At 58.9% G+C, this 57,219-nt stretch carries 52 protein-coding genes and 2 pseudogenes (1 of these 54 only partly in view); 30 read left to right on the top strand and 24 right to left on the bottom strand.

Going from position 1 to position 57,219, the window contains the following annotated elements:
• Positions 1-71, bottom strand: partial view of a hypothetical protein gene (locus E2F50_RS19975; protein ID WP_133317949.1) — the beginning only. It extends 178 nt beyond the left edge of the window; 71 of the gene's 249 nt are visible here — the first part of the coding sequence; it begins with the start codon at positions 69-71; the stop codon falls past the left edge of the window.
• 458 nt (positions 72-529) lie between these two features.
• Here E2F50_RS19975 and E2F50_RS19970 point away from each other — a divergent pair, with 458 nt between their 5' ends.
• A complete protein-coding gene (locus tag E2F50_RS19970; RefSeq protein ID WP_133317948.1) occupies positions 530-1,072 on the top strand; it encodes a hypothetical protein in 543 nt (180 codons plus the stop codon).
• Positions 1,073-1,294: 222 nt separating this feature from the next.
• Positions 1,295-2,611, top strand: coding sequence for a Tad domain-containing protein (locus tag E2F50_RS19965; RefSeq protein ID WP_161974268.1), 1,317 nt, complete (start codon positions 1,295-1,297; stop codon positions 2,609-2,611).
• A gap of 136 nt (positions 2,612-2,747) precedes the next feature.
• Here the strand turns inward: E2F50_RS19965 and E2F50_RS19960 are convergent, their stop codons facing one another.
• Entirely contained in the window at positions 2,748-4,154 is a 1,407-nt protein-coding gene (locus E2F50_RS19960; RefSeq protein WP_133317946.1) for an NAD-dependent succinate-semialdehyde dehydrogenase, read from the bottom strand.
• A gap of 292 nt (positions 4,155-4,446) precedes the next feature.
• On the opposite strand from E2F50_RS19960, the gene E2F50_RS19955 reads away from it, so the two are divergent.
• The 6 genes from E2F50_RS19955 (at position 4,447) to E2F50_RS19935 (ending at position 9,559) form a co-directional block, all read left to right on the top strand.
• Positions 4,447-5,067, top strand: a complete 621-nt coding sequence (locus E2F50_RS19955; RefSeq protein ID WP_133317945.1) for a TetR/AcrR family transcriptional regulator — start codon at positions 4,447-4,449, stop codon at positions 5,065-5,067.
• Between the two features lie 414 nt (positions 5,068-5,481).
• The gene (locus E2F50_RS19950) at positions 5,482-6,696 is read left to right on the top strand and encodes an MFS transporter (protein WP_133317944.1); all 1,215 of its coding nucleotides are present in this window, start codon (positions 5,482-5,484) and stop codon (positions 6,694-6,696) included.
• 114 nt (positions 6,697-6,810) lie between these two features.
• Positions 6,811-7,698 carry an N-acyl homoserine lactonase family protein gene (locus E2F50_RS19945; RefSeq protein WP_133317943.1) on the top strand — a complete coding sequence of 296 codons (888 nt, stop codon included), beginning with the start codon at positions 6,811-6,813 and terminating at the stop codon, positions 7,696-7,698.
• Between the two features lie 208 nt (positions 7,699-7,906).
• Entirely contained in the window at positions 7,907-8,695 is a 789-nt protein-coding gene (locus E2F50_RS19940) for an alcohol dehydrogenase catalytic domain-containing protein (RefSeq protein WP_202615490.1), read from the top strand.
• Positions 8,696-8,707: 12 nt separating this feature from the next.
• Positions 8,708-8,995, top strand: coding sequence for an MDR/zinc-dependent alcohol dehydrogenase-like family protein (locus E2F50_RS23285; RefSeq protein WP_202615489.1), 288 nt, complete (start codon positions 8,708-8,710; stop codon positions 8,993-8,995).
• Positions 8,996-9,244: 249 nt separating this feature from the next.
• Entirely contained in the window at positions 9,245-9,559 is a 315-nt protein-coding gene (locus E2F50_RS19935; protein WP_133317942.1) for a hypothetical protein, read from the top strand.
• A 113-nt stretch (positions 9,560-9,672) separates the two neighbouring features.
• On the opposite strand, the gene E2F50_RS19930 is transcribed toward E2F50_RS19935, so the two are convergent.
• The gene (locus tag E2F50_RS19930; protein WP_133317941.1) at positions 9,673-9,900 is read right to left on the bottom strand and encodes a hypothetical protein; all 228 of its coding nucleotides are present in this window, start codon (positions 9,898-9,900) and stop codon (positions 9,673-9,675) included.
• A 132-nt stretch (positions 9,901-10,032) separates the two neighbouring features.
• On the opposite strand from E2F50_RS19930, the gene E2F50_RS19925 reads away from it, so the two are divergent.
• Together E2F50_RS19925 and E2F50_RS19920 are read left to right on the top strand one after the other, a co-directional pair.
• Complete coding sequence (locus E2F50_RS19925; RefSeq protein ID WP_133317940.1) at positions 10,033-11,832, top strand: hypothetical protein; 1,800 nt, start codon at positions 10,033-10,035, stop codon at positions 11,830-11,832.
• Positions 11,833-12,148: 316 nt separating this feature from the next.
• Entirely contained in the window at positions 12,149-14,527 is a 2,379-nt protein-coding gene (locus E2F50_RS19920; RefSeq protein ID WP_133317939.1) for an ATP-binding protein, read from the top strand.
• 248 nt (positions 14,528-14,775) lie between these two features.
• On the opposite strand, the gene E2F50_RS19915 is transcribed toward E2F50_RS19920, so the two are convergent.
• On the bottom strand, positions 14,776-15,063 hold the full coding sequence (locus tag E2F50_RS19915; RefSeq protein ID WP_133317938.1) for a hypothetical protein: 288 nt from the start codon (positions 15,061-15,063) through the stop codon (positions 14,776-14,778).
• A 437-nt stretch (positions 15,064-15,500) separates the two neighbouring features.
• Here E2F50_RS19915 and E2F50_RS19910 point away from each other — a divergent pair, with 437 nt between their 5' ends.
• On the top strand, positions 15,501-16,355 hold the full coding sequence (locus E2F50_RS19910; RefSeq protein WP_133317937.1) for an alpha/beta fold hydrolase: 855 nt from the start codon (positions 15,501-15,503) through the stop codon (positions 16,353-16,355).
• Positions 16,356-16,419: 64 nt separating this feature from the next.
• Here E2F50_RS19910 and E2F50_RS19905 read toward each other — a convergent pair whose 3' ends face one another.
• Together E2F50_RS19905 and E2F50_RS19900 are read right to left on the bottom strand one after the other, a co-directional pair.
• Positions 16,420-16,722: a putative quinol monooxygenase gene (locus tag E2F50_RS19905; protein WP_133317936.1), complete on the bottom strand. Its 303-nt coding sequence runs from the start codon at positions 16,720-16,722 to the stop codon at positions 16,420-16,422.
• A 104-nt stretch (positions 16,723-16,826) separates the two neighbouring features.
• Complete coding sequence (locus tag E2F50_RS19900; protein ID WP_133318094.1) at positions 16,827-17,840, bottom strand: zinc-binding alcohol dehydrogenase family protein; 1,014 nt, start codon at positions 17,838-17,840, stop codon at positions 16,827-16,829.
• Between the two features lie 98 nt (positions 17,841-17,938).
• On the opposite strand from E2F50_RS19900, the gene E2F50_RS19895 reads away from it, so the two are divergent.
• Positions 17,939-18,322: a winged helix-turn-helix transcriptional regulator gene (locus tag E2F50_RS19895; protein WP_133317935.1), complete on the top strand. Its 384-nt coding sequence runs from the start codon at positions 17,939-17,941 to the stop codon at positions 18,320-18,322.
• 323 nt (positions 18,323-18,645) lie between these two features.
• Here E2F50_RS19895 and E2F50_RS19890 read toward each other — a convergent pair whose 3' ends face one another.
• Positions 18,646-20,448, bottom strand: a complete 1,803-nt coding sequence (locus E2F50_RS19890; RefSeq protein ID WP_133317934.1) for an ATP-dependent nuclease — start codon at positions 20,446-20,448, stop codon at positions 18,646-18,648.
• A 122-nt stretch (positions 20,449-20,570) separates the two neighbouring features.
• Positions 20,571-21,293 (bottom strand): hypothetical protein, encoded by a 723-nt coding sequence (locus E2F50_RS19885; RefSeq protein WP_133317933.1) that lies wholly within the window; start codon positions 21,291-21,293, stop codon positions 20,571-20,573.
• A gap of 72 nt (positions 21,294-21,365) precedes the next feature.
• Between E2F50_RS19885 and E2F50_RS19880 the strand changes: the two genes are divergently transcribed.
• On the top strand, positions 21,366-21,635 hold the full coding sequence (locus tag E2F50_RS19880) for a hypothetical protein (RefSeq protein ID WP_133317932.1): 270 nt from the start codon (positions 21,366-21,368) through the stop codon (positions 21,633-21,635).
• Between the two features lie 141 nt (positions 21,636-21,776).
• On the opposite strand, the pseudogene E2F50_RS19875 reads toward E2F50_RS19880, so the two are convergent.
• The 4 genes and pseudogenes from E2F50_RS19875 to E2F50_RS19860 all read right to left on the bottom strand — a co-directional run bounded on the left by E2F50_RS19875 (position 21,777) and on the right by E2F50_RS19860 (position 26,311).
• Positions 21,777-22,552 (bottom strand): annotated as a pseudogene (locus tag E2F50_RS19875) (alpha/beta fold hydrolase).
• A 117-nt stretch (positions 22,553-22,669) separates the two neighbouring features.
• Entirely contained in the window at positions 22,670-22,942 is a 273-nt protein-coding gene (locus tag E2F50_RS19870; RefSeq protein ID WP_245515519.1) for a pPIWI-associating nuclease domain-containing protein, read from the bottom strand.
• Between the two features lie 97 nt (positions 22,943-23,039).
• On the bottom strand, positions 23,040-23,555 hold the full coding sequence (locus E2F50_RS19865) for a pPIWI-associating nuclease domain-containing protein (RefSeq protein WP_133317930.1): 516 nt from the start codon (positions 23,553-23,555) through the stop codon (positions 23,040-23,042).
• Positions 23,555-26,311, bottom strand: coding sequence for an ATP-binding protein (locus tag E2F50_RS19860; protein WP_133317929.1), 2,757 nt, complete (start codon positions 26,309-26,311; stop codon positions 23,555-23,557). The genes E2F50_RS19865 and E2F50_RS19860 overlap by 1 nt, the downstream gene beginning before the upstream one ends.
• A gap of 168 nt (positions 26,312-26,479) precedes the next feature.
• On the opposite strand from E2F50_RS19860, the gene E2F50_RS19855 reads away from it, so the two are divergent.
• The gene (locus tag E2F50_RS19855; protein ID WP_161974266.1) at positions 26,480-27,343 is read left to right on the top strand and encodes an MBL fold metallo-hydrolase; all 864 of its coding nucleotides are present in this window, start codon (positions 26,480-26,482) and stop codon (positions 27,341-27,343) included.
• Positions 27,344-28,034: 691 nt separating this feature from the next.
• On the opposite strand, the gene E2F50_RS19850 is transcribed toward E2F50_RS19855, so the two are convergent.
• The 3 genes from E2F50_RS19850 to E2F50_RS19840 all read right to left on the bottom strand — a co-directional run bounded on the left by E2F50_RS19850 (position 28,035) and on the right by E2F50_RS19840 (position 30,387).
• Positions 28,035-28,877, bottom strand: coding sequence for an alpha/beta fold hydrolase (locus tag E2F50_RS19850; protein WP_425375407.1), 843 nt, complete (start codon positions 28,875-28,877; stop codon positions 28,035-28,037).
• A gap of 247 nt (positions 28,878-29,124) precedes the next feature.
• On the bottom strand, positions 29,125-29,352 hold the full coding sequence (locus E2F50_RS19845; RefSeq protein ID WP_133317926.1) for a hypothetical protein: 228 nt from the start codon (positions 29,350-29,352) through the stop codon (positions 29,125-29,127).
• A 96-nt stretch (positions 29,353-29,448) separates the two neighbouring features.
• A complete protein-coding gene (locus tag E2F50_RS19840; protein ID WP_133317925.1) occupies positions 29,449-30,387 on the bottom strand; it encodes a LysR family transcriptional regulator in 939 nt (312 codons plus the stop codon).
• Between the two features lie 96 nt (positions 30,388-30,483).
• On the opposite strand from E2F50_RS19840, the gene E2F50_RS19835 reads away from it, so the two are divergent.
• From E2F50_RS19835 to E2F50_RS19820, 4 genes are all read left to right on the top strand, one after another.
• Positions 30,484-31,317, top strand: coding sequence for an SDR family oxidoreductase (locus tag E2F50_RS19835; RefSeq protein WP_133317924.1), 834 nt, complete (start codon positions 30,484-30,486; stop codon positions 31,315-31,317).
• Between the two features lie 192 nt (positions 31,318-31,509).
• The gene (locus tag E2F50_RS19830; RefSeq protein ID WP_133317923.1) at positions 31,510-33,207 is read left to right on the top strand and encodes an MFS transporter; all 1,698 of its coding nucleotides are present in this window, start codon (positions 31,510-31,512) and stop codon (positions 33,205-33,207) included.
• Positions 33,204-34,334 (top strand): HlyD family secretion protein, encoded by a 1,131-nt coding sequence (locus tag E2F50_RS19825; RefSeq protein ID WP_133317922.1) that lies wholly within the window; start codon positions 33,204-33,206, stop codon positions 34,332-34,334. The genes E2F50_RS19830 and E2F50_RS19825 overlap by 4 nt, the downstream gene beginning before the upstream one ends.
• A gap of 21 nt (positions 34,335-34,355) precedes the next feature.
• Positions 34,356-36,014: an FAD-dependent oxidoreductase gene (locus E2F50_RS19820; protein ID WP_133317921.1), complete on the top strand. Its 1,659-nt coding sequence runs from the start codon at positions 34,356-34,358 to the stop codon at positions 36,012-36,014.
• Positions 36,015-36,066: 52 nt separating this feature from the next.
• Here the strand turns inward: E2F50_RS19820 and E2F50_RS23450 are convergent.
• From E2F50_RS23450 to E2F50_RS19800, 4 genes and pseudogenes are all read right to left on the bottom strand, one after another.
• Positions 36,067-36,256: pseudogene (locus E2F50_RS23450) on the bottom strand (UBP-type zinc finger domain-containing protein); the annotation flags it as partial.
• A gap of 123 nt (positions 36,257-36,379) precedes the next feature.
• Positions 36,380-36,649: a hypothetical protein gene (locus E2F50_RS19810; protein WP_133317920.1), complete on the bottom strand. Its 270-nt coding sequence runs from the start codon at positions 36,647-36,649 to the stop codon at positions 36,380-36,382.
• 170 nt (positions 36,650-36,819) lie between these two features.
• Positions 36,820-37,368 carry an OsmC family protein gene (locus E2F50_RS19805; RefSeq protein ID WP_133317919.1) on the bottom strand — a complete coding sequence of 183 codons (549 nt, stop codon included), beginning with the start codon at positions 37,366-37,368 and terminating at the stop codon, positions 36,820-36,822.
• A 158-nt stretch (positions 37,369-37,526) separates the two neighbouring features.
• A complete protein-coding gene (locus tag E2F50_RS19800) occupies positions 37,527-37,775 on the bottom strand; it encodes a hypothetical protein (RefSeq protein WP_133317918.1) in 249 nt (82 codons plus the stop codon).
• 211 nt (positions 37,776-37,986) lie between these two features.
• Here E2F50_RS19800 and E2F50_RS19795 point away from each other — a divergent pair, with 211 nt between their 5' ends.
• The 3 genes from E2F50_RS19795 (at position 37,987) to E2F50_RS19785 (ending at position 41,499) form a co-directional block, all read left to right on the top strand.
• On the top strand, positions 37,987-38,847 hold the full coding sequence (locus E2F50_RS19795; RefSeq protein WP_133317917.1) for an alpha/beta fold hydrolase: 861 nt from the start codon (positions 37,987-37,989) through the stop codon (positions 38,845-38,847).
• Between the two features lie 141 nt (positions 38,848-38,988).
• Positions 38,989-39,591, top strand: coding sequence for an NAD(P)H-dependent oxidoreductase (locus E2F50_RS19790; protein ID WP_133317916.1), 603 nt, complete (start codon positions 38,989-38,991; stop codon positions 39,589-39,591).
• A 12-nt stretch (positions 39,592-39,603) separates the two neighbouring features.
• Positions 39,604-41,499, top strand: a complete 1,896-nt coding sequence (locus E2F50_RS19785; protein WP_245515509.1) for a cation:proton antiporter domain-containing protein — start codon at positions 39,604-39,606, stop codon at positions 41,497-41,499.
• A gap of 191 nt (positions 41,500-41,690) precedes the next feature.
• Here E2F50_RS19785 and E2F50_RS19780 read toward each other — a convergent pair whose 3' ends face one another.
• The gene (locus E2F50_RS19780; RefSeq protein ID WP_133317914.1) at positions 41,691-41,918 is read right to left on the bottom strand and encodes a hypothetical protein; all 228 of its coding nucleotides are present in this window, start codon (positions 41,916-41,918) and stop codon (positions 41,691-41,693) included.
• 843 nt (positions 41,919-42,761) lie between these two features.
• Here E2F50_RS19780 and E2F50_RS19775 point away from each other — a divergent pair.
• From E2F50_RS19775 to E2F50_RS19765, 3 genes are all read left to right on the top strand, one after another.
• Positions 42,762-43,313 (top strand): helix-turn-helix domain-containing protein, encoded by a 552-nt coding sequence (locus E2F50_RS19775; RefSeq protein ID WP_133317913.1) that lies wholly within the window; start codon positions 42,762-42,764, stop codon positions 43,311-43,313.
• Between the two features lie 174 nt (positions 43,314-43,487).
• Positions 43,488-43,955, top strand: coding sequence for a DUF992 domain-containing protein (locus E2F50_RS19770; protein ID WP_133317912.1), 468 nt, complete (start codon positions 43,488-43,490; stop codon positions 43,953-43,955).
• A 171-nt stretch (positions 43,956-44,126) separates the two neighbouring features.
• Positions 44,127-44,678 (top strand): ester cyclase, encoded by a 552-nt coding sequence (locus tag E2F50_RS19765; RefSeq protein ID WP_245515507.1) that lies wholly within the window; start codon positions 44,127-44,129, stop codon positions 44,676-44,678.
• Between the two features lie 33 nt (positions 44,679-44,711).
• On the opposite strand, the gene E2F50_RS19760 is transcribed toward E2F50_RS19765, so the two are convergent.
• The gene (locus E2F50_RS19760) at positions 44,712-45,074 is read right to left on the bottom strand and encodes a response regulator (RefSeq protein WP_133317911.1); all 363 of its coding nucleotides are present in this window, start codon (positions 45,072-45,074) and stop codon (positions 44,712-44,714) included.
• 137 nt (positions 45,075-45,211) lie between these two features.
• Positions 45,212-45,871: a response regulator transcription factor gene (locus E2F50_RS19755; protein WP_133318092.1), complete on the bottom strand. Its 660-nt coding sequence runs from the start codon at positions 45,869-45,871 to the stop codon at positions 45,212-45,214.
• Between the two features lie 206 nt (positions 45,872-46,077).
• Here E2F50_RS19755 and E2F50_RS19750 point away from each other — a divergent pair, with 206 nt between their 5' ends.
• Both E2F50_RS19750 and E2F50_RS19745 read left to right on the top strand, forming a co-directional pair.
• Positions 46,078-48,624: an MFS transporter gene (locus tag E2F50_RS19750; RefSeq protein WP_245515506.1), complete on the top strand. Its 2,547-nt coding sequence runs from the start codon at positions 46,078-46,080 to the stop codon at positions 48,622-48,624.
• Positions 48,625-48,777: 153 nt separating this feature from the next.
• Positions 48,778-49,290, top strand: a complete 513-nt coding sequence (locus E2F50_RS19745) for a GlcG/HbpS family heme-binding protein (RefSeq protein WP_133317910.1) — start codon at positions 48,778-48,780, stop codon at positions 49,288-49,290.
• Between the two features lie 101 nt (positions 49,291-49,391).
• Here the strand turns inward: E2F50_RS19745 and E2F50_RS19740 are convergent, their stop codons facing one another.
• Both E2F50_RS19740 and E2F50_RS19735 read right to left on the bottom strand, forming a co-directional pair.
• Entirely contained in the window at positions 49,392-49,634 is a 243-nt protein-coding gene (locus E2F50_RS19740; protein ID WP_133317909.1) for a DUF2188 domain-containing protein, read from the bottom strand.
• Between the two features lie 338 nt (positions 49,635-49,972).
• Positions 49,973-50,164 (bottom strand): hypothetical protein, encoded by a 192-nt coding sequence (locus tag E2F50_RS19735; protein ID WP_133317908.1) that lies wholly within the window; start codon positions 50,162-50,164, stop codon positions 49,973-49,975.
• A gap of 323 nt (positions 50,165-50,487) precedes the next feature.
• On the opposite strand from E2F50_RS19735, the gene E2F50_RS19730 reads away from it, so the two are divergent.
• From E2F50_RS19730 to E2F50_RS19715, 4 genes are all read left to right on the top strand, one after another.
• The gene (locus E2F50_RS19730) at positions 50,488-51,564 is read left to right on the top strand and encodes an efflux RND transporter periplasmic adaptor subunit (RefSeq protein WP_133317907.1); all 1,077 of its coding nucleotides are present in this window, start codon (positions 50,488-50,490) and stop codon (positions 51,562-51,564) included.
• Complete coding sequence (locus E2F50_RS19725) at positions 51,561-54,728, top strand: efflux RND transporter permease subunit (protein ID WP_133317906.1); 3,168 nt, start codon at positions 51,561-51,563, stop codon at positions 54,726-54,728. Before E2F50_RS19730 ends, E2F50_RS19725 begins: the two co-directional genes overlap by 4 nt.
• Before the next feature lie 464 nt (positions 54,729-55,192).
• Positions 55,193-56,557, top strand: coding sequence for a cytochrome c (locus tag E2F50_RS19720; RefSeq protein WP_245515505.1), 1,365 nt, complete (start codon positions 55,193-55,195; stop codon positions 56,555-56,557).
• Between the two features lie 52 nt (positions 56,558-56,609).
• Positions 56,610-57,179: a hypothetical protein gene (locus E2F50_RS19715; RefSeq protein WP_210234591.1), complete on the top strand. Its 570-nt coding sequence runs from the start codon at positions 56,610-56,612 to the stop codon at positions 57,177-57,179.
• Positions 57,180-57,219: the final 40 nt, after the last annotated feature.

The following is a 57,219-nucleotide window of genomic DNA, read 5'->3' as shown; positions in this document are numbered from 1 at the left end:
GCTGCAAACCCCCGCTCGTGCATCCGCGCCAACACCCTGTCAGCGATCTCGCGCCGTACATTTCCTGACATCAGCATTCTCCGAATCTACAGCCGCGATGTAGCACGTAGGTGCTGCTTTCGATATATCAGACGAGATCTTCAGTTCCCATAAAAGCTCCTACCGCCGACGTTAGAGTAAATGCCCTCGAGGAGGCATTCTTAGATCTGAAAGCCGCTGTCAACATCCGCTAACTCGCAGGTTCACCTCAAGTTAAGGGCCGAGATCGTATCTCTGTCGCTCGAGACAGGAGCGCGCAGTGTTCGACATCCAAGCGGAACGGGATCAACTTATCGGGACATGGAGATCTGCGTTTCAGACAAGGTGGGCGGTGAGGCCTCGTGCTTGTGTCAGGGCTCTAGCGGTTCCGGAAGTAGAAAAATTTGGAGACCACTTCCGACAGATCCATAATATCTTTGGTTGGATGGCTGGAAGCACCGCTGCAAAAAGAGGTCTTTGCTCGGGCGCTATCTACCGTTCGGAAGACTTCATGAAGGTCGCACAAGGTGCCCGTAACGGCTCTTGTGGTCGTGGAAAAGCATTCATCCATCTCCAGAACGTGCACATCGAACATACCATACCTATTGCAGAACTAAGCAGGCGGTGGACCGAGTACCGGCGCCTGAACACGGTTGATGTCAACGACGTTTACGCCTGGACCCTAGTCCACTCAGTTGCCACCGCGGTGCACCACAAAACCGAGAAAGGCGGTCTCAGACATTACGAGAGCCGGACCGATGCGTTCAATAGCCAATCTCGGCATTTCGGTCTGCCCTTCATGCGATATGAGCATATGGACAAGCCTCCAATCATCTGGAACGTGTTGAACGGAGAAAGGCTTGATCCTCATTCGTGGACCTTCGCCGACCACTTCTCGATGATCGACAGGCTGATGCTGGAAGCAGGAGGGGACGCGGTCTTGTGCAGCTCGATACAGGACAAAGCGAGAGAGCTGGTAGCGTCGCTTTCCTTCTCGCCCTTGGGCGATCTTCTTGAACTCCCGCTTAGCTCAGGCGGAAGGACATGCACCTAAAGAGCTAGTCGTAGGTTCCTGAAGAGCCAAAGACCTGCGGCTTATCCAGCTCGCGCAGGACGTCCAGTTATGCGGATATGTCACAGCACCTTAATTGACTTGTGTTAAGTTCAATTTCACTCCGGCCTGCGATCTTCCCTCAGCCATTCGTCATGCTGCAGAGGCCAGACCCAGATGTTTTCGTTGAAGAGACTGTTTTCAGACCGGTCGGGCAACTTCGGCATGATGACGGGATTGCTACTCGTACCACTCGTGGGCGCGACTGGCCTGGTCATGGACTTTAGTCAGGCACTGACTGTACGCACCGAGTTGCTAGGGGTCGCAGACGCCGCCGCTCTTGGGGCCATCTCGGAAGGGTCGCCCAGTTACAAGGTGATCGAAGCGATGACATCCGACGGTGAGATCACGGTGGCCGAAAGAGATGGCAAGAAGATCTTTCTGTCGCAGCGCGCCGGGGCCGGTGCATCCAATCTGGCGGAGATGAACCTCGATGTCACTATGAAGGTGACGCGGAAGAACGGAGCGGTGACATCAGTCGCCGCGTTCTCAGCAGAAGTACCAACGACCTTCATGCGTGTCCTGGGTTGGGAGTTCGTGCCGATCTCAGGCACCGCGACAGCGACGGCCGGCGGTGAAGCGAAAAGCTATACGGACTTCTACATGCTGCTGGACAACACGCCGTCCATGGGAATCGCGGCAACTCGGAAAGACATCGCGAAGCTCAAGAGCTTGACCAGCAATAAGTGTGCGTTTGCCTGCCACACCGGCTACTACGACCCCGGTGGAAAATTCCACGAAGACGCTAATAGCACCTACATAGTCGCCCGCGCCAATGGCATCACCTTACGGACCGATGTCGTTGCCAAAGCGGCTGAAGCTCTAATTGAAAAAATCCGCACGGAAATGTCGGTCTCAGCCAATCAGTACCGCATCGCCGCTTACTCCTTCGGAAAATATGCGCTGGAGCCAGGCTATCGTATCGATAAGATCTCCGGTCTGACACTTGACATGACCAGCGCTTCCAAAGCCACAGGCGATATTGGACTGATGACGACCGACCATGACTGGTTCAACGACAACGCCTTGACCAGCTTCGATACCTCACTAACGGAAATCGGCAAAGAGATCAGCGGCAATGGCGGCACGGGGAGCAGCGCTGCAGATCCAGCAAAGATCGTCTATTTCGTCACCGATGGTGTGGCCGATAGCCTCAAGCTCGGAGGAAGCTGCGGCGGCAGCTGGGAGGGCAACAAGGGCCGTTGTCTGGAGCCGATCGACGCGAGGTCGTGCAAGGCTTTGAAGGACAGGAATATCAAGCTTGCCATCCTCTATACGACCTATATTCCGCTTGACGGTGACGGAACCTGGGACGGCCTAATTAAGAAAGTATTCGCCAACCGCATCGCCTCCAGCTTGAAGGAATGCGCCTCTGCGGATCTGTTTTTCGAAGTGGGTCCCGATGACGACATGCAGGCGGCGATGGTGAAGCTGTTCGTACGTTCGACCTCTGGAACATCGGGGCTGAGGTTGACGCAGTAACGTCAACCGCTTCTCGACTGGATACAGCAGCCGTCCTACGCACAGACACTGAGATGTCCCCGTTGCCGCTGCTTGGTTCCTGGAGCGTCTGCTACGACCACTTCGCGCCGCCGATCGCTCCAGGGAACGTCGTCGGTCAACCCGCGGCGTCGAAGCCGGGGGGAAGCGCACCGGGTTGCGAGATCGCGACCAGTTTCCAGTTCACGAATTCGCCGAAGCCAAGCTGGCTGAGCTCTCGACCGTACCCGGAGTTCTTTATTCCGCCGAACGGCATCTGCGGCGTGGACCATGTCGGGTTGTTGACGAAGGACATCCCGCTTTCAATCTGCAGGGCTACACGTTCGCCGCGGGCAAGATCTGCCGTGAAGACCGAACCTCCCAGTCCGAACGGAACGTCGTTCGCCAGCTTTATCGCGCTCTCTTCATCGGGGACGACGTAAAACGACAGGACCGGGCCGAAGATCTCCTGGCGGTATACCGGATTGTCGATGCCAATGTTCGTGATGATGGTCGGTTCGAGATAGCTTCCGGGGCGATCGATACGATTGCCGCCGAGCACAATCTCCGCACCTGCATTCCTGGCTTGCTCGATCTGTGCCAGTAGACCCTCGAGCGCGCCTTCCGACGAGACCGGGGCGAGGGTCGTCCCCGGATCGAGCGGATCACCCGGCTTCAAAGAGCCCATGGCGTTTGTCATTGCCTCGAGGAACTGTCTTTCACGTTCCTCTCCGACGACTATCATGCGTTTGGTCGCCACGCAGCTCTGCCCCGCGTTGTTCATCTTGCCGACCATGGCATTGAACACCGTGGGCTCAAACGGCGCGTCCTCAAGCACGATAAGGGGATCGGAGCCGCCGAGCTCGAGAACGGACTTCTTCAGGTTGCGCGCCGCGCGTTCGGCGACGACTGCGCCGGCTTTCTCGCTTCCGGTGAGCGTGACGCCGCGGACCCGCGGATCGTCGATGATCGTGCCGACCTGATCGGTCGATGCGAAAACGTTCACGTAGGCTCCCGCCGGCACGCCTGCCCGGCGCAGGACATCCTCGAATGCCAGGGCGCATTGCGGAACGTTGCTGGCGTGTTTCGCCACGATCACGTTACCGACCATCAGCTGCGGGCCAGCGACCCGGGCCAGCTGGAAGAACGGGAAGTTCCAGGGTTCGACGGCGAGGATGATCCCGAGCGGCTGCGCGTGCAGCTTTGCGCCAGGCGCCCCTGGAAGCGCTTTGGGTTCCAGGAATTCACTGGCGGTCTGGGCGTAATAATCGAGGATGGCCGCCGATAGCGCCAGTTCACCGACTGCATGGGAGACCAGCTTTCCCATGTCACGAGATATGATTTCGGCGAGCGTCTGGATTTCGTCCCGGATGATCTTAGCTGCACTCGCGACGATCCTGGATCGGTCTGCAACCGGCCTGAGGCGCCAGTCGGTACGGAAGCACAGATCGAGTTCATCAATTCGGCACGCGAGCGCCGCGTCGGTAATGTTCTCGAATGTTTCCCCTACGATACCCGTCGCGGGATTGATGGTCGTATATGCCATTTAATGTCTCCTGGTCGAGCCGTTGAAGGCGGCAGTCGACCGAGACATAGTCCCTCGGCTACCGTCCCCATTGTACCTTCCGGCACAAATGCGGGAGGTGGGATCGAAAAGAACACCACGAAGCGGCGACCATACAAAACAGTGGTTTCCGCCGCGTTCTGCTGTGTTCCCGAGCTAAAGGGAATCTGGTGAAAGAGGCGAAGCAGAGCGAATTGTAATCGGGATGCGGTGGTGGCGGGGGTGAGCAGCCGAGAAATTACTACCAAGACCCAGACTTCCGGGAACCAGCACAATGTATATTGAACTGACTGGTTCACTACTCTATATTGCGCGCATGGCTAGACCAAAAAAATTTACCCGAGAAGCTATCCTTGACAAGGCTATTCCTATTTTCTGGCGATTTGGCCTTGCGGGGACCAATGTCCAACAGTTGGAAGCTGCCACGGGCGTTAACAAGTCCGGATTGTATTCGGAGTTCGAGAGCAAGGACGATATCTTTGTCGCCGCGCTAAGGCGGTATCTCGAGACAGGTCCCGCGCTGCGCATTCTCGGTGGCTTGCCGCAGGGATTCGGCAATATCGAGCAGTTCCTGCTATTGGCGCCCAGTTTCTCCGATGATTATGCTGGCTGCCTGTTGATCAACGCCAGCCGCGACGTAGCTTTGCTGCCGGACCCGGCGATCAGTCTTATTTCCGAATTCAACGAAAAGCGTATGGCCGCGATACGCAGCAACGTAGAGGCCGCACTCCCGCCTGAACAGGTAGATGCCGTGTGCGACCTCGTTTGGACGTTCTTCGCAGGCATCTGCATAGACGCGAACCTGCACCCTGATGTGGCCGCGCACCGGATTCGAGTCAGCGCTTTCATGCGCCTTCTTGTGAATGGACTAGCTACCACTCCCGCGGCGGCCTGAAAGTCGGCGTGTTCATCGTCGTGTTTGATCCATCTCTCCGCCGCTGACTGATTTCCGCTCGAAGAGCGAGCGGGTTCTGCTTGGCCTCAACGCGCGGGCAGTTCCTGTTCGTCTAAGGCTCCTTCTGGCCTCCCTCGTGAGCTAGCCGTCAATGTACGGGTCGCCCTCTCGGTCTTGCACGCGCTATTGGGTGCGGTTCCGCCCAAGGCGGCCTACGACCATGCTACGATTTTACAATCGCTGCCTGTTCTTGCCTGCGAAGCTGGAATCACAGTCAGTCGCCCGCATTTCCAAGCCTCCGAAAGAAAAAGAACCAAACGGTTCAAAAACGTCTTGACGGGCGAAGGGCGCGGGCATAGTTACGAACTGTTCAGTTCAAAACGCCGGACGGAACGTCTCAGACAGGAGTTGGCAATGCCAGGAAGTCTATCGAAACCGCTGAGCTTCTGGGTCTCCGCCGGCGTGGTAGCCCATACACTGTGGACGAGCGCCGCCCCCGCGATGGTCTATCCTCTATACGCTCAAGAGTGGAGCCTTACCCCAACCGTGACCACCGCGATATTCGCGATATATCCGATCGTAGTCGTCGCCGTGCTGGTGCTGTTTGGCGACGTGTCGGATTTCATCGGTCGTCGCACCACTATGCTGCTCGGTCTAGGCTCGTCGATAATCGGCGTCTTCCTCTTCGTGATCGCGCCAAACGTAGCGACGCTCTTCGTTGGCCGCGTTTTCATGGGCATCGGGGTAGGCCTTTCGGCGGGACCATCGACCGCTGCTCTGCAGGAGTTCGCCGGTGCCGGTGGCGTGACAAGGGCAAGCTCCACGACGATCATAGCGCAGGCCGTCGGGTTTTCCTGTGCGCTACTGGTCGGCGGTTTTCTTGTGGAATACGCGCCGCTCCCCAGCCGGCTGACCTTCGTACTTCTTCTCGTCCTGCTGGTAGCGCTGTTTGCGGTGAGCTGGTTCCTGCCGGAGAACAAGAGGGACCCCGACCGACACTGGCGCCCCAGGGTTCCTGGCGTCCAACGTGAAATCCGGATCTTCTTCATCGCATCGTCTATCGCCGTCATGACCGCCTACGCGCATGGCGTGATCATCACCTCGCTAGGCGCGCAGATCGCCAAAGAGCTGGTGCGCTCGTCGAATGTGTTCGTCAACGGATCTGTGCTGGCCCTGTTTGCGATCTCGCTAGGCATTGCCGGAATGTTCGCGAACCGCCTGGAGGGTTCTAAGGCAGTCATGTGGGGTTCGGTGGCCTCCATTGTCGGGATGTTTTTTCTGGCCGCCGCTGTCGCACAGCACAGCCTTCTGTTCTTTGTCCCTGCGACGGCCATCTCAGGTATCGGATACGCGCTGATGGTCTATGGCGGGCTTGCGATCATCAATCCTGTTACTCCGGAAAATGTCCGCGGCGGGGTCATGTCCGCTCTCTACCTCCTCGCCTACCTCTTTACCGGGCTGCTGGCCATCGCATTGGGTAAAATGGCGACCGTCATCGACATCGCTACCGCAACCCTTCTGGGGGCCGGGATAATGGTCGCTTTGTGCGTAATGGTCATCCTTCTCGTCGTCCGGATGAACCGCGTCCAGTCGACGCATACCGAGGCTTTCACGTCTCAAGGAGCCTGAACGTGACGGCCTAGCGCCGTGTCCCCTCGGAAAATCTTACCGGCTTTCCGTCAAACGCAATTTGAAAATGAACCAAACGGTTCAATATCCCACCAGGACCAACGGAGAACTGCTATGACCCTCAAGATCCACCCGATCAACTACGGCAATATTACCATGGATTCGAGCGGACTTGTGCTGTTCCGCAACCCCGGCATACTCACTCGGATTCCTACACTTGGTTTTCTCATTACGGGTGGTGAAGAGCCGCTCCTGATCGACACGGGCTCAAGAGATTCGGACCAGTATGCTGCGTTCGGCATGCTTCACGAGCGAACCCGCGAAATGTCGATCGAGTACCATCTGGCCCAGCACGGACTAAAGATGAAGGACATCCGTCACATTATCCATACGCACGTGCATATCGACCACTCCGGCCAGGATTACCTGTTCCCGATGTCGACGACGGTCATGATGTCGCGGCGCGAGCTCGAGTTCGCGGCATCCGGCTTGATGGGGCCGGGCATGTATACCGCCACCGAGACCAAGCATCTTATCGACCGCCTCCATACCCGCGGGGCGCTCCGTCTTTTCGACGTCGACGGAACCTTCGAAGAAGAAATCATCCCCGGCGTAGCCGTTCGTCTATCCGGCGGGCACACCCCCGGTTCCATCTCAATTCTCGTAGAGACCGACGAAGGCCTTGCTAACATCGCCGGCGACATCGCCTATCACCTCGGCGACCAGCTTATCAATCCGATCCTGGACCAGGCGGCGCACGAGCCGACGATCACGGGCAACCACGCGATGTCGACCCTTCAAGAAAAAAAGGCGATCAAGCGGGCCCTCTCTGGCACCCGTTTCCTTCTTATCAGTCACGACGCGCCTGCGCTTATCAGCGGGGGAAAGGTCGTCGGGCGCTTCGACGGCGCGATCGACGATCCCAAGGCGGACGTGACAACCGCGGCCAGCTACGATCTTCTCGCTCACCCGCAGCTTCCCGAGGAGATCAAGGCAGCTTGATGGCCTGGCTCTGACAGGTGCGCGCGCCAGCTGGGCCCGCGCACTCTGCTGCCGCAGGGCGCGTCGAATGACTTGGAAATTCGAGTTTTCTAAGCGCGGAGCCATCCGACGCGCCCCAAATTTACAATCTGGCTCGAAGCTTCACTCCTAGTGTTGTCGAACATCCGCAGCGGCAAGAGCGTGCGGAAACGACATCAAGGAGACTACCATGAAAGCTGCCGTGCTAAACGCCTTTAGCGGCAAATTCGATATCGAGGAGATCGAGATCGGTTCGCCTGTCGGACGCGAGGTCCTTGTAGAGGTAAAAGCCTGCGGGCTCTGCCACTCTGATCTCCATCTGGCGGAGGCGAATTTCGGAACGCCTCTACCTGCGGTGCTTGGCCACGAGGTCGCCGGGATCGTTAAGGCTGTCGGTCCGAACGTTCTCGACATGGCAGTTGGTGACCACGTAGTGGGCTCCCTCGTCCAGAGCTGCGGTCATTGCGGTCATTGCGTTGCCGGCTCCAGCTACCAGTGCGATAGTCCTGAAGAGACCCTCCGTCCACCGGAAGACGGATCGAGGCTTACTCGGGAGGGAGCCGCGGTCACCACGGGTTGGGGTACGGCCGGGTTCGCGGAATTCGCGCTGATTCACGAGAACCAGCTTGTCAAAGTGTCGAAAGAAGTGCCTTTCGCTCAGGCATCCCTCCTTGGCTGCAGCGTAATTACTGGCGCGGGTGCCGCGATAAACACGGCTAAGATCCGGCCTGGCCAGTCCGTCGTCGTCATCGGCGTCGGCGGGGTCGGTCTGAACGTCATTTCCGGAGCCCGCCTCGCGGGTGCTTCGCGGATTATCGCGGTTGACCTGCAGGCGGAGAAAGAGACCCTGGCCATCAAGTTCGGGGCGACGCATTTCGTGAACTCGAAAGCGACCGATGCTATCGAGGCGGTTAGGGAAATAACCGGCGGCGGCGTTGATCACGGATTCGAGGTAATTGGCCTTGTCCCTACGACATAGCAGGCAATCCAGATGGCAAAGAAGGGCGGGTCGGTGTATCTGATCGGACTTCACCGGCCAGGCGTAGAGACTCCTATCCAAGGGCTGGACCTTGTGGTCCGGCAGGTTGACGTGCGGGGCGTTTACATGGGCTCCAGCAACATCAAAAATGACGTCCCGATGTTCGCCGACCTTTATCTGCAGGGGCGTTTCAATCTCGACGATCTGATCTCGCGAACGATCAACATTAGCCAGATCAACGAAGCGTATGAAGACTTAAAGCGCGGAGCAGTGGCTCGCAGCGTCATCACTTCGTTCTGACGCTCCCTAACACGTTAGGCCGATGCGATTAGGCGGAGAGCCAACAGAAATGAATGACGTCGCAGCCCCGTATTATCTCAACTCGCGGGGCTGCGGCGTCTGATGGATCGCTTGTGTTCAGAAAGTTCAGAGAGTGGAAGGATCGGCGCATCAACATCCTTGATCGTTCAAGCTCGTACCAGGCCAGTTCGCATTTTCTCAACGACTTGGTTGGTAGGAAAGATGCGATATACAGCGGGAGGCTACTGCATGGGGTTCTTCAAGGAAGGCGCAGCCATCGTTGAGATCGACGGCAAGGAATGTTTTAGTGCCGAAGACGCGGACGGTGCGTCGCTGGGTTTGTTCAGCACCGTCGAAGCTGCGCTAGGAGCACAGCGTATCATCAATATAAAAAAGCTTACCCTACGCAAGCTCGAATCTGAGAGAGCATATCATGAGGGAATCATTGAATTGTGGGATGGCCGCACGCGCAATTTCGTCGCGACGTTCGATGACGTCTGGGTCCTTGCTAGGGACTCCTTTGAAGAGCAGCTCAATCAAAAAGCAGCTCTGAAGCCGTATTAACAAAAGCTCCTTCAATGGCTGCGCGAAATCGTGGGTGCTCAAGATTAAGAAGAGAACCTTTCCCATGCTCGGTTTCATATTCCTTCGCTTTCGGCAACCATTCCACAGCCTTCTCAAAAAAAGCCGCGCAGCTCCTCAAAATGCGAGAGGTCGTATCGCGTGACGAAATCCAAGACCCAGCCTGCCCGACTGACAAGCCCTACTTCGACACAGAAGTCCAGGTGCCGAATATAGCTCTCAGCCAGCAAGTCGACCGTACCTATCGCATGCTCCTGAAGCGTGCAGCCATCGCTTTCAGTCAGGTTTTTGACGACGTCGTCTTCAATTCTGGCACTATTCACGGCGGCTCCTCAAATGCCCGATGGTTAATCAAACCGGGGAATCGCCTTCCGAACAATAGCCGACGGCTGTAAGCGTTCGGATCACGCTCTCGAAGGAAATATTTCGATCTGCCGCGATCAAACGGAGGCTACATGTTGCCGGAAACTGACAAGGACGCTTCAAAGACCAAGTTCATGAACGCCGTGAAGCTCGTGGAATGTGCGCCGTACGCGGCCGCGCTCAGGGAAATCGTTAAACCCGTGAAGTCAGGTATGAGTTGGCCGGAAGCTTTAGAGACAATATTGTCTGGTTTGGCTGTCTACGATTTGACCTACGAGAAGGTCCGCGATGTGAAACTAGGTGCCAGAGAGTGCCCGGACGACGACGTTCGTGCGGAGTTCATAGATAGATTGGAAGCATGGCAGTTCCAGCATTTGCAGAAGTTTAAAGGCCAGGCTCGCGAAGACGCAATCGCCAATATCGGCCGCCGAGGGTATGGCCACGATGATTTCGATCGATTGGTATTCGTCTGGCCGCACCTAAAGGACGACGGTGAGTTCCTCGATAGGGCCCTACAGCACACATTGATGTCGTCCGGTTCAGACTTCCACGAGTGCTTAAGAGACCTCGCGCTCCTGAACGGGTCGCTAGCCTCGTTGCGTGTGGTGATGGAGTCCGCCTCAATCAAAGGCTTGTTGTTCAGTCCGTGGATGGTGGAGCTCATCAATGCATGGCAAGGCAATATACTCTGGGCGCAATTGATGCTTGCTTTGTTGTCTGAAGACCACCGCGCCCGTGGCACGGAAGCCATCAGGGCGCTAGCTGACGTGGTCCTGCAGCTTCCGATGGCTGGCTTTAAATCGAGCGGTCTGAGCCTGGAAAGGCTGTCGGGAGCTTCAAGGAAGGCTTGGCGTGGACATTTTGCCGAGTTAGCCGCTAAGGATCGAGAATTGGGAGAGGCCGCCACCGAAGCGTTGCTATGGTTCGCGGCCGATTCCGAGGACAGGTTCGTACAGCTTGCAGTCATACAGGCAGACCCGGCGATTGGCGACAAATCGCTGGAAAGATCCCGACATCCGTCGCCTCGCGTCAGGTTGCGGGCCCGCTCCGCCGTTGAGATGATTGAAGGTCGCCCCGATCCTGTCTACGAGATGCTTGCAGCATTCGGACCCTCACGACCGCGGATTACCTCCCGCCGCGAGTCTCGGACATGGCTCGGAAATGCAGGCGTTGAGCAGATATTGGTGGGGGCATTTTCCCAAGCAGCGGAGACACTAGCTGACGAGGTTCGCTCGACGGCCTCCGCTGGTGAGGAAACCCTGGTAGCGAAACTGTTTGAACGCCTGAAAAACTATAGCGAGCAAGCCACGCGCTACGGGCGGGACTTCGCGCGAGAACTGGACCTTCCGGAATTTGCAGACGTCGCGCTTGATCATCGCTTTGTGGGCAAAAAGGAGGAAGGGGCAGAAGGGCTGGTTGAAGGTGCCAGCTTCTCAACCGATGTCACCCTGATCTTGAAGGCCAGTAAAAACGGAAAAACGTTCGCAGAGCGGGCCGTGTTCATTCAGGCGAAGCGCATGTTTAGAGGCGCTAACGCGGCAGGAGAATATTATGAGGTCGATATGAAGCAGCTCCGCGACCTCGTGAAACAACCCTCGAGTTTCCTGCTATTCGTAGGCCCGCGAACCGGTGGCGTGACTATGCCGGTGATACCAGCGCGCCTGTTTGAAGAGAGGTTTGACAACGGGAGCAACACGAAGCGCCCGCCAATAGGAACGGTTGCCGCAAACGGCCGAAACCTGGCGGAATGGCTCGTAGACGATGTCATAGGCCTGTGGACCGGAGAGTCGGATTCGGCGGCTGTGGAAAAAGCACGCCGTGGCGGGGGAGACACCGCAACGCTGCTGGTAGAGTTGAGCGTCACTCTAAAACGAGTGGAAACGGAGGACTGAACTGGACGGCTCCATATGCTCTTTCCCCATTGCTAGCCCCATTGCCTTTCGGTATCGCGGACTCGGCCCATAAACCAACTTCTTCGTAAAGGGCACTTGTCGTAAGGTCTTCTACAAGTTCCGTTGCATTCACTCACAAGCAAGACTCGATCATTGACTCGTTGATGATCTCGATGAAAAAACGGAACAGTGACGGTGCCCGGTAGATCCACTAGCTCTGAAACCTTTCTCCGAACCGGGCGACGGGCTGAAGATCTTGCGATTACACCCTTGTGAAGGGTGATCGAAATACCGCTGCGAGAGGGGCCTGCGTTTCATGAACAGGCGACTGAAGCGACCCTTACTGCTGATCGCCTCCGCGGTTCTTGCGGGACTGGTTTTCACATTCGACTGCTTTGCGAACTACGACTACTCGGTGGCCGTTCTGTATCTAGCCGTTCTGGTACTTGTCTCCGCGGCAGGTAGCGGAAAGGAAGTCACGCGCGCTGCACAGGCGTGTGTCTGCCTTACATTGCTTTCTTGGACGATTGTACATCTCGAAAGCCCGACACCGGCTAGTGCTCTGCGCTGCCTTTTCGCCTGTATTGCCATTACCGTTACGGGTGCATTGCTAGTCAGCCGCAAGAGGCTGGAGGCCACTAAACTTGACCTCGAGCGTAGTCGCTCCGAGGTTGAACTCTTTGCCAATTCCGTGCCGTTCGTTCTATGGCGATCCAATCCCGGCGGAGAAATCGAGTACCTCAACGAAAGCTGGACGACGGTGACAGGGCTAGATCGCTGGGCGGTACTTGAAGGTCAGCGCTACAATGACGTGGTGCACCCGGAGGACATGAAAGCCCTTTCCGAGAGTGTTTCAAAAGCCATTGCGACCCGCACAACCACCAACATCAAGGTGCGGGTTCGTCAGGCAGACGGATCTTATCGCTGGATGCAGGTGTACGATAATCCAGCATACTCGCCTTTGACTGGCCTGGTGGAGCGGTTCGGTGGACTTTCGGACGTTCACGACGAGGTCGTTGCAAAACAGGAGCTTGAACATCTCCGGAACGAACTGGAGATCAGCAGGGCTGAGCTCATCAACTTCACGGATTCAGTTCCGCAGATCCTGTGGCGGGCCGACGCGCTGGGGAAGATCGATTTTTTTAATCGTCGGTACACGGAGATCACCGGCCGAGACGTCCAGCAGGCATTGGACCGTCAGGATTTTATAGAGGACTGCCACCCGGATGATCGGGAAGTATACCGGCGTCTGGTAATCGAGGCGGTCTCTTCGAAGATGGAGTTTCGTGCCAGTTTCCGGCTGCGTCATGCGAATGGAAGCTACCGCTGGATGTCGCTGGTAGGGCGCCCTGTCCACTCTGCTGATGGATCAAACGAGATCCGCTACTATGGAGGCATTTCCGATATCCACGACGAAGTAACTTCGCATCAGAAGGTGCGCGAGTTGAACGAAACCTTGGAACAGCGTGTCGAACAGCGAACAACGGAGCTCACTCGCACGGAGCGCCGTTATGCGGGGCTGTTCGATGTCAGCAACATGACATTCGCCGAGATGGACTTCAGCGCGGCGGAACTGATCCTGGACGAGATCAAGGCGAATGACGTTACCGATCTTCGAAGTTACATGATGGCGCACCCGGAGGAACTGTCGCGCGTGCTAGGCGTGGTCAAAACTGTCCGGGTCAATCAAGCTCTGGCTCGGATGATGGGATACGATAGCGTCGCTGACCTCGTCGCCAATCCTCCTGCCCAGAACGCGGAAGACGGCCCTGACGTGCTCCTGCGCCAACTCGAAATGTATTATTACGGTGTCGACGACATTGATGGTCGGACCGTGCTCGTCGGAAAGGGAGGGCGGCGAATTCCGGTTTACTTCACCGTGACGCGGCTTTCTGGAGGATTGCACCTGTCCAGCCATGTCGATCTTTCTGAACAGGAGCGCGTCGAGCAAATACGCCAGGCTGCGCAGGCGGAACTTGCTCGCGCTAATCGCATAGCGACGGTTGGAGCTTTCTCGGCATCGATCGCACATGAATTGAACCAGCCCATAGCCGCCATGGTCATAGATGCGAGGACGGGCTTACGCCTTATTTCTCGCGAAAACTCCCGATTAGAAGCCTTGGAACGCATCTTGCAGCGTGTCGAGAAAAACGCGCAACGCGTGGCCGGCATCGTCCAACGGACCAAGGAGAACCTCGTGGCGCGGCGGCATGCCGGAAAGGCTATCGATCTCTATCTACTGGCTTTCGAAACACGTAGTCTAATCGACCATGATCTCAAAAGAGCTGATGTCGAGCTGGAAATTGTCAGCCCGGACACCCTGCCGCCGGTCAAGGCCGACCCTGTCGGGTTACAGCAGGTCTTCGTGAACTTGATAAACAATGCGGTCGATGCAATGCGCGGCCAAGCTGGGGTACGCCGGATCACGCTTGAGTTCCTCGAAAAAGAAAACACCGTGCGGGTTAGGGTGGCAGATACAGGACCCGGAATAGCCGAAGAGCACATAGAGAAGCTTTTCGAGCCATTCTTCACGACGAAGTCCTCGGGGATTGGTGTTGGGCTGCAAATCTGCCGGTCTGCGGTGGAGACCATGGGCGGCGAACTAACGGTGAGTAATCAGGCGGGAGGAGGGGCCAGCTTCGAGTTCGACCTCCCGCTCGTGCTGGAGGAACTGGAGGGGGAGCTTCGGGGGTGACCCCACCCTGACCTCTGCCGACCTAGCTGGAGGGCGAGCGAATGCAGAAGGCTGGGAACGACCGCCGCAATTAGCAAGCCGACGGACCGCCCTTCTTTAGGAGTACTTCATCCCCGGCCGAGAGCGAGGACAAGCGCAAGGAAGCCGATTCCCAAAAAGTAAAGCCCAACCGCCATTTGAAGGCTTGGGACTACTCTTATCGCGCGGGCGACTGCCCCACGACGTCCGGGGGTACGACGGAGGCATTGTCATCGTTGAGACTCCTTCTCATTGAAACCGCGCTGCCTTTCCCTTGGTACTGCCTGCGCCGCGGGAGTTCGCTCGCCCTTACGCGCCTCATTTGACTTTTTGAGCCGCGGAATCGAACCCGCGACCATATGATCCGGTTTCGTTATTGGCACTGGCACCGTTTCGGGGAAGACTAGATCCGGGATCGACATTGCGGAGGCGCTGGCCACTAGCGCCGTCACCGCAATCAATACCGCGATGGCGGAGACGGCAAGGTAGCTTCTGATCTGCTTGCTTATCACGGACATTCGCATTCCTCTCTGTTGTGACGAAATGGCTTCGAACTCGTCATCAGGAAGGGTAAGTATCAAAGCAGATCTGCGGAATTGTATACTGGTTTCGGTCGGGTAACCTCTTGGTATTAGCCACCTCAACGATAATCGCCGCTTCGGCGCCGGGGCGGGCATCTTTCCAGCCAACTTTACGCGCTCTTTGTCCCGAGGCCCATCGCCAGCAGGGGCTGGTTGAGCTGATGTGACAGGTTGCTCGCATGGCTCCGGCCATCAGCGCACAGCTGGTTCGGCTAGGTCCTTGCGGGCGTACGGCTGCTCCGGAGCCCAGGCGCCGAGGATGAAGGCACCTCGATCACGAGGTCGGTTCATGGTCCTTCGATACGCGGATGCGGAATATTACAATAGAAAAGGCTTCCAAACCTATTGGCTCACCCAAACATTAGGAGAGCCCCATGACTGAAACCGCATCGACGACCCCGACCAAATTCGCCGAATTCGGAGACCGGAAAATCGCTTACCGGAAGTTCGGTAGCGGGACGCCGCTTGTTCTCAACATCAGGTTCCGCGGCACCATGGACTCCTGGGACCCGCTGTTCCTCGACGAATTAGCAAAGAACTTCACGGTCGTCATCTTCGACTACACGGGCCTCGGTGCATCCACCGGAACTCCGACCTATGACCGTGCCTCCCTCGTGAAGGACGCCAAGGAACTGATCGACTTTCTTGGCTTAGAGAAGGTCGTCATCGGCGGCTGGTCGCTCGGCGGCGTTGTCGCGCAGAAGTTCACCGTCACCCATCCGGAGAAGGTCTCTCACACGATCCTCATCGGCACGGCACCTCCGGGCAAACCCGAGGTCAGCGGCGAGCCGCTTTTCATCAAGACAGCCATGCATCCATTCAACGGCCTCGAGGACCAGACCATCCTGTTCTTCGAACCCGCTTCGGAACGGAGCCGCGAAGCGGCACGGAAGTCTTACGACCGAATCGAGAGCCGCAAACTCGATCGTTCCCCGGTCATTCCGGAAGCCATTTTCATGAAGTTGCTCAGCGAGGCCAAGGACAAGACGACGATCTATCCCGATCCCGAAGGAGCGGATATGGAGGTCCTTGCTTCCGGCGTGCATCCGCTTCTCGTCATCAGTGGCGACCATGACATCGCCTGCCCGATCGGAAACTGGTTGCCGCTGACGACCAAATGGAAGACCCTGCACCTCGTCACCGTTCCGCAGTCTGGACATGGTCCCCATCATCAGGAGCCCGCATTCTGCGCGGACACGGTCGCGTCATTCGTGAAAACCGTCCTCTGACCTGCCAATCGACAAGGCCTCGGCGTCAACCGAGGCCAGGAACCGTGCCCGTCCCAGCTGGCGGTTAGGCGAGGCGGCTTAGTAGCTGTAGAGACAGCGGTTCGGCGAGCAGCTCGTCGAAATGGGACTGCAGGGAGCGGAACGGAGCCGCGGAGCCGTGAGCGTCGAGCGCAGCGGCATTTTCCCAGGCTTCAATCATGACAAATACAGAGGCGTCACTCTGGTCCACGTGCAGATTGTAGGCCAGGCATCCCGGCTCTTTCCTGACATCCGGAATGATCTCCTCGAGCCGACGGCGAAGTTCTCCCGCCTTGCCGGATTTAGCCTTGAGTATTGCGACAAGGTGTACGGTCTGGTTAGCGTCCATTGTTCTGCGCTTTCTTGCTTTGGTCTTCCGCCGCTACAGGCTGACGGATGGGCCACGTCACGGAAAAAAGGAGAGGCGGCCACCGAGGTGGCCGCCCGGTGTTCTCAGAAGCCTTCGAGAACGATCTTGCCCCTGGCCTTGCCGCTTTCGAGCGTGGCATGGGCCTTCCTCAGGTTTTGCGCGTTGATCGGCCGGATGACTTCGGTAACTGTCGTCTTGATCTTGCCGCTGTCGATGAGAGCGGCCACTTCATTCAGCAGCTTGCCCTGTTCTTCGATGTCGGCGGTTCCGTAGATGGAACGGGTAAACATCAACTCCCAATGGATGGAGACGGACTTGCGTTTGAAGCCGACGACGTCAAGCGCCGCCGGGTCGTCGATAAGGCCGAACCTGCCCTGGGGTGCGATGAGTTCGACGATTTCAGGGATCTGCGTGTGGGTCTCGTTCGTCGAAAATACGAACGCCGGAGCGCCGATGCCCAGTGCCTCGATCTGCTTTGCCAACGGCTTTGTGTGATCGACGACATGGTGAGCGCCCAGCTCCTTTACCCACGACTGGGTTTCCGGCCGCGACGCGGTGGCGATGACCGTGAGGTCGGTAAGCGCCCGCGCAAGCTGAATCGCGATCGAACCGACGCCGCCGGCACCACCGATGATGAGGATCGCATTCGCCGCACCGGGAACAGGCTTGCGAATATCCAGGCGGTCGAACATCATTTCCCAAGCGGTGATCGCTGTGAGCGGCAACGCAGCGGCCTCGGTGTCGGAAATCGACTTGGGCTTTGCGCCGACTATCCGCTCGTCAACGAGGTGGTATTCGCTGTTCGCGCCCTGCCGAATAAGTGATCCGGCGTAAAATACCTCCTCCCCGACCTTGAAAGCGCTTGCCTGGTCGCCCACGGCCTCAACCGTGCCGACCGCGTCCCAGCCGAGAACCTTCCAGGCTCCGTCCGCGGCGGAAACGTTCTTTCGGATCTTGTAGTCGACTGGGTTCACGGAGATAGCCCGGACCTTGACCAGGATGTCGTGGCCCGTCGGCGTCGGCTTGTCTAGCTCGATATCCACCAGGGAGTCGGACCGCTCCAAGGCACCTGCTTGCTTGTAACCAATAGCTTTCATTTTCGCTGTCTCCTGTTGCGATAAACCTGATCTAGTCCTACATTCAGCGACGGCCAATACGCACAACGAACGCACATAGTGTCAAAAAGGATACCGTGATGGGGAAGGTCCGACATTCTCGTTTTGACTGCACGCCGGGATGTTCCGTGGAGGCGGCGATCGCCCTGATTGACGGCAAATGGAAGTCTGTCGTCATGTTCCACCTGATGGACGGGACACACCGTTTCAACGAAATCCGTCGAAAGATACCCGGAGTCACGCAGCGCATGCTCACCAACCAGTTGCGTGAACTGGAAGAGGACGGTCTCGTGGATCGGAAGGTATATGCTCAGGTTCCGCCTAAGGTGGAATACACGCTGTCGCCATTGGGGCAGAGCATGGGTCCAGTCTTGCTGGCTCTCAAGGATTGGGGCGACGCGAACATCGATCGCTTCGGCAAGCCGGTGCATGCTGGGTCGCCTACGGAGCTTGAGGCCGCGTGAAGTCTCGGTTGCTGAAATGCCGCCGTTCGCGGGACAGGTAACGACCGCAAGCGAGCGCTGAACGGAGCCGCCGCGAGGAAAACGAAGGTATTGCCGCAGCTACCTCGGGCACTTCTTGTCCGATAGCTATTTGCCAAACCCATAGTTTCACTCCGTATATGAGAGAAGGCTACGGTTGTTGATTGCGGAATTATTGTAGAATACGGCGTCGATCGGGACTGGTCTGCAGTACGCATCGGGAGTTTGGAGCGGCCAAACCAGCCGCCCCATTTCTGCGTCTCTCTTCTGCGATTCCCCGTAGTGACCCGGACAACTTGCCTCTATTAGGCCGCCAAGTGGCCCCGAGTTTTCTCAATCCATTCTTTCAGACCGCGCAAAGCAGCTGAGGCATCGGGATCGCCGAGCTTTACGATGTGTTTAGCTGCCTTTAACTTCCCGGCGTCGCTGAATCGTCGTCGTACGCGAAGACGTTCCGCGCCCGTCAGCTGGTCAAAAGGGTTATCAGCGCCATCGTTCAGAACTGACTGTAGAACCTCGGGCTTGATTCTGCTGCCTAGATTGTCGCAGTCCTCAAGCCAGCCTTGTTTCTCCGCCAACAACCATACTTCGTCGCTATAGCTGCTTTCCAAGTCGGCGTGGAGCAAGAATCCTCGCGCAACTAGAGCCCTGATTGGCTGGATCTGCGGATAAGCCAAAGACATGAAACTCAAGTTATTCTTTATCCCCAGAGCCCCGATGTTGTCGTTCAATTCTCTCTTTGCCGTTTTCCCAGCCTCGTCTGCGTCGAAGATAGATACCGCCGGCACGATATCTGCTTTTGCACGATGGCGCATTTCCAGAAGCCATCCCAACGATCTGCTTGCCAGTGCGTTTGCGCTCCCATAGCCAACATTTCCGCCGTCGTTAACATGGAGTTTGAGGTCGGCGTCGCCAAAGAGCGTCCAGGCCTTTTTGAAGACCTGAACGTCAGTAGGTCCTTCCACAAAAACGGTCGGAACTTTTTGCGCCGCTAGCTCGTGTGCGGCCTTGAGCTGGGACTGGAGCTCGTCGTATCGGCCCTTTGCCTCCTCGAGATAGGGAGCAAGCAGGGGCATAAGCCCCATTGTGACATCTACCTCGTCGGCGCTTCTGTTCGCGATCAGAGTGTCATTGTCGACGCGCTCCACGAAATTCGTAGATATGCCAGCGCTGCCGTTATCTTCCGGAGAACGCATCTTGTAGAAGATCGGAGAATGGGTGGTCATGAACAGCTGCAGGTTTTCACGGCCTGCAATCGTGTCGTACATATCCTGTGCCATGGCGAAGGCCGCGGACATCTCGACATTGTTCTCGGGCTCCTCGAAGCCCCAGATATGGGTGTATCTTACGCCCCCACGATTGAGAATTTGGTCCTGCTTTTCAGAGATGAAGCGTAAGATCATAGGAATGTTTCTGATCTTGATACCATCGCCTCTGCGAGACAAAGGAATGTCCCCGGAACTGATCTCCAGGTTCTCGAAAATCTCTCGCAGGTTCTCGGGGAGCTTCATCAGCGCCCGCCCTTTAAAGATCGTTTCCAAAGAACGGAGGAGTTCGCCGAGCTGGATTTGCAGCTGGCTCTCGAAGTCTGATGCCGAGTTCTTCAACGGCTCTGCGGCGACATCCGACAACACGTCATACAGTTTGCCTTGCAGATCTGCGAAAAACCCCTGATCCTTGATCGCGGGGATATATGTATAGACAACCCTTTCGATAAGGGCGGGGACCTTGCTTCTCGGAGGTATCTCGACGCCCCCAACGTAGCTGAAGGAGCTCAGGCGATCGACTTCGCCCTCCTCGCGCCACACCTTTTTCCATTCGACCTGAGCAGGAAGATCGTCCCTTCGATAAGACCTTGGAAGTGTAAAGGTCAGCTTGATTTCGATTTCGCCTGCTTTCTTCGCACGCTTCTTTGCGTAGAGGTTATAATCTTTCGCAAAATCAAAGAGTTCGTCGTGACCCGTCGTACCGTTGAAAAATAGATTCAGCGCGCGGAGTACATTTGATTTTCCTGCGTCATTTGAGCCGACGAAGGTCGTTATCCTTCCGCCCTTAATGCTCGCCGATGAGATTGAACGGAAGTTCTTTATGCTTATTTCGCTAATCACGATAATGCTCGCCCCGATTGAGTAAGGCGAGGATAAATTGCAATTGTTTCTCTTCCGTTTCCAAGCCGTTGCCGAAGCTCTTTCTCAGCAACACGATTGTCACATCTGGATTGGCCCGGGTCTTAGGGCTTCTTGTCAGTCAGACGCGTCATCGTGATCTTTAGCGTTTCGTTGAAGACCTTACTGCTTCCGCCGCCGATAGATGCAGTTCGTGTCGGCTCGGTAAAGGTGAACGTTCCCCCAGCTCCTACCGTGACGGAGAAGTCGAAATACATTTCTTCCTCATCGAACGTGCCAGGACTGGTAACAGCTTCGTCAAGGATCGCGATCAAGCGCTTTGTGATCCCGAGTTCCTGGCCGATCGGGAGGGTTGTGTTGATTTTCTTGTCGTCCGCGCAGTCCTTCAGAAAACCCAGGTCGCGACCGGGTGTAGGCACGCTGTACTTATCTTTCAGGATATCCGAAAATAGTATCTGGCGCTTGCTGCTGTCAGATTGCAAATTCGTACTCGACGCCCCGAACCCAGGAAAGGGTGCGGACCCGAGGGCCAAGGAACGACGTTCGTCGACGCTATTGAAGCCACCGCCAATCGTGAGACCCGATGTCTGAGACGCTTTCTCCACCAGAGTCAAGGTAGCACCATACTTCCGCAAATCGACCTTGGTGAGTGACTTGGGATATGCGAGCTTCTGAATGTTCTCGACGTTTGAAACGGCCTGATACAGTTCGCATTTAATGCGTTTGTAGACTGCCGCCTTGGGGAAGCTATCAGCTCCCCTTAACGGGGGTGTCGCACAGCTGCTCAGTAGCAGTGAAAACAGCATCACTGATCTTATCCAGCGCATGAACAGCCCCCTGTTGCCCCGCCTTATGGTTGTGGTAACGTACTATTACCCGAATAGGAGTCAACGGTTGCTATGAGAGCGGTTATTTCATTTGCGATGGCATTTACAGTAATCGTATCGGCTTCCACAGTTTTCGCTCAGTCGGATAGGGCTTCCGCTGCACTGGAATGTAGTCGGAAGGCTGATGCGGCGGGGAAATCCGGCGATGAAACATTTATGAAAGCGTGTCTGGCAACTTTTGTCGGCGGGAAGCCTGGAGACGCCAACTACAATACGACAATACCCGATGCAAATGTCACCAAGCAGCTTCGCGATTCAAGCGACAATAGTAACGATAGATGAAATGAAGGTTCGCGTACGGCGGGGAACTTGTGGAAATCATCAACCGATGTGCCGGGCTGTTGAGTTTTGCAAAACTGAGGCCTCGCGGCTTGACGGGGCTCGCGTACTTTTGTGGATTGACTGGCAAGCTTTGTCCAGCTCCTACTTTGCCGTCGCGGTGTCTTCGATAACCTTGGCCACGCGATCGGGATGCGAGACCATGACGACGTGGGACGCGCCCTTGACGACCACCGTCTCCTTGGCCTTGGCGCGGTCTGCCATCCACTTCATGGCCTCCGGCGGAATGTTCTTGTCAGCCGAACCGTAGATCGACCAGGACGGAATATCCTTCCAACCCGCGTTCGTGGCGGCTTCGCCGAGAGCGACATCGGTGACAGGACGCTGCGACGCTGCCATAGCAAGGGCTACCTTCTCGGGAACGTCGGCTGCGAACTGGTTGTGGAACTTGGCCTGCTGGAGGCAGAGGTCTTTGACACCGTTCTCCAGTTCGACGGGCTTGTCGAGCCTCGGCGGAAGTGTGGTGCCCGGGAACTTGCCCGTCAGTGCCAGCGAGGATTCGCCGATGTCCGGCGAGAAAGCGGAAACGTATACCAGAGCCTTGATGTTGCTGTCCTTGTTCGCCGCTTCGGAAATGACGGCTCCGCCGTAAGAGTGGCCGACGAGGACGACGGGCGTGTCCAGTCCCGAAACAATCCGTCTCACGTAGGCGCTGTCGCCTTTCACGCTGCGAAGGGGATTGGCGGCGGCGATGACCTTGTAGCCGTCTTTTTCGAGTTCGCGATCACCCCGCTCCAGCTTGAGCCGTCGGCAAACGCTCCGTGAACCAGGACGACGGTGGGTTTCCTATCAGCGGAATGGGCGGGCACGGCGCTCATAGCCGTTGCGAGCAGGGCTGACCCTAAGATCGTTTTCGACATAGGATTTCCTCATCCGTTGATTGTTACAGATGCAAGAAGCCCGAACGAAGCTCGGTTTATGGTATGTTTGAGGACTAACTCGCCGATGGATGCCGAGAAGGGCGGGGTGCAATCAAGTCACTCGAAGAAACTGCTGTTATCGACCGCGGCCCGACCGACGATCCCCGGTTTGAGGTCGGTCATAGCGGCGGCCATTGCAACCGAGAACGGGTACTTGTCCCGCATCGACGCACCGTCGCCTCGGCGAAAGTCTGAGCCGGAGCCATAGTTCAGCTCGACATAGACAGTGCGCCTGACGTCTAGCTTGATCTGCTTCGGGCCAATTTCCACGACACGGATATCATCGGCGACGACCTCGTCCACAATAGTATGTGTCGAAAGCTCGTCCAGTTCCTGAACGACGCTATCGGTGAGAGCGTCGATCGTCAGATCGTTGGCGTGTTATGAAACGGCGGTCGAGATCGCCGAACGGACGTCGGCGACGGCACTAAGGAACCGCATCATAGCCTCGAGCTCCTGATCCATAAACATTACCGGGCCGCACATGGTTGTATTTCGACAGCCCGTCTACGACTGAGCGCAGTCGCTTGTGAGCATCGCCGATGTCTACGCCCAGTTCCTGGAGTGCCTTGTCCGATATTCCGCCCTGCGTGGCGTAGACCATCCGATGGACACGCGCCGGCTGATCCTTGAACTCGATCTTCTTTTTCTCGCAGTCCTTCTTCTGCTTTTCGCGATACGCGTCGTACCAATCACAGGCCTTGACGGCCTCCTCTAGTGCGAGGAGGTGGAGGACATACGTCACCGCTTCCCGTATTCCGGCCGCGAACAGGTTGGCCCTTATCGGGTTCGCGCTGTCCCAGGCCACACCGAGGGAACCGGCGAGGACGGTTCTGGCGAATTCGTCGGGGAGCATGGAGGAAAGTTCTTCGGCAAGGGCGAGGGTAGACGATCGCAACACGACAGGGTTCCTATTTTCCGGCGGGCGGCGGCTGGCGGCCATTATTGTTCAGCGTCGCACACCAAGGGCGCCCCTTCGAGGATCCGCTCAGAGATCACGAGATCAATCGGCGGCGCTTCCGCGAATTGCCTGAGCAATCGTTCGACGAGCCGACGGTCCTCGTCGAAGGTAGCGGCCGTTGCAAAGCTCGCAAGGCTGTTCGCGCATCTCAGCTTCCATGCAAGGGCGGACTGGCGGGACGCCAACTCGAAGCCCTGTGACAGCCATTGACGGCCCTCGCCGTTGCGGCGCTGCAAAAGTTTGATGCCCTTGAGGCGCAGCAGTTCCGGCTCGCACCAGCCTGCTTCTCCCGACAATGCCATCTCCAGGAGATCGAGACCGATACGTTCGCCGCCGATCGTGATCGTGTTCTCGAGCCTTGGCCCATTGCCCCCGAGCTTCAGGTTGTCCAGGGCCGCAGAGGGCGCAACGACGTCCGTGCCGAGAGCGTAATCGAACCCGTCCGCCCATTCCTGCCATCGCACGAGCGAGTTCCTAGTCGAGATACCGCGAAGGATCTCGAGATAGTATCGGCCTTTCTCGTTCATGCCGAGGCCGAAATACACTGGGCACACACCAACCGACAGCGCGAGGCAAGTCGATATCGGGTGATCGACCTGCATGACATCGGCAATCAGCTCGTCCAACAGCTCGAGTGAATTCGTGATTTCGCCGCGAAGGTAAGCGGTCTTTGCCATGATCATCAGGCACAAGGTCTTTTGGCCGAAATTCGCACCGCTCGTCAGCGTGCCCCTGACATTCACTCCGTTCGAATGAAGGGCCTTTTCCGCCATCGCGAACGCCTCCTCGTGATTGCCGAGGTAATGGCTGTTGTGCGCCAGGATGCGGTTGACGGCCGACTCTGCCGCGATGCCCAGCTCGTCACGTAACGTCACCGCCAGCTCGCAAGCCGCGCGATATCTCCCCTGCGTGGTCAGGACGGCGCACACGCCGCTTCTGGCCCGCAATATCTTTGTCGCGTCACCGACCATCCTGGCTGATGAAGCAGCGAGATCGAATTGTCGTATCGCTTCCCCGTCGCCCGCGACGCTGTGGACGTTATAGGCGATTGCGCCGTATGCCGACCGGAGCTGCGTGTCGATCGCGGGGTCGCGAATATCCGCCAGATCGAGGACCTCTATAGCCCTCTCGATATAGAGGAACTGCTCGTTCATCAGGCCGAGCTGTGTCCAAAGCATACCCGAGCCCGCCACGAGCTCCAGGAACAGCCGCGAATTTCGTGTTTTCTCGCAGAACGCCAGCGCCAAGCGCAAGTCGTTGATTAGGCCACCGTAGCTGGACAGCCACTGGTATGTCGCCAGCTTGTCCCATTCGAGTTCTGCATCCCGCAAGCGCGAGAGGACGAAGCGCGCGTGCGCGTCCCGCACCGGGGCTTCCCTCATGGACGACAGAAGCTTTATCGAGGCGTATTCCCTCGTAGTCTCGAGCAGTCGAAGGGCCGATCCGGCCTCTGACCTGCTAAGGAGGGATTTCGAGTGCAGACCCCAGATCGCGTCCTCGATGTCGTCGTTGCCGAGGAGCGGATCGCAAATCGCGGCAGCGCCGTCTCTGGAGAATGTCTGCGCGAAAACGGATAGGGCCTGCAGGACGGTCTTCTCGTTTTCCGTCAGGAAGCCATAACTCCAGTCGAGCGTCGCCTGGAGTGTCTGCTGGCGATGAGGTGCGGTACGGCGTCCACGCCGGAGCACTGTCAGGGGTTGGTTCAGGGAGTTCAGAAGTTGGTCGAGTCCAAGGTCGATTACCCGGGCGGCGGCGAACTCTATAGCCAGTGGAATGCCGTCCAGCTTCCGGACGATCGCCGCGACGCGCACGAGATCGTCGATCTGGTTTAGAGACCCGATATCTAAGGAGTGCTCCACGCGGTCCATGAACATCGCCATGGCCGAGTAGCTGGACGGACTGACCGGACACTCTCCTTCCGCTGGGGTGTCGAGCGGGCCAAGGCGTCGGACCATCTCCGATGGAATTCCGAGCGGTTCCCTGCTGGTCGCGAGGATGAATACGTTAGGGCAGGCCAGGCTCAACTTTCCGATCACCTCGGCGGCCTGCTCGATGATGTGTTCGCAATTGTCGAAGACAAAGATCATCTTGCGCTGACCGACAGCGGTGATGATCCCCGGCATGGGATCGGCCCCGTAGACCGACAATCCCATCAACGAAGCTAGTGTCGGCCCTATGCTCGCTCCGGCGTTCAGCGCCGCGAGGTCCAGGAAGAAGGCGGATTCGTAGTCCTCGCGGATTGTGTTGGCGAATTCGATCGCAACGGTCGTCTTCCCGATGCCGCCGGGACCGACGACACTCATGACGCGCGTCCTTCGCGCTTCGATGCACCTCTGGATAAAGTCTTCCCGACCTATGACGGCTGTATGGATACCGGGCAGATTTCCCTTTGATTCAAGGGGGCGCGGTGCGGGCATCTCGACTGGTATGGGACTCTGAACGGAAGCGGACAGCAAGTAGCCGCGACCCGCGACGCTCTGCACGAGTCCATCTGTATCTCCTGTTCCAAGAGCCTTCCTGAGGGCCATTATTTGAACGCGTAGAGAATTCTCCGCGGAGGCGCTTCCGGACCAGACGGCATCGAAAAGTTCTTCGCGAGTGACGACTTCTCCCGCTTTTGAGGCGAGTACGACAAGGATATCCAGTGCCTTCGAGCCCAGCTTCACATGCTGTCCCGCGCGCGTGAGCTGCCGTCGAGATCCATCGAGTTCGAAATCGAGAAATCTCAATACCGCCATTCAGTACCCCGCAACCTCGCTGGCCATCGGACAAGACAAAGCGATCCATACAGACGCCGATATCGTCATAACCCGTCGGAAGCTACCGCCATACCTAGCCATAGGGTTAGCTTGATCGGCTTCCTTTGCCCGCATAACTGGACGGGGCATCGAAAGGGACGGAACAGGATGAAGATCGGTAACGCGGAGGTCACGCGCATCGAGGAATATCACGGGCTGGGGTTCCCGCCGCAGGTGTTCCTTCCCGACTGGAGCGACGCGGCGGTCGAAAAACACCTCCACTGGATGGTTCCCGGCCACTACTCCCCGGACGACGGGCGGCTGATGGGATCGATACACAGCTGGCTGATAAGGCTGCCGAACCTTACCGTGCTGGTCGACACATGCAGCGGCAACCACAAGAACCGTCCAGATAGCCCGTTCTTCTCTATGATGAACTCGCGGTACATCGAAAACCTAGCCGCAGCGGGGATTGACCCTGACGATGTCGATATCGTCTTCTGCACTCATCTTCACATCGATCACGTCGGCTGGAATACCCGCCTCGTCGATGGTCGATGGGTCCCCACTTTCAAGAACGCGAAATACATCGCCTCCCGCTCGGAGTTCGAGCGTCTGGTTGCCGAAGAGGCGGGCCTAGCCGACAACCAGCACATGATCGCCGATACCATCCAGCCGATCATCGGCAGCGACCAGTGGCTTCTCGTCGATACGCCACACCACATCTGCGACGAACTCTACATTGAGGAGAGCCCCGGCCACACCCTTAGGCATTGCCATCTGACGTTGATGTCAGGCGGCGGCAAGGCCGTCTTCACCGGGGACATCGTACATCATCCAATCCAGATCCACTTTCCGTCGTGGAATTCTGGGGCATGTGCCGCGCCCGACTTGGCCGCTCCCACCCGCCTCAAGGTCCTTGAAAGCCTTAGCGAGACCGGGACTTGGCTTATGCCCGTCCATTTCGCGAAGCCGTTTTGCTGCCGCGTCGGCAAGCCGGAAGACGGCGGGTTCGTCTGCGTCATGGAGTGACGCGAATTAGGACCTAAGTGCAGGCGGCGCGGCGAGCGGTGTCGGCGGATGCGCGATGTCTTCGTCGCGTTCTCGTGACGTTGGAGTTCCACACGATTAGGATCGCCAAACCGGAAAGACCACAACCGGAAAGCCTACAGAGCGCTGGCCTTTACAGCTGGGACATACCCACTTCTTCATGCAGAATGAACACGACGTTCAGTCGTCCGGTCGGTATCGATGCCGTGGCCGGTGCTAGAGGGATGCCCTTCCTCGCGTTCGTAAATCTGCTCCATCCGTATGACCGCGCGACCGTGTCAAGGAGCATCAGGGAAGCAATCCGCCTTGGCGCAGGGGCAGACATAACTTCGACCTCGCGGGCGGAGCGGCCTTTGGCGCATGGTCGCACTCTAGCGGGCATTTTTTACGCCGGGCAAGGCTCATCCCGATGTACGGGTTGATCTTCCAAGTCGATAGCGCGGGCGAGGAACAGCGAACTGGACTGGTGGATCATTTTATCGCCGCCTTCAGGTTCGCGAGGGAACTCACACCGATCTCCCGATATAGTCCATATCGATGACGCCCATTGAAGCGGGTCTCGAGGAGGCGCGCTTGGATGGCGGCGGGTTCCGGGAGGCCCGCGGCCCAAAAAGAGCGGGAGCCGCGTCGGCAGGTCCGACACGGCCGCTTTCGGTGACTTCAGATGCGGGCCTCAGCCCTTCACGAACGCCAGGAGGTCCGGGTTGATGACGTCGGCGTGGGTCGTGAGCATGCCGTGCGGATAGCCGGGATAGACCTTGAGGGTGCCGTTCTTGAGCAGCTTCACGGACAGGCGGGCCGCGTCGTCGATCGGGACGATCTGGTCGTCATCGCCATGCATTACCAGCGTCGGCACCGTGATCTTCTTGAGGTCGTCGGTCTGGTCGGTTTCGGAGAAGGCCTTGATGCCGTCATAATGTGCCTTGGCACCACCGATCATGCCCTGCCGCCACCAGTTTTGGATGACGCCCGGATAGACCTTAGCGCCCTCGCGGTTGAAACCGTAGAACGGTCCGGAAGCGACGTCGAGGTAGAACTGCGCCCGGTTGGCAGCAAGGCCGTTGCGCAGGCCGTCAAAGACCTCCATCGGAAGGCCGCCGGGGTTGGATTCCGTCTTGAGCATGAGCGGCGGAACGGCGCTTACCAGCACGGCCTTGGCGACGCGCTTCTGGGGCTCGCCATACTTCGCGACGTAGCGTGCGACTTCTCCGCCGCCCGTCGAGTGGCCGATATGGACTGCGTTCTTGAGGTTCAGGTGTTCGTAGACGGCGGAAGCGTCGGCGGCGTACTGGTCCATGTTGTGGCCGTCCGCGACCTGCGACGAGCGGCCATGGCCGCGACGGTCATGGGCGACGACGCGGTAGCCGTGCTGGACGAAAAACAGCATCTGGGCGTCCCAGTCGTCGGACGACAGCGGCCAGCCATGATGGAATACGATCGGCTGGGCGTCCTTGGGGCCCCAGTCCTTGAAGTACAGATCGACGCCATCCTTGGTCTTGACGAATGCTTCGGTCATTTCAAATTCTCCTTTGATGTCCGCGGTTTTCTTTTTGTCGGCTGCGTCTGCGACCGGCACAAACATAGAGAAAGAGACGGCTGCCCCTGCAATGAGTGTTTGTCGGCGGGAAAGGTCGTAGGTCACAGGTCGCTCCATTGTTCGGTGCCGAGTGTCGGCATGCAGCGGAAACTAGGGAAGGCAAGTGCGGGATTATTGTAGGATCGGGCACACTTGTTCGGGGGCGAAAGCCGCGAGGGTTCGGCGCTCAGTCTATGCGCGCGACGGGAGAGGCCTCCGCGTCCACGGCGACGTTCCGGCCTGTCCTTCCGGGCTGAGCGTGCTGCGTCGCCCAAGCTATCGATGCGTTACGATATTGCGGGGCATCAGACTCCAGGACGCTGTACGCGGCGACGCCGAGGACGACGATCCCGTAGGCGGCGATCACGGGCCAGACCTGCGGATGCACCGACGAATAACGATCATCTCTATCCATGTTCGGATCTCCTTTGACGGGAAGTCTTTAGACCCGGATAGACGACGGATATTGTACCAAGCGGTGACCGCGTCGCCTTTGTCTATGCTCGTTCGCCTACTCGCCGAGTTTACCCGCGACCTGTCGCTTCGCCGCTCGACCCAGATCCGAAGCCTTGAGGACATCGATGAACGCCCTCAGACCTGCCGGGAGCAATCGCCTGCCGGGATAGTAGAGGTATATGCCGGGGTAGGGCGGACACCATTCCTCCAGAAGTGAGCGAAGTAGCCCGGAGTCCAGGTATGGGGCTGCCATGGTCTCCGGGACGAAAGCAATGCCCATTCCGGACAGCGCTGCCCCGAGCATATGCTCCGTCCGGTTGAGTGTAAGCGGCCCCTTGACCTCAACGGATTGGGAGTGACCGTCGCGTTCGAACTCCCACCGATAGTTCCGGCCAGCAGGAGTTCGGGAACGGATGCAGTTGTACCGCGCGAGATCGTCGGGGGTTTCTGGGATTTTCCTGTCATGCAGATATGCTGGAGAGGCGACCGCCAGCATGCGCGATGGCCCTCCGACATGGATGGCTATCATGTCCAGCGGGACCGCTTCGCCAAGTCGGAACCCGGCATCGAATCCCTCGGCGACGATATCGACAAAGGCGGCTTCAGCCACCAAATCCACGGACATCTCCGGGTACTTATCGAGAAAGACGGGAATGACGGTCTCAACGAGCATCATCGCGACCGTGTCGGAAGCCGTCAGCCTCAACAACCCCCGGGGCTGGTCTTTCGCTTCGTTTACCTCCCTCAGAGCGGTATCGAGTTCAAGAAGCAGGGGACTTACGCGAGCCACCAGCCGCTCGCCCGCTTCTGTCGGCGAGACGCTACGGGTCGTCCGATTGAAAAGCCTAGCTCCAAGACGGGTCTCGAGATCCCGGATGATATGGCTGAGGGTGGAGGGCGAAATCTCCAGCTCGTCAGCCCCCTTCCGAAAGCTCCGTAGCCGATAGACCGTCGCCAGCGCCGTCAGTTCGGAGAGCGTCGGCCGCTCATTCATGGCCATTTCCCCATCGGTTCATGCCGGATTGCACAATTCTAATACGCGATGCAAATGCATATTGTCTCTACAGAAATTCCAACAAGGAGACTTACAATGCCGAAGACATGGTTCATCACGGGTATCAACAGCGGCCTCGGCCGCGAAATGGCGACACAAGCCCTGGAGAGGGGTGACCGGGTCGCCGGCACGGTCCGGAAACGGGGTTCGGTCGACGACCTCAAGGCACGCTATCCCGACAAGCTCTGGGTCGCGGAGCTTGATCTCACTCACGTCGAGGCGATCGAGGGCTGCGTGAAAGCGGCCTTCGCAGAATTCGGCAGCATCGACGTCATTGTCAACAACGCCGGATACGGGCTCTTCGGCGCTGCCGAAGGGCTTTCCACCGAACAGATACGGCACCAGATAGACACCAACCTCGTCGGCCCGATCGAGGTGACGCGGGTCGCCATTCCTTATCTGCGGCAGCAGTGCAGCGGCCGCATCATCGCGATCTCCACGTATGGCGGCCAAGCGACCCATCCGGGCGCTTCGCTCTACCACGCCAGCAAGTGGGGTTTGGAGGGCTTCTTCGAATCCCTCTCCCAGGAACTCGCACCGCTCGGTATCGGCGTCACCATTGTGGAGCCGGGTGCCGCGCGGACTACGTTCCGCGAAGCGGCTGCCGCCAATGCGGGCTCCGCTCCCGATGCCTACAACGGGACGCCTGTTGGCATGGTGAAAGCGTTCCTTTCCGACTCTTCGAGAATGCCTGTCGGCGATCCGGTAAGAATGGCCGCCGCAATTCTGGAAAGCGCTAGCCAGGCGGTCGCACCACGCCGCCTCGTCCTCGGCAGCGACGCGCTTGCCGCTATCGAGAAGGCGCTACAGGCGCGCACGCAGGAGCTGGAAAGCAGCAGGGCAATCGCTCCGACCACTGACTTCCGCTGAGGTCTTCGAGGAGGCCACGGGGGCTACCAGGTATAGGAAGCGCGCGACGTCTCCGAGAGAGGATCGTTCAATATGCGCATCGGGCCCGCCGCTAGAGTTTCGGCGGGCCTCACGACTGAACGTCAGGGCCGAATACTTTCTCGGTCATGGCGGAATTCCCCGCAAGGCCCGATGTAACGGAAGGCGGGTGCCGTGGGAATTGCCCCGTGGAGGCTGACGGAACAAAAGCCGCGCGCGCCTGCGGCGGTTCCGAGGCAGCACTTTTACCAGGACGACCAACCCTTCGAATATCCGGAGGGTCAGCGCCCGGCTATCCCGGGCGCTCCCGGATTCCCGCCACACCCGACCCGCCGACGCATTGTCTTTGCACTCACCTCTGTCCTAGTGGGGATCACCGGAGCGCTCGGAAACGCCATCGTCGCGGCCAATCTCCCGTATCTCCAGGGCGCGCTTGGCCTAGACCTCAGCGAGGCGGCTTACCTTTCCGTCGCCTATCTGGTGACGAACGCCATCGCGGGGTGCGTGCTCGTGAAATACCGCCAGGAGTTCGGGATCAGGTCGTTCTGCATGATCTTTCTGACGCTGCAGGCGCTTCTGATCACCTCGCACCTGTTCGTCCACGGGCTCGCGGGTGCCATCCTTGTGCGGGCCATGAGCGGGATATCGGCTTCGGCTTTGGCGACTCTCGGCGTATTCTACATGATCCAGGCGTTCCCGGCCGCACACAGGCTCAGGGCCGTTTGCCTCGGTATTGGGACGCCGCAGCTTGCCCTGCCTCTCGCCTGGCTCATACCAAAGGACTTTCTGGCCTTCGGAAACTGGAACGGGCTCTACCTTTTCGAACTGGGCCTGTCCCTCACTGTTCTCGGCATCGTATCCATCGTGCGCCTCCCGCCGAGCGTGAGATCCAAGACGTTCGAGCCCCTCGACACCGTGAGCTTCTCTCTATATGCGGTCGGCTTTATCCTGTTCGGGTCAGCCATGGGGCTCGGGAGCTATCTCTGGTGGACCAACGTCGCCTGGATCGGCTGGTTCTTCACGGCCTGCATTCCCTGTTTCGCGCTTTTCGTCTCGATCGAGGCGCGTCGCAAGCAGCCGCTGGTCGACGTGAAGTGGCTTTCGGCAGGGACCTTCGTCAGATGGGCGCTGATCGCCGTGCTCTGCAGGTTCGTCCAATCGGAGCAGACGATCGGCATCCTGACGATGCTGCGTGATTTCGGACTTACGAACGATGACATCAGACCGCTGACGGGCACTATCTTTGTCGGGGCGATGCTGGGAGTGACCGCCGCGGCGCTGACCGTTTCTCCCGCGCGGCTTCCCTACATGGTTCTCGCTTCCCTCCTCGTTGTCGCTATGGCGACTTATCTCGACTCCGGATCGAGCGCGTCGACACGCGTGCCGCAGTTGCTGATCACGCAGGGGATGATGGGGTTCGCGGGGACGCTGTTCATCGGTCCTCTCTTTATCTTCGGCCTGGGCCGGGTACTCGCCGACGGCGGGGTGCGGATGACGAGTTTCATCGCGCTCTTCAACGTGACGCAATCCGTCGGAACGCTGACGGGGAACGCGTTCACCCAGACCTACCTTTTCGAAGCTCAGCAATACCACCTTGCGGCCTACGCCGCGCAGGCGGCGAAATCCGAACCCGATGTGACGTCGCTCCTGTCCTCGCTTACCGCCCGATACTCCCCGGTGATAGCAGACCCGGTGCTGCGATCAGCCGAAGGCTTCGCGGCACTCTCTCAGCAGGTCTCCCTCTATGCCCGTGTCGCCGGATACGTGGACGTCTTCACTGCCATTTCGCTCGCGGCGTCGGCCGGGTCCATAGCGCTTCTTGTCGTCATCGCGCTCAACCTGATCAAGCAATATCGGAGTAGACCTTCATGAACGCGGCATCCCCGATCCCCTCCGTCCTGACTGCGCGGCCAGCGGACGAAACGCCGCCGCCCCAGCAGCTGCAATGGCAACCGAAGATCAGCAGCCTGTTGACGCGGGTCTTTGCCGTAGCCCTCGTGGGAGCAGGCATGGCTGCCATCCTGGCCGCATGGCAGCTGCCGCCGTTCTCCACGAGCGTGGTGAAGACCGACAACGCCTATGTCCGTGGACGGACGACGGTGATCAGTCCGCAGGTCACTGGCTATATCAAGGAAATCCCGGTGAAGGACTACGCGGGTATCAGACAGGGCGACGTCCTCATGCGAATCGACGACCGGGTCTACCGGGCGCAGGTTGCAGCCGCCCGGGCCGACCTGGAGATCGCCACCTCAAATCTGGCGAACAACGATCAGGCGATAGCCCAGCGACAACTCGATATCACGACGGCCGAAGCAAAGATTTCAAGCGCGAACGCCCAGCTCGTCAAAGCGGAGGCGGACTTCAAGCGGGCGTCGCAGCTCGCGGGGCAGGGGTCGGGCTCTGTCAGCGCCGAAGACGCTACCCGCGCCGCGCGGGGTGTGGCCGTTGCGGTCGTCCAGGAGGCAGCCGCGGGCCGGGGCAGCGCGGAGCAGGCGCTAAAGGCCGCTAGCGTGAACGAGAAGGCTCTCGAAGCCGACGTCGAGAGCGCTCGGGCCAAACTGCAACTCGCGGAGATCAACCTCGGCTACACTGTCGTGAGCGCTCCCGAAGACGGAAAGCTGAGCGACGTGAGCGCCAAACAGGGCCAGTACGTGACGAATGGCAGCCAGCTGATGTTCCTGGTGCCCAAGCCACGTTGGGTCATCGCCAATTTCAAAGAGGCCCAGTCGGCGGCAATACGCCCCGGACAGCGGGCTTGGTTCTTTGTGGACGCCTTGGCGGGGGCCCGCTTCGACGGGACGGTCGAGGACATTTCGCCAGCCGCCGGATCCGAATTTTCTGTTTTGCGCACCGACAACGCGATAGGCAACTTCACTAAGATACCGCAACGCATCGCCGTCCGCATTCAGATCGACGACAACCAGCGCGGCCTCGAAAGGCTCGGCCCGGGAATGTCCGTGGAAGCCAATGTCGATACCGACTCTCACAGCACCCCGTAATCAGCCGTTCAGGAGGCAAGCATGGCCGTAATGCTCAACGATCCGACGGACCCGTGGCTGCGAGAAGCGCAGACCTACCCGGTCCTGCCTGAGGAAATGATCGACCGCGTCCGCGCCTACGGCGAGATGCAGGTCAGTCGCCAAGACAGCGTCGCCTTTACGCGCGGAGACCGCGCACTTGACCTTTTCCTGATACTGGACGGCGAAATGGAAGTACATGCCGACCATCCGATCAATGGAAGGCAGTACCTCTACAGCTATCGTGGTGGCCAGTTCAGCGGTGAGCACAACATGTTCAACGACCGCAACACGCTCCTGTCCGGCAGGCTGATGGCCGGAACGAAATACGTCCGGGTCCCCCACGACAGGTTTCGAGCGCTGATAACGGGCGAGCCGGATATCGGCGAAATGATCATGCGAGCGTACATCCTGCGTCGGGCCGGGCTCGTCCGCCACCTCAAGGGTGGCGGCGTGCTCGTCGGGCACCGGGACCACACCGAATTGCTGCGGATACAGCGCTTCCTCACACGCAATCTCTGTCCGGTGGAAGTGCTGGACGTCGTTGCAGATGCGGGGGCGGCGCAAGCGATGCAGGAGTTTTCAATCCCCCCTTCTGCGTTGCCTGCCTTGATCAAGCCGGACCGGACTGTGCTGTCAAAGCCGTCCGACGAGACGCTTGCAGAAGAACTGGGGCTTTTCGAACCCCCGGAACCGGGTGCTGTCTATGACGTCGCGGTCCTCGGGGCCGGACCTTCGGGGCTGGCCTCGGCGGTCTATGCGGCTTCCGAAGGCCTTAGGACGATCGTCGTGGAGACGCTCGCGCCGGGCGGACAGGCAGGGACATCGTCGAAAATCGAAAACTATCTGGGCTTCCCGACCGGGATTTCGGGCGAAGCTCTCGCGGGCCGCGCCCATATCCAGGCGCAGAAGTTCGGCGCGCGTATCTGCGTCTCTCGAAGCACCGTGTCACTCGACTGCTCCAAGAAGCCGTTCGAGATAGGTCTGTCCGACGGCGACACCGTGCGGGCAAAGGCGGTGGTCGTCGCGACAGGCGCACGATACAGGAAACTGGACATTCCGAACTACGGCCGTTTCGAGGGGCAGGGCATCCACTATGCCGCGACGGCGATGGAAGGAAACCTGTGTGCAGCCCAAGAAGTCGTAATCGTCGGCGGGGGCAACTCGGCGGGGCAGGCTGCCGTATACCTGTCGCGCACGGCACGGCACGTCAACATGGTCATGCGTAGCGGCATATCGTCGACCATGTCGGACTACCTCGTCCAGAGGATCAAGAACTCGCGACACATCACCCTGCACGAATCTTCCGATATAACTGCGCTGCGTGGCGAAAACGTTCTTGAGGGCGTGAGCTGGACCAACAGAAAAACCGGACAGACTCACGAGCGTCCGGCGACGAATCTCTTCGTCATGATCGGCGCGTCACCCAACACGGACTGGCTAGAAGGCTGCGTCGATCTCGACCGCAGCGGTTTTGTGGAGACCGGGTTTTCAGACGAGGGAGAACTGTCCGCGCCTTCCACGCCCTACCGCACAAGCAAACCAGGCGTTTTCGCGGTCGGAGACGTCCGTTCCGGTTCGATCAAACGGGTTGCGTCCGCTGTAGGGGAAGGGTCCGTGGTCGTCGCGGCGATACACCACTACCTGGCCACCGCCTGGTAGCGTCTGTCAGGTCTACCCCGCGGCGAGAGCCGTCGGGTGGGCTCCATAGGGGCGGGGGACGATCTCGCAGCTCGACCAACTCCTTGTCGATATTGCACTACCGAATCCCTCCGGCGGGTCGTAACCCTCGATCACCGGGTGGCCGGTCTGGTGGAATTGCGCTGTCGCGCGTCTGTGCTGAGATTGGTCGCAGCAGCCGACAGGTCCGCATTCGCGGCAGACGCGAGTTGGACCCACACCATACCTTCAGCAATGCACTCTTCCCATCCGAGTGTCCTCGGGCTTACGCGTTGACGAATTGGCGGTCCGTACACATCGCGTGTCCTTTCCCGTCGGCACCCGACGATCTGGATGTCCCGCCCTTATTACGGATAAAGCATCGGAAATGATTTCAGGTAAGCGGAAAGCGCGGTGGAGATCATATAGAAGGTCACGCCGAAAATCGCCATGAGAGCCAGGATTGGCCCGACATCCGCAAGCGACGGCTTATCGTTGCCCGAAGGGGCTTCGTCTGTTTGGACGCGGATAACATTGTCGTTCACAGCAAGCATAGCCCTTGCGACCCCTCGGGGCTTCATTCTCCTCAGCGGAACCTGTCTAAAGATGCACGAAGTTTCTGAAAGCTTGAGAGCCATGGCGTTACCTGTCGGTTCGAGTTGATCGTCCCTCTCCGCTACAGGTAACTCCAGGCCTTTGGGATCTATAGTACGATCGGCCCCTTGGGCTTTGAACGGCGTAGACAACTTCGCAGGCGAAGGAATGCTACAACTGTCGGCGAACCGTAGGCGGGCCATCGCTTGTCGAACTATGAAAGCGAAAATTCGAGGGGGATAGGATTTCGCATCGAGTTGGCGACCGGGGAGAAGTAGTTCGCCTGCCTGACGATTTCTTCCAACTCGCCGCGAGTGGCGTCACCTTCGACATCCACCTTCACCCGGATCGCCTGGAAACCCATCTGCGATGGCTCACGAGGCGCGCCGCCTGCGCCCCATGCGGCGGTGTTGCCGACGTCGCCCTCGATATGGAGCTCGAGACGAGACAACCGAACATTCTTGAATGTGGCAACCGCGGTAATCCCGACTGCGATACATCCGCCCAGGCCCGAAAGCACTATTTCGCCGGGTGCCGGCGCGGTGTCCTGGCCGAACAAGTGCAATGGCTCGTCGACAACTACCGGATCATGATCGCCGACGTAGCTCAGCGTGCGATACTGGCCCTCGCAGAGCGTGTGAACCACGTTCGTACCTCGACGTTCGGGGTTCTCGCGGCCGCGCTGGGCAAAGGCGATCAGTCCGTCACGATCAATCGGACGGAGATATGCCTTGATGGTAGTCTGCTCTTCATTCTGCGACATGATCGTCTCCTTGCTTCCGTTGATAATGGCGTCGCTCGGGCGGCGCGATCTATTGCGGCCATCGACCAAGTGAACCCTCTTCCTGGGCAAAACGTGAACGGTCACGCCGACTGCCATTGGAGTGGCGTGACCGATATCCGGCGCAGGGACCTCCGCGCCTATCGGTCGCTGCTGATCCGAATGCGGCTTGTGATGACCAACGACCTGTCGGGCTGGATCATGTAGGTCTCGGTGTAGCGCTGTCCGCCGGAGTAGAAGGTCTCGTCGAAACTGCTCCCGACCGGAGCCTTCTGCAGGCGATGGGTGGCCCGGCCACCATAGGTGACGCTACCGGGGATCGGTTCCAGCGCGAATGCGGACGAGACGAAGAGGGCCGATACGCCAAAGGCGGCAAGTACGAGTTTCATTGTTTTATCCTCAAGCTGACCAGGGATCATTCCCTGCATGAGGCGAATATGAGCGGGAGCTTGTCCCACTTATTGTAGTATAGCGCCCTCGGTACCTCGGAGCGGATCGCACGATCGGACAATCTCCAAAAGGCCTTTTCACCGATCCTATCGGCACAGCTTCGACGATGGCCGCATCCGCGTCACATCCGAGCCTGTGGAGGTAGTGGAGATGGCAAGTGTGCTTCCGAATATTGGCGACGTTTCATATCTCGAGATCGACGGCGTAAACGTTCGCTTGGCCACCGGCGGGCGGGCGGGCGGTATTCCGGCGGTGCTTTCTAGCCCGTGGCCGCAAAGCATCTACGCGTTCAGGGGTATCTTGTCGGAGATCAGCAGTTCGGCGCCTTACGTAGCCATCGACCTGCCGGGTTTTGGGATGTCGCAGGGCCGCCCGGATCTGATGTCGCCTACCGGAATGGCGCGCTTCATTGTTCGAGCCGCGTGGAAGCTGGGAATCAAACGGATGCACGGCATCGGTCCCGACGTCGGCGCGCTCGCGATGCTTTCAGCAGCCGCGGACTGCCCCGATCTATTCGAGAGTCTTGTCGTGGGCAGCGGGGCTACGAGCGTCGAGTTAGCCGCAGGCGGACTTACCGATCTGATCTCGTCGCAGCCAGGGGCCTTCGCCGAGGCGGAGGGTGGTGATCTCGCCGTCGGTTTCGTCACTCAGTCCGCCGCCAATCCCACTCCTCCGGCCGTCATGGAGGACTATTGGCTATCGTCGTCTGCCTCGCGCTTCGATCAGGCCGCAAATTACGTCCGGTCATATCCCGAAGAGCTGCCGATCCTCAAGGAGCAGCTGCACAGGATCGAGACGCCGGTACTGGTTCTAGCCGGCAGTAACGATCCCCTGGTCCCGCCCGCCAACGGGCAGTTCCTTGTCGACCGTATCAAGCGGAGCCGCCAGGTCCTTCTCGATGGAGGGCACTTGATATGGGAGGACGCCGCCGCGCAGTACGGAGAGACCGTCAAGGATTGGATAGACGGCGCCTACATGCAGTTCGATCAGAGGGCACGCGACTCCAAATAGAATTGATCTGTAGACCCTCAGCTAGGCTCGGGAGCATGATCCTGCAATAAACCGCTTCTGGCCTGGATATAAAGTCGGCATCATGAGTGACGAGTAACGACTTCGAGCCGCCCAGCTCTATGTGACGGGGAAAAGACCGCAATGCGAATTCTAGTTCTGTTCGCGCATCCGGCGCAGCGGAAGTCCAGCGTAAATACGGCGATGGCGGCGAGAGCGAGAGCGGTGGAAGGCGTAACTTTCGTCGATCTCTACGCGGAATATCCCCGTTTCTCCATCGACGTGGACCGAGAACAACGCCGGCTTATCGAACACGACGTGATTGTCTTCCAATTCCCCGTTTTCTGGTACTCGACTCCGGCCCTTCTCAAACAGTGGCAGGATCTGGTTCTCGAATACGGCTTTGCATACGGCCCTCAGGGAAAAAAACTGGCGGGAAAACACATGCTGGCATGCATCACGACTGGTGGAAGCAGGGCGGACTACGCGGCAGACGGTGGCAACCGCCGCGTTGTCGAGCATTTCCTCTACCCGCTCGAACAAACGGCCATTCTTTGCGGGATGGAGTACCTTCCGCCTTTTGTCCTCTACTCCGCCAATCATCTCGATGACGATAGCGCGCAGCATCATGTCCAATCGTACCCTCGTCTTCTAACCGCCCTCCGCGAGGAAAGGCTCGACCTGGCGAGTGTCCGTCTCATGCCGACTTTCGGCAGCTTCGATCTAACTCACCTAGTGAGGGACTGACCATTGGAAGGCTTGGCATTCTACGCATTGTGCTATCTCGCGGCGGCGGTTCTCGCCGTTATCGTATCACAGCGGATCGGGCTTGGTTCGGTCGTCGGCTATATCGCCGCAGGTGTCCTGATCGGCCCTGTATTCCAGATTTCCGTGGCCGGATCTGGATACCTCGAACAGTTCTCGGAATTCGGCATCATCATGATGCTGTTCCTGATCGGACTGGAAATCGACCCCCAGATGGTCTGGCGGCTGAGGGACAAACTACTCGGCCTTGGGGGGCTTCAGGTGGCGGTGACGATCGCCGTCGTGACCGCAGCCGGAGTAGGCTTAGGCTTTAGCTGGCAGCAGGGCATCCTTTTTGGATTCATCGCAGCATTGTCCTCGACGGCAATCGTCCTCCAGACCCTCGAAGAGAAGGGTCTTCTGAGATCCGATGGAGGACAGGCGAGCTTCGCCGTGCTTCTTTTCCAGGACTTGGCGGTCATCCCTATGCTAGCGTGCATTCCGCTGATTGCCGGGAGTGGACACGGAACTTCATCGGGGCACGGCGGAGCCACGTTGCTGGCAGACCTCCCCGGATGGGCATCTGCGATCCTGACTCTAGCGGCCGTGGGTGTGGTCGTGGCTGCGGCACACTTCCTATCGCGACCGGTCTTCAGGACCATCGCGCTCCTCGGCCTTCGCGAAGTGTTTACCGCAGCGGCGCTTCTGGTCGTGGTCGGGATCACCGTACTGATGTCCGCAGTGGGTCTGTCACCCGCGCTCGGTGCATTCTTGGGGGGAGTCGTCCTTGCGAACAGCGAGTTCAAACACGAGCTCCAGAACGATATCGAGCCCTTCAAGGGCCTCCTGCTCGGGCTGTTTTTCATGACGATAGGCGCGAAGATCGATCCCGAGATCCTGCTGGCCAACTGGTTGACGGTAGCAGCTGCCACGTTTGGCCTCATAGCGATCAAGGCGATCGTCCTTCTGCCGCTGGCCTGGTTTTTCCGCGTCCGCGGTCCTGCCGGGTGGCTCTTCACCCTCGGACTCGCGCAGGCAGGGGAATTCGGTTTCGTCCTTCTTTCAATCAGCGGCGATCGGGGACTGCTCTCGCCACAGATGGTGTCGATATCGGTCCTCGTGATCACCTTCAGCATGGTCCTCACCCCTCTTCTTTTCGCGTCTTCTGAAAAGATCGTGGTCGTACTAGGAAGGCGCGAACGGCATCATGAAAATAGCGATCAACCTGATCAGGGCACTATTATCCTCGCTGGGGTAGGGCGGTTTGGACAGATCGTAAACCGGATGCTTCTCGCGAACGGGTACAAGCCGGTGGTCCTAGACTACAGGGCGGACGTGGTGGAGAACGTCCGAAAGTTCGGCGTGAAGTCGTTCTTTGGCGATGCCGGGCGTCCGGACCTGCTGGAATCAGCTGGGCTCGCCCATGCTGCCTTGCTCATCGTCGCCATTGACGACCCCGATAGGGCGACGGAAATTGTGGCGCATGCCCGCCGGAGCAATCCCGGCATCCAGATCATTGTCCGTGCATACGATCGGTTGCATCACTACAAGCTGGTGGATGCGGGAGCGGATCATGTCGTCCGCGAGTTGTTTGATGGCTCGGTGCAAGTGGGGGGTATGGCCCTGCAGTCCCTGGGAATGCATCCGTACGAGGTCGAGAAGCGGAAGGCTGTATTCGTCGAGCAGGACACAGCGGGCTTGGCGCGGATGGCCACCTTAGTGAATGCCGACATGCCAGCGGCGAGCAATCCGGATTTCATCGCGGGCTTCAGCGACATCGGGAAAGTAATCGAGAACGCGATGATGGGGTACCGTTCCGGATATGATGAGATGGTGGCGCGAGGATGGAACGCGCCCGACGCCGGGTCCATTCACGTCCAGGGTAGTGTCGGGCCCAATCGATTCTCGTGAATATCCCATGCCGCCAATTCAGAAATCCTGACGCGTGAATGGGGCACGCGCTGCGGCGCTTGCTCCCGACGCCAGACACTAGCAGGGGTCGATCTTAAACCTCCACTGTCTCCCCGCCCGCGGATTCTGAGAGTGCGAGAACTGGCACTCTCCAGATTTCAGGAGAATCTTGCCAATCGACGAATGATGCATCATTGAAGGCCGAGGTCTAAACCCAGCATCGTGCTAAGGCCGAACGCGATAAGCCCTACGCCTAATACTGCTAACACGAAAGCCGCGGCCATCTTGCCGCCCGTGCGCAGTAATGCTCGCCTGTCCGCCTTTTTGCCCTGATCGTAATGCCACTTGATGGCGAGAAACATGGCCGCGCCTAGAGCTGCGACCTTAAACGTTACAAAAAGGATAAGGACCCAATCCATGGCAAAACTCTCATGTCTATCTGCTACGGGCTTTGTGACCTCATCTAAGGCAAACGCATAATTTTTATTGTGCAATCCCGTTATGTGGCAGCGTGCCGATCTCCTCGGCCGCATTGCCTGATCCTGGGATGACCGCAACGGGCCGATATGGGTGATGTCCGAGCTGAGCCAACACCGGATATTGTACAGGTCTAAATCGACCACGGCGGAAATCATCTAGGCAACAAGAGCCGCTTTGGTCAGAAGCTTTGCAAGCGATCGATCATTAAGGCAAGCCTGACGGTAAGAGCGGACCAGGACCTCATTGGAGATGAAACATGTTCACCCACGGAGCGATCGGGAGCCACGGTTGGAGCGGGTGCGCGGATTCTGTGATGCTATTTCCTCGCATTGAACAGCGCGCGTGGAGAGATGGATGCTAGAGGCAGGCGGATCAATACCCACGTGCGCGGCCGGTTATTGATTGCGAACCGACCGACGGCAGTCTGCTAAGTTAGCGAACGGCGCTACAATCGGTATCGTCGCGGCAAACCAGGATCATCTTCTCGTTTGGCATAGGACGGGTGTCGCGGTTGTCTGCTCCTAGAACCGACGATTCTTTTGCACATCCTGGCGATGGGTTCAGGGGCCGTGTTGTCGCCCTGCCTTACTGTTTGAGGCCTATCATAGAGAGCTGCCGACCTACCCGGAGCCAGACTATCAACGGATGTTAGATCCAGATCACGCTTTGGCCTACCACCTATAACCAGAAGGTATGATCTCAACACACCGTGGTCCGAACAGATTTCGGGCCGCCGTGAAGGCAACATCTGCTCATCGAAATTCAAATCACGGAGAGCACCGATGAACGCCTACGCCCCCACCAAGGACCACAAGATCATCGCAGCGGCACCGCTTGCAATCATCTCGGATATCGATTTGTCTGCTGCCGTTCCCGCGGCCACCCGTGCTCCGGTCGTGCTTCCGGACCTGTCGTCGGAGGTCGTACAGCGTGACCTTCTGCTGCCGTGGCAGCGCCGCAAGATCATGCAATTCATCGAAGAGCACCTGACGGAGACGATCAAGGTCGAGGAGCTTGCCACCTTGACCAAGCTCAGCAAGACCTACTTCTCGAGGGTCTTCAAGTCGGCGTACAAGGAGAGCCCGTACAACTACGTCCTTCGCCGCCGCATGGAGCTGGCAAAGGAGCTTATCGTCGAAACCGACGCAGCGCTCAGCGAGATCGCTCTAGATTGCGGGATGGCCGACCAGGCCCACCTTTGCAAGACCTTCCGCAAGGTGTTCGGAACCACGCCGAACTACTGGCGCCGTTCTTCGCAAGCAGTCAATCGCGCGTCGGAAGCGCGTCACTCCCCTCCCTCTCGCCAGGAAACCAACTCCGCGCGGTACAATTGACCGAGCTCGCCGGGTTGGAATCTAACAAGCTGATCTGGCCCTGAACGGGCATCATCGATCATCCGCGGACGGTTTCGCTTGATCCGGAGGCCACCCTTCGAGGCCGGAGTTTCCGCGGAACAGGCCGCAGATCACAATATCTAAGAAATTCCGCCGAACAAAAAGGAAACCTAAATGCACTTCCCGTTTCTCGTCGCTTCGCTTACTGCCTTATCGCTTCAAACCGCCTTTGCGGCCTCCGAACATTTCGTTGCCGGTAGGTTGGAATGCGATCTCTCACGTTCGGAGGGAGCGCTTCTCGGTTCGAAACAGGACGTCGATTGCGTTTTCCTTCCTTCCGAGCAGGGCGATCCGGTGCGCTACACAGTGCTTATCGACAATTTCGGGCTCGACATCGGCGAATTAAAAAGGGCAAGAATGGTCTGGGCCGTCACCGCAGTCAGCAACCAGCAAAGCTTCGACCTGGAAGGCACCTATCGCGGTGTGGAAGCAGCAGCAGCAGTCGGGGTCGGCGGCGGGGCTGCGATTCTTACTGGCGGAACCCACGCGACGTTTTCCCTGCAGCCGCTCGCCGTCAACGGACGGGAAGGGCTCGACGTTTCCTTCGGGATCACGCAGTTGCACCTGAAGCCCGCCATCTAAAAGGCGTGATCTTCCTCGGTCACGATTATGCGCAAGGCCGATGCGAGAGTTCCGTCGGCCTTATTCCTATTCGCGAACGTCACCGGAACTGCTTTTTACAAGAAACGAAGAACGCGAAAGCCCATTGAGTCGAGCATAGTTCGGTAACCAGACTGGTCAGGATATCCTCGCATGCGCAACGCCCTTCTTTCCGTCAGCCTTTTCCTCATGAGCGTCCCGTCTGCCGGTGCGGCCCAAGTGGATGACAACACCGCGATTCAGATCGCGCAGCCGCGCGAGACTATCTTTGAAAGGGGTGCCGACCGGAAGCTTTTTGCGGAAAGCGCGACGGCCGCCGACAACTTCTACGGCTTCTGGAACAACGGGAGCCAGTCGCTCCTCGACGCGGCGATATCAAAAGAGTTTGTCGATCATACTCTTCCGGCGGGACGGCCTCAGGGACCGACTGGCCCAGCGATCGCTTCGAGGGCCTTTCTCGCCGCCGTGCCCGACCTCCGTGCGGAAGTCGTACAGCGTCTTTTCGTCGGGGATCGCGTGGTTTCGCACCTACGGTTCACAGGCCATTTCACGGGCGAATTCATGAGCAGGAAAGGAAACGGCGAACCCATCGACTTCATCGCGACGGACATCCTCAGGGTCCGTGACGCGCGTATCACCGACAACTGGCATCTGGAGGACAATCTGACCTTCCTTCAGCAGATCGGCGTCATTCTCAAGCAGTGAGCGCGGGATCTCGACGCCGCGTTACTCGCGAGCTCAGACTTTTTCGATACACCTGATCAGGTCGTCGGCCAGAATCGGCTTCTGGAGAAGCTCCTTCGCCCCGCCCGCGATCGCACGTCTCCTGATGACCTCGTCCTTCAGGGCCGTCATCATTATGATCGGCATTTCCGGCCAACGCTGCCTCACGATATCAAGCAGTTCAAGCCCGGTCATCTCGGGCATGTTGATGTCGGTCAACAGCAGAGCGACCAGGTCGATATGATCGTAGGCGAGAAACGAGTGGCCAGAGCTAAAAGGTAGAGCGTCATAGCCCATCGACTCGAGAAACCCTGTAGTGGCTTCGAGAAGCGCTTCGTCGTCATCGACGATCGCTACGGATTTTTTGTCGCCAGACACCAGATGTTTCCTTTTGCCCGACCTACGGGCTTTGACATCTAGTTAGACGGACCGGCGGCAATTTGTAATAATACGATTGTATGGGTAGGCACGTATTCGCGCCCGACTTCTTCCCCCAGGTCAATCTTGCGACTTTCTCAGGCCAACGCCTTGAGGATTTCGGCCTTGCGAACAAGGTCGGCAAGCGACGTGACGTTCATCTTCCGCATGACGTTGCCGCGATGGATTTTCACCGTCACCTCAGAAATCTCAAGTAGATGGGCGACCTGCTTGTTGAGGAGGCCTTTGACCACGGCTTGCATCACTTCATGTTCGCGCGGGGTGAGGGAAGAAGCTGCCTTGACCGCTTCATTCGCGGCAGTGAGCTCGAGACGCCGTGACCGGTCGCGCTCGATGGCCACCGAGACAGCGTCCAGCATTTCCTGGTCCCTGAAAGGCTTCGTCAAGAAGTCCGTCGCTCCGGCCTTCATCGCGCGCACGCTCATCGGGACGTCGGCATATCCGGTCATAAACACGATCGGGAGCTTGTTGCCCATCCCGTTCAGTTTTGTCTGCAGGTCGAGACCGCTCAGGCCGGGCAATCGAACGTCGAGGATCAGGCAACCAGGGCGGTCGGGCAGAGGCTCCGCAAGCAGTTCCGTCGTGGAGGAGAACCCGAGCGAATCGATGCCGACCGAGCTCAAGACGTCTATCAAGCCGTCGCGCATTCCGTCGTCGTCGTCCACGACAACGACTAGAGGCGTATCAGCTTTGGCAGCAGAGGCGTCATGCGCCCGATTACCTAATGCAGCCGACATCGGCAGGGACCTCACAATAGTCAATTGGAAACGCCGCACGTCATCGACGTTACGATGGAGTCTGCGCACCTCTATCAGGGAACAGTTACTACGCGCGGGCGCAAAGCTCGACCTAGCCATAAGGATAGGTTCTGGCCAACCTCCATTATTGTAAAGTTCGGCAGGTTTGGGAGGGCCGAAATAGAGAACTCCCGGGATCCAAATCAATGAACGTCAGAGCCCAGTCCGATACTCCCCTCGTCGGCGACGAACCGATGCCGAGCGGAATGACGTTCCGGATCCTCATGTCGAGTCTGGTCGGCACCTCTGTCGAATTCTACGATTTCTATATCTACGCGACCGCGGCCAGCCTGGTGTTCGGTCCGCTTTTCTTTCCCGCGTCCGTGTCCTCGATGGAGTTGATAGGAGCCTACGCCAGCTTCGGTATCGCCTTCATAGCCCGGCCACTTGGCGGCGCGGTTTTCGGCCACTTCGGCGACCGGGTCGGGCGCAAGGCAACCCTTGTGGCCTCGTTGCTTCTCATGGGAGCCTCGACGGCGGCTATCGGACTGTTGCCCACCTACGCCGTCGCCGGCTGGCTCGCTCCGGCCCTTCTCTGCCTTCTGAGGTTTGGCCAGGGACTGGCGCTTGGCGGCGAATGGACGGGGGCGGCGCTCCTCGCGCTCGAAAACGCACCCAAGGGATGGCGAGCGCGATACGCGATGTTCGCTCCGCTTGGCGCGCCGATCGGCTTTGCTTTGGCCAACAGCCTCTTCCTCGTTCTGACACTGACCCAGTCGGCGGAGCAGTTCGCCGACTGGGGATGGCGGGTGCCGTTCCTCCTAAGCGCACCTTTGGTTTGGATGGGCATCTGGATCCGCTTCAACCTCGTCGAAACGAGAGACTTCCACGCAGCCATAAGCAAGTCGAAGCCTCCCCGCGTACCGCTACTTGACATCTTCCGCCTGCACATGGACCAGGTGATTTCCGGCGCGTTCGGCGTCGTCGCCTGCTTCTCGCTGTACTACGTCGTCACGGCGTTCGCGCTTGGATACGGCACCTCGGAGCTAGGCTATACCCGATCATCGTTCCTGATGGTGGAGCTGGGCGCGATCCTCTTTATGGCTGCTGGCATCGTGGTGGCGAGTTGGCTATCCGATCGGATCGATCCCGAGCGCATCCTGATTTTCGGATGCGTCGGCACCATTATATCCGGCGTCGTGCTCGCTCCGATGCTGGGAAGCGGATCGCTGGTGGTCATCTTCCTCTATCTCGCTTTCTCGCTCTGGGTGATGGGCTTCGTGAACGGACCGCTCGGCGCGTGGCTGCCCGGCCTGTTCCCGACCCGGGTCCGTTATTCCGGGACGTCGGTCGCGTTCAATATCGGCGGCATAATCGGCGGGGCGCTGACCCCGGTGGTATCCCAGGCTCTTTCCCAATACAGCGGACTTGTCGCGGTCGGCTTCTATCTGGCGCTCACAGGCGGGTTGAGCCTTATCGCCTTCGACGCGAGCGCCAGACGAAAAGCGCTCGGAGCGCTGGCCCAGAGCGAGATACGATACCGTTCGATCTTCGAGCAGAACCACGTTTCGCTTTGCGAGGTCGATCTTTCCCTGCTGTGGAAGCGGCTGGAGGCGGTACGAGCCTATCCTCCGGCAAAGTTGCGCGCGCATCTCAATGCCACGCCGGAATTCGTGGACCAGTGTTCGAAATTCGTGAGGTTCGTGGACGTCAACGACGCGACCGTTCTGCTACTCGGTCGAGAGAGCGAGCGGGATGTACTTGGTTCGATAGACCGCTTCCTTCCACCGCAAAGCGAGCTGGTCCAGGCGATCATACTCGGCATGTGCTCGGGGGACGATCGCGTGGAGATGGAGGCGCGCCTTCTCCGCAGTCCAGGCAACGAGGTCACCGTCATCTTTGTCATCGCCTTCCCGGAGGACAAGGACGCCTTCGATCGTGTCGCGTGCGCGATGATCGACGTGACGCAGCGCGAGCAGGCCCAGGAAGCGCTTATGGCGGCTCAGAGCGAGCTTGCAAGGGTGGGAAGGGTCGCGACGGTTGGTGCGATCTCCGCCTCGATCGCCCATGAGGTGAACCAGCCGATCGGCGCCGTCGTCATGAGCGCCCAGGCCTGTATGCGTTGGCTTCAGGCTAACCCGCCGGATATTAAGGCAGCCTCGACGGCGGCAGAGCGCGCGATCAAGCACAGCATGCGGGCGAGCGAGATCATCCAGCGCACCCGGGAGCAGGTCCGGGGTACAAGGAGAAGGCTCGAAAGCGTCGACCTCGGGAATATTGTGACCGACGTAATCGGTCTGTTGGACCGGGAACTGATGTCCGCATCCGTCAGGGTGACGACCGAGTTCGCTTTGGATGCCCCTAAGGTGCTGGCCGACAGGGTCGAGATGCAGCAGGTGATTGCAAATCTCGTCACCAACGGCTTGCAGGCCATGGGAGGAACTCCTGTGGACCAACGCGACTTAACCATATCGATCTCCGCCGGGGATCGCGATATGGTCAGGCTGCAAGTCCGTGACCGTGGCACAGGGATCTCGCCGGAAAGTCTGGCGAAACTCTTCAGCCCATTCTTCACGACCAAAAACGACGGGATGGGCATGGGGCTCGCGATCTGTAAAACGATTGTCGAAGCCCACGGCGGTTCGCTGACCGCGCGAAACCACGAAGACGGCGGCGCTAGCTTCGAGATCGTCATGCCGCTGTCGGTTGAAGAACCAGAGGAGCTGCCTGAGGCGACGGCTCAAGGCGCATAGTCGCCAGTTCAAAAGCCGTTTGACGAGCACGGCGGTTTTCCTGGCAAGGCTCGTGAGTTGGTGACTCGAAATTACAAGAACGCGTCGGTTGGAAGAACTACGTTGGCGCGCCTTCGAGGCGTTCCGCACCTCGCAATGAAAATGAAGTTTCCGATGAAAACATACGCGGGCAACCTTTCTTCAACCGCGCAGGTCAAGCCGCAGCGCAGTCGTGCCGTTCTCCTCGGTGCGCTCGGTCTGATCGTCGTCTGGGCGGCGCAGGCCCAAGCCCAATCGGCTGTCGATCTCGATGCCGCCACCGCGCGCAAGGTAATCTCCGCAGCGGAGGTGGAAGCGCAGAAGGGGCCGCCTTCTAGTATCTTCGTGGTGGATAATTCGGGTGCGGTCGTCGCCGCCGAACGCATGGACGGAGCATTTCCCGCGAGTGCTAGGATCGCCCAGGGCAAGGCCGAGACGGCTGCTGCCTTCTGGCAGAGTACGGGAAGCCTGGAAAACATGGCGAACGGTGGCCGGGTGGCGCTCTTGTCGTCGGGCTATGTTGTCATGCAGGGTGGAGTTCCGCTCAAGATGGATGGCAGGGTCGTTGGCGCGATCGGCGTAAGCGGTGGCAACAAGGACCAGGACGAAGCGGTCGCCAAGGCCGGAGCGGCAGCATTCGCGAAGTGAATGCGCGAGACCTGACGCGTACCTGGCGACATCTAAGGTGGATTGAATACGGAAATGCCCGCTGAATTGAACGCAACGGACATTTCCCTTAGGCGCGGGGCTCAGCCGTCGTCCACCACCGCCGTCTCCGGCCTGTCTCCGCCCCGCGCGTGTTCGCTTCGCCAGGTGCCGTCCGCGGCTTGGTAGGTGATCTCGGCGTCGCGACCCTCGAGATGCTGGCGCTCCGCCGCGGCCTTGGCCGCCTTGAGTGCCTGTTGGTGTGTCGCGAACGGCTCGGACCAGACGTTGTCGAGGCGGTAGGCGTAACCGCCGTCATGTTGGCCGACGTGATAGGTGATCTTCATGGAGGGTTTCCTCGGAAAGCGCCCTGCGAGAGCGCTACTATGGATTAGAATGTGAGCGCCGCAGATCTGCGTTGCCTCTCGGAGCCCAAAATAACGACGGCCGTGCCGCCGGATTGTCCAATACACTCGCGTCGACCGGAGCAGGGACTTGGGCTCGGCAAGAGTCGACTGCGATGGCTGCCGTATGCCGTTTGCCCACCAATTCGACGATTTAGCCTCCCCGGGCAAGCCCGTATCCGACGTCTTGCGGCTGCGCATTTGCGACCTTCAGCTGAGTGTCTTGTTATCGGCGTCCGCCAACAGACTTCTCCTCATGCGGTCAATCGAGCCGAGCCACATCAACGCTTGGCGACGGGCTTCTCGTAGAGTTCGGGCATGTCGGCGATGTAGACGCGAGGTGTGGGGCTCGCCCTGAACGTCTCGCCGAAAGCGACGAGATATCCGAGCATGCCGACCATCAGGCAAAGGATAAAAAGGATCATGGGCCCGGTGCCATAGTTGACCGGGGCGGGATGATAGCTGTCTCTCATCGATTTTAGCCTTTCTGAACGTTGATGAGCGGAGGCTATGAGGCTCGGTCGGGCCGTTATTGTATGAATTGGCGATGTGGATGCGGGGGTGGTTCAATAGGGTAGGATCGTCCAAAAGCGCGGAACCCCGGTCTTTGCGAAGCCCGTAAGTTACAATCGCCGCACCGGGTCCGCGGGCAGGATGTCTCCCTGGAAATACCTCGAGAGACAAGGCTCCGACCATGAAACCCAACCTACCCGCTAGCTCGCGGAAGCATGTGCAGTCAGCCATCTTCGCGACGTTGGCCACATTCTATTCCGCGACGGCGACCCTGGGTCAGGACATGTCAGCTCCACCGCCAGTCACCGTCGCCAAGCCACTCGTCCGCGACGTCAAGGAGCAAGACGACTTCATCGGCAGGTTCCAGGCCGTGGAGGAGGTCCTCGTCCGCGCGAGGGTCGGAGGATATCTCGATAAGGTTCAGTTCACGGACGGTTCGCTCGTCAAGAGCGGAGACCCCTTGTTCGTGATCGACCAGAGGCCGTTCAAGACCGCACTCGAAGAGGCGACTTCGGCGCTCGAGGTCGCGAAATCGACACTGACCTATGCCGAGGCCCAGTTCCACCGCGCGGAAGCGCTGTCCACAAACGGCAGCCAGTCGATTTCGGTGCTGGACGACCGCCGGCGCGAGTGGATATCGGCGCAGGCCAGTGTCCGCGGCGCTAAGGCGAACGCGGACCGAGCCCAACTGGACCTGGACTACACTCAGATCACCGCTCCGTTGAGCGGGCGGATCGACAGGCACATGATTTCCCCGGGTAACCTTGTCCAGGCCGACCAGACGGAGCTGACTACGATCGTATCGCTGGATCCGATCGATTTCTATTTCGACGTCGACGAGCGCAGGTTGCTATCTTATGCGGCGCTCGCACGGGAGAACGGGCAGTCCCTGCAGGAAGGGGGTGGCGGTCTCGACGTCACCGCAACCATCGCGGACGGCTCTTCGAAGGCCTTCCACGGCAAGCTGAATTTCTCGGAGAACAAGGTGGACAGCCAGTCCGGCACCATGCGCGTCCGCGCCCGGTTCCCGAACCCCGATCTCGTGCTCCAGCCCGGCCTGTTCGGCAGGATCGAGGTCGGCGCGTCAAAATCCTACACCGCGATTTTGGTGCCGGATGAAGCGCTTTCCGCCGACCAGAACCAAAGGGTCGTCTACGTCGTCGGTCCCGATGGAACCGTCACCACGAAGGCCGTCCGCACGGGGCCGAAGCTCTACGGTTACCGGGTAATACGCGAAGGCCTCAAAGGCGACGAGACTATCGTCGTCAACGGCCTGATGCGGGCCCGCCCCGGCCAGAAGGTGACGCCCAAGATGACACAGCTCGCTCCGGAAGCGATTGTTATGGGAGAGGTCCAATGAGATTTTCGCACTTTTTCATTAGGCGACCCATTTTCGCCTCCGTGCTTTCAATCGTCCTGCTGATCGTTGGGGGGATCGCGTACTTCAACCTTCCGGTCGCCCAGTATCCGGACATCGCGCCGCCCACCATCGTAGTGCGGACCTCCTATCCGGGCGCGGATTCGCAGACAATCGCGGATACCGTCGCGACCCCGATCGAGCAGGAGATCAACGGCGTCGAGGACATGCTCTACATGTCGTCCTACTCGAGTGCTGACGGCGTGATGTCGATCACCGTGACCTTCAAGCTCGGAACGGACCTCGACAAGGCGCAGGTCCTCGTCCAGAACCGCGTCGCGATCGCCGAGCCGCGCCTTCCCGAGGACGTCCGTCGCCTCGGCGTGACGACCGTGAAGAGTTCGCCGGATATCATGATGGTCGTCCACCTGCTTTCGCCCGACAGCCGCTATGACCAGCTCTACATCTCGAACTACGGCCACAACCGCATCCGCGACCAGCTCGTCAGGCTCGACGGAGTAGGAGACGTCACCCTGTTTGGCGAACGCGAATACTCCCTTCGTATCTGGCTCGACCCCGAAAAGCTTTCCGCTTACGGGATGACCTCCGGTGACGTGGTGCAGGCATTGCGCGACCAGAACGTCCAGGTCTCCGGCGGCTCGATCGGCAGCCCGCCGGCGGCAGGCACGAACGCGTTCGAATACACGGTGAGGACCGAAGGCCGCTTCAGCGATGCCCGCCAGTTCCGCTATGTCATCGTCAAGTCGACGGACAGCGGCCGCCTCGTTCAGCTCCAGGATGTCGCCCGCATCGAACTCGGCGCGAAGAACTACTCCACGAACAGCTACCTCGACGGCATCCCGGCCGTCGGCGTCGGCATCTTCGCCCGTCCGGGCACGAACGCCCTCGAAGCGGCGGCGGCGGTCAGGAAGATCATGGATACCGAAGCCAGGAATTTCCCGCCGGGCCTCGAGTACAAGATCGTCTACGACCCGACCAAGTTCATCTCGGAATCGATCAACGAGGTCTACAAGACGATCTTCGAAGCCGGGGTGCTCGTTGCCATCGTGGTTCTGGTGTTCCTGCAATCATGGCGCACGGCGCTCATCCCGATCGTGGCGATCCCGGTATCGCTCATCGGCACGCTTGCGTTTCTTCTGGCATTCGGCATCTCGCTCAACATGCTCTCGCTCTTCGGGCTGGTTCTCGCGATCGGCATCGTGGTGGACGACGCCATTGTCGTGGTCGAAAACGTCGAACGAAACCTCAGGAATGGCCTGACGCGACGCGAGGCGGCGCACGTGACGATGGACGAAGTCGGAACCGCGGTCGTGGCTATCTCCCTGGTGCTTATCGCCGTCTTTGTCCCGACGGCATTCATCCCAGGGATTACCGGGCAGTTTTACAGGCAGTTCGCGGTCACGATCTCCGTCGCGACGGCGATCTCCGCCCTGAACTCGCTCACGCTTTCGCCCGCCCTGGCCGCCATCGTGCTGCGCCCCCACGATCATGGCAGACCCACGGGCATCCTCGCCCGGTCCGGTCAGTGGGCAGCCGAGAAGTTCAACGGCGGCTTTGATCGCCTTAGCGGGGGATATTCCTGGATCGTCCGCAGGATGGTTCAGACCAGACTCGCTCTGGCAATTTCCGTCGTGGCTTTTCTCGCGCTGCTTGGCGGCACCTTCTACATGACGCAGATCGTGCCGCGGGGGTTCATCCCCACAATGGACCAGGAATACGCCCTCGTGGTGGTCCAACTCCCGGACGGCGCTTCCTTGAGCCGCACCGACGATGTCGTTAAGCGCGCATCGGCCATCATCAACAAGATGCCAGGCATCGCGCATACAGCCTCGTTCGCAGGCTTCAGCGGGGCGACGTTCACCAACGCGTCGAACCAGGGACTAATCTTCGCCACCTTCGACGCGTTTGACGAGCGCCTCAAGAAGGGACAGTCGTCCGAAAAGCTGATCGGCCAGCTCTACGCCAAGCTCCAGTCGATCGAAGAAGCGTTTATCATCGCCATTCCTCCGGCTCCTGTGCGTGGAGTGGGAAACTCGGGCGGCTTCAAGATGCAGATCAAGGACCTCGACAATTCCGACATGAAACGCATCCTGCCGCTCGCCTACGAAATCATGGGAGCGGCCAACAAGACAACCGGGCTGACTGGCGTGTTCACGACCTTCAGCGCCTCGAGCCCGCAATACTTCCTGGATATCGACCGGGACAAGGCACGGTCGCTAAACGTACCCATCCCGAATGTTTTCGAGGCCCTGTCGATCAATCTCGGAACCGCTTATGTAAACGATTTCAACGCCTACGGCCGCGTATACCAGGTACGGGCGCAGGCGGAGCAGAGCCATCGCATGGACAAAGACGACATCCTTGCCCTCAAGGTGCGATCGGCAACCGGGGCGCTCGTTCCCATGGGCACTCTCGTGGACATCAAGGACACGACCGGTCCGTCGCTCGTGCAACGGTACAACATGTACGTATCGGTCCCGATCCAGGGAAGCGCGGCACCCGGAGTCTCCACGGGGAGCGCCCTGGACGCGATGGAGCAGGTAGCCGCAAAGGTGCTGCCGCCGGGGACGAGCTTCGACTGGACCGAACTGTCCTATCAGGAACGGAATACCGGAAATACGGCCACCTACATCTTCATCCTGTCGGTCGTCTTTGTCTTCCTGGCCTTGTCCGCGCAGTACGAAAGCTGGACCTTGCCGTTGGCGATCATTCTGATCGTGCCCTTGGCGATCCTCGCCGCTCTCATCGGCGTACATTTGCGCGGAATGGACAACAATATCCTCGTCCAGATCGGGCTGATCGTCCTGATCGGTCTTGCCGCTAAGAACGCAATCCTGATCGTGGAGTTTGCGAGGCAGGCTCAGGACGAGGGGGCGTCGGCGGTGGAGGCGGCAATCACCGCGAGCAAGCTTCGGCTGCGCCCGATCCTGATGACCGCGTTCGCATTCATCTTCGGCGTGGTCCCGCTGATGATCGCAGAGGGCCCGGGTGCGGAACTGCGCCAATCGCTGGGCACCGCCGTTTTTTCGGGAATGCTGGGCGTGACGTTCGTCGGCCTGTTCCTCACGCCCGTGTTCTTTGTCCTGCTTCGATCACGTTACAGGCCGCGTCCGGCGGACGAACCCGGAATGAAGATCGCTGCCTGAGCCCTCCCCAAACTCACGCGGAAAAGGAACGCCGATCCTCAAGGTCGGCGTTTCTTTTCCCGGTACTAATACAGCGATGAACCATGCAAAATCATCTTGCGAAAAAGTCGAATCTTGCAAGAAAATGGCGGTGATTAGAGGCGTTATACATACAGGCGAGGCAACACGGTCGACCTCCTCCTCCCACCGACCGCCTCTCCGTGAAGGTGTCCCGTCGCCTTCCGGTCGTAGTCCATCCGCCATGGCTGCGACTTTGCGATCCCTGCTCTTGGCCGCCCCTCCCAGACAGAGCAGGGATCGCCCCCTTTGCGGCACCAGGGCGACGCCACCCGTGCATAGCAAGACTCCAGTGACTTCCGCACATGGGTGCAGGATTGTGCAATCCAGCCGCCGGGAAATCCCATCCTCTTGATAGTCACGCGTGGCGCATACCGGAGTTCGAAGGAACGAGGGGTTCGCTCGGCATGGCAGAATGGAGCGGCGGGCGCACCCAGAGTGCGAGCGGAACGCCGGGTTCGAAAGGAAAAGGCACGACTATGGTACGCTGGCGGAATTACATCATCGGAATCTGCACCATTGCAGTCGTCGGCCTTCTGGGCGCGGTCTGTTTCTTCTTCTGGCCTCATGGACTTCCGGATGTCCAAGCCAGCAAGGCCCAGCCGACAGGAGCCGAACTCGTCGCCCGCGGCGAGTATCTGACGGTCGCGGCGGACTGTGCCGCCTGTCACACCACCAAGGGCGGCAAGCCCTTCGCTGGCGGGCTGGCATTCAAGCTACCGTTCGGAACGATCTACTCTCCCAACATCACGCCCGATAAGACGGTCGGGATCGGAGACTGGAGCGATGCCGAATTCGTCAGGGCCATGCGTTCCGGCGTCGGCAAACATGGCGAGGATCTCTATCCCGCGTTTCCGTATACCTCCTACGCGCTCCTCTCGACCGACGACATCCTCGCCATCAGGGCTTACCTGACCACGCTCGCCCAGGTGTCCGAGCCCGCGCCGGAGAACGCTCTGGCGTTCCCGTTCGACCAGAGGCCGTTGATGCGTGGATGGAAACTTCTCTTTATGCCTTGGGGGCCCTTCGAGCCCGATCCCGGCAAAGACAAGAAGTGGAACGATGGTGCCTACCTCGTAGAGGCCTTGGCCCATTGCGGTGAATGTCACACACCGCGCGGCCTTATGTTCCAGAGGAAGCAGAGCGTCGCACTCTCTGGCGGTAACGTTGACGGCTGGAAGGCCTGGAATATCACTTCCGACAAGGATTACGGACTTGGGAACTGGAGCGACAACCAGATCGCGGAAATGCTTTCTGCTGGGCACGCCAAAGACCACGGCGTAGCCTCGGGTCCCATGCGCGAGGCCATCGATCTCAGCCTCAGCAAGCTGCCCAGATCTGATATCGAAGCCATCGTTGCATATCTCCGAACGGTTCCGGCGGTAGCGGGAGATCCCGATCTCAAGGCGATGTCGCGTCAGAACGAGGAACTGACAGCCGGATCGACACAGGTTTCCGCCGACACTCAACCGGGTAAGCAAATCTACGCCGGAGCCTGCGCGAGCTGTCACGGATGGAACGGCGAAGGACAATTCAATTCAAGAGCCGCGATCCTCGGCGGTCACGCCCTTAGCGATCCGACGGCGAGCAACGTGGTGAGGGTCGTCCTTCAGGGTTCCTCCGACCATGATGCGGCACCGGGAAGGACCATGCCTTCCTTTGCCAAAATATACTCGGACGAGGATGTGGCCGCGCTGGCAAACTACGTCGTCGAACACTTCAGCGGGCGGAAGGGTACGGTCACCGCCGATCAGGTGTCGGAGGCGCGCTGACCGGAGCCAGAGCGGATTACGGGCGCGAACCACATAGCCGGGCACTTCCAAGTTGAAGATCGGCGGCTCGATGAACCTCACAGTAGGGGGCGGTGCTGCAGGCGTACCTTTGCTCGGTATGTTGAGCGGTATCGCTGCTGCGGGTGGCCTCGACAGCAGGAACGGAGCGGCGGCGATCGACCACCCGCTGCTTCAGGAATTCGCTGGTGCAATAGCCTCTGCCGGCGTCGCCACCGAAGCTGCCTCCCTTCTTGCAAACGGAGAGGTTAACAGTGCAGGAAATTTCTCCACCGCTGCTGGAGGAGAACAGGTCGCCGCCGGTTCTGGTCTAGGTGCACTATTGAGCAGGCTCCTTCCGATCAGTGGCATTGTCAGCACCGTCATTGAGAAGTTCCGCACCGATACGATCGGCATCGCCAGGACGGAGCAAATTGGGCTCTACAAGAACACTACCGTCGGACACACTATGACGATCAACGCCGGCGAGGAGTTCATCATCAAGTGTGGGCAATCAAAACTCATGATGGACAAGGACGGCAACGTCACAATCACCGGCACGAAATTCAACTTCGCGGCCTCCGGCCATGTTCAGATCAACGGCGAAGTCATTGACTTGAACTGAGGCTAGATATGCTCGGACGCAACTCGACGCAATTTGCAGC

Origin of the sequence: Rhizobium deserti, from assembly GCF_004358025.1 — a bacterium.
Taxonomy (GTDB): domain Bacteria; phylum Pseudomonadota; class Alphaproteobacteria; order Rhizobiales; family Rhizobiaceae; genus Neorhizobium; species Neorhizobium deserti.
Note: the sequence above shows the minus strand (reverse complement) of the source record. Positions and strands in the feature narration are given on the sequence as shown.

Coding starts and splice junctions, on each gene's coding strand:
- E2F50_RS19955 (WP_133317945.1), top strand. CDS start 4,447: ATGTATATTGAACTGACTGGTTCACTACTCTATATTGCGCGCATGGCT.
- E2F50_RS19905 (WP_133317936.1), bottom strand. CDS start 16,722: ATGGACGCTAACCAGACCGTACACCTTGTCGCAATACTCAAGGCTAAA.
- E2F50_RS19805 (WP_133317919.1), bottom strand. CDS start 37,368: ATGTCGCAGAATGAAGAGCAGACTACCATCAAGGCATATCTCCGTCCG.
- E2F50_RS19720 (WP_245515505.1), top strand. CDS start 55,193: ATGGCAGAATGGAGCGGCGGGCGCACCCAGAGTGCGAGCGGAACGCCG.
- E2F50_RS19910 (WP_133317937.1), top strand. CDS start 15,501: ATGACTGAAACCGCATCGACGACCCCGACCAAATTCGCCGAATTCGGA.
- E2F50_RS19740 (WP_133317909.1), bottom strand. CDS start 49,634: ATGAAGATCACCTATCACGTCGGCCAACATGACGGCGGTTACGCCTAC.
- E2F50_RS19765 (WP_245515507.1), top strand. CDS start 44,127: ATGCGCAACGCCCTTCTTTCCGTCAGCCTTTTCCTCATGAGCGTCCCG.
- E2F50_RS19840 (WP_133317925.1), bottom strand. CDS start 30,387: ATGAATGAGCGGCCGACGCTCTCCGAACTGACGGCGCTGGCGACGGTC.
- E2F50_RS19790 (WP_133317916.1), top strand. CDS start 38,989: ATGCGAATTCTAGTTCTGTTCGCGCATCCGGCGCAGCGGAAGTCCAGC.
- E2F50_RS19780 (WP_133317914.1), bottom strand. CDS start 41,918: ATGGATTGGGTCCTTATCCTTTTTGTAACGTTTAAGGTCGCAGCTCTA.
- E2F50_RS19835 (WP_133317924.1), top strand. CDS start 30,484: ATGCCGAAGACATGGTTCATCACGGGTATCAACAGCGGCCTCGGCCGC.
- E2F50_RS19800 (WP_133317918.1), bottom strand. CDS start 37,775: ATGAAACTCGTACTTGCCGCCTTTGGCGTATCGGCCCTCTTCGTCTCG.
- E2F50_RS19820 (WP_133317921.1), top strand. CDS start 34,356: ATGGCCGTAATGCTCAACGATCCGACGGACCCGTGGCTGCGAGAAGCG.
- E2F50_RS19965 (WP_161974268.1), top strand. CDS start 1,295: ATGATGACGGGATTGCTACTCGTACCACTCGTGGGCGCGACTGGCCTG.
- E2F50_RS19880 (WP_133317932.1), top strand. CDS start 21,366: ATGAGAGCGGTTATTTCATTTGCGATGGCATTTACAGTAATCGTATCG.
- E2F50_RS19920 (WP_133317939.1), top strand. CDS start 12,149: ATGAACAGGCGACTGAAGCGACCCTTACTGCTGATCGCCTCCGCGGTT.
- E2F50_RS19725 (WP_133317906.1), top strand. CDS start 51,561: ATGAGATTTTCGCACTTTTTCATTAGGCGACCCATTTTCGCCTCCGTG.
- E2F50_RS19885 (WP_133317933.1), bottom strand. CDS start 21,293: ATGCGCTGGATAAGATCAGTGATGCTGTTTTCACTGCTACTGAGCAGC.
- E2F50_RS23285 (WP_202615489.1), top strand. CDS start 8,708: ATGGCAAAGAAGGGCGGGTCGGTGTATCTGATCGGACTTCACCGGCCA.
- E2F50_RS19750 (WP_245515506.1), top strand. CDS start 46,078: ATGAACGTCAGAGCCCAGTCCGATACTCCCCTCGTCGGCGACGAACCG.
- E2F50_RS19810 (WP_133317920.1), bottom strand. CDS start 36,649: ATGGCTCTCAAGCTTTCAGAAACTTCGTGCATCTTTAGACAGGTTCCG.
- E2F50_RS19745 (WP_133317910.1), top strand. CDS start 48,778: ATGAAAACATACGCGGGCAACCTTTCTTCAACCGCGCAGGTCAAGCCG.
- E2F50_RS19775 (WP_133317913.1), top strand. CDS start 42,762: ATGAACGCCTACGCCCCCACCAAGGACCACAAGATCATCGCAGCGGCA.
- E2F50_RS19770 (WP_133317912.1), top strand. CDS start 43,488: ATGCACTTCCCGTTTCTCGTCGCTTCGCTTACTGCCTTATCGCTTCAA.
- E2F50_RS19865 (WP_133317930.1), bottom strand. CDS start 23,555: ATGGCCGCCAGCCGCCGCCCGCCGGAAAATAGGAACCCTGTCGTGTTG.
- E2F50_RS19825 (WP_133317922.1), top strand. CDS start 33,204: ATGAACGCGGCATCCCCGATCCCCTCCGTCCTGACTGCGCGGCCAGCG.
- E2F50_RS19730 (WP_133317907.1), top strand. CDS start 50,488: ATGTCAGCTCCACCGCCAGTCACCGTCGCCAAGCCACTCGTCCGCGAC.
- E2F50_RS19945 (WP_133317943.1), top strand. CDS start 6,811: ATGACCCTCAAGATCCACCCGATCAACTACGGCAATATTACCATGGAT.
- E2F50_RS19900 (WP_133318094.1), bottom strand. CDS start 17,840: ATGAAAGCTATTGGTTACAAGCAAGCAGGTGCCTTGGAGCGGTCCGAC.
- E2F50_RS19895 (WP_133317935.1), top strand. CDS start 17,939: ATGGGGAAGGTCCGACATTCTCGTTTTGACTGCACGCCGGGATGTTCC.
- E2F50_RS19925 (WP_133317940.1), top strand. CDS start 10,033: ATGTTGCCGGAAACTGACAAGGACGCTTCAAAGACCAAGTTCATGAAC.
- E2F50_RS19855 (WP_161974266.1), top strand. CDS start 26,480: ATGAAGATCGGTAACGCGGAGGTCACGCGCATCGAGGAATATCACGGG.
- E2F50_RS19915 (WP_133317938.1), bottom strand. CDS start 15,063: ATGTCCGTGATAAGCAAGCAGATCAGAAGCTACCTTGCCGTCTCCGCC.
- E2F50_RS19950 (WP_133317944.1), top strand. CDS start 5,482: ATGCCAGGAAGTCTATCGAAACCGCTGAGCTTCTGGGTCTCCGCCGGC.
- E2F50_RS19860 (WP_133317929.1), bottom strand. CDS start 26,311: ATGGCGGTATTGAGATTTCTCGATTTCGAACTCGATGGATCTCGACGG.
- E2F50_RS19960 (WP_133317946.1), bottom strand. CDS start 4,154: ATGGCATATACGACCATCAATCCCGCGACGGGTATCGTAGGGGAAACA.
- E2F50_RS19755 (WP_133318092.1), bottom strand. CDS start 45,871: ATGTCGGCTGCATTAGGTAATCGGGCGCATGACGCCTCTGCTGCCAAA.
- E2F50_RS19970 (WP_133317948.1), top strand. CDS start 530: ATGAAGGTCGCACAAGGTGCCCGTAACGGCTCTTGTGGTCGTGGAAAA.
- E2F50_RS19795 (WP_133317917.1), top strand. CDS start 37,987: ATGGCAAGTGTGCTTCCGAATATTGGCGACGTTTCATATCTCGAGATC.
- E2F50_RS19935 (WP_133317942.1), top strand. CDS start 9,245: ATGGGGTTCTTCAAGGAAGGCGCAGCCATCGTTGAGATCGACGGCAAG.
- E2F50_RS19735 (WP_133317908.1), bottom strand. CDS start 50,164: ATGAGAGACAGCTATCATCCCGCCCCGGTCAACTATGGCACCGGGCCC.
- E2F50_RS19845 (WP_133317926.1), bottom strand. CDS start 29,352: ATGGATAGAGATGATCGTTATTCGTCGGTGCATCCGCAGGTCTGGCCC.
- E2F50_RS19940 (WP_202615490.1), top strand. CDS start 7,907: ATGAAAGCTGCCGTGCTAAACGCCTTTAGCGGCAAATTCGATATCGAG.
- E2F50_RS19850 (WP_425375407.1), bottom strand. CDS start 28,877: ATGACCGAAGCATTCGTCAAGACCAAGGATGGCGTCGATCTGTACTTC.